The 57,671-nt window shown below is 44.2% G+C and carries 49 protein-coding genes (1 of these 49 running past the window's edge); 40 read left to right on the top strand and 9 right to left on the bottom strand.

The genetic code is table 11. The features are described from left to right. The 14 genes from panB (U2P91_RS09840) to dxs form a co-directional block, all read left to right on the top strand. Nucleotides 1-199, top strand: the final stretch of a protein-coding gene (panB, locus tag U2P91_RS09840) for a 3-methyl-2-oxobutanoate hydroxymethyltransferase (protein WP_322519552.1). It extends 656 nt beyond the left edge of the window; the window shows 199 of its 855 coding nt (coding positions 657-855); its start codon lies beyond the left edge, outside the window; it ends in the stop codon at nucleotides 197-199. 49 nt (nucleotides 200-248) lie between these two features. Beyond that, nucleotides 249-872 carry a corrinoid protein gene (locus tag U2P91_RS09835; protein ID WP_322519551.1) on the top strand — a complete coding sequence of 208 codons (624 nt, stop codon included), beginning with the start codon at nucleotides 249-251 and terminating at the stop codon, nucleotides 870-872. A gap of 12 nt (nucleotides 873-884) precedes the next feature. Then, nucleotides 885-1,682, top strand: a complete 798-nt coding sequence (locus U2P91_RS09830) for a dihydropteroate synthase (RefSeq protein ID WP_322519550.1) — start codon at nucleotides 885-887, stop codon at nucleotides 1,680-1,682. A 139-nt stretch (nucleotides 1,683-1,821) separates the two neighbouring features. Further along, complete coding sequence (locus tag U2P91_RS09825) at nucleotides 1,822-2,667, top strand: methyltetrahydrofolate cobalamin methyltransferase (RefSeq protein ID WP_322519549.1); 846 nt, start codon at nucleotides 1,822-1,824, stop codon at nucleotides 2,665-2,667. Nucleotides 2,668-2,748: 81 nt separating this feature from the next. Further along, nucleotides 2,749-3,276, top strand: a complete 528-nt coding sequence (locus U2P91_RS09820; protein ID WP_322519548.1) for a DUF5067 domain-containing protein — start codon at nucleotides 2,749-2,751, stop codon at nucleotides 3,274-3,276. A gap of 254 nt (nucleotides 3,277-3,530) precedes the next feature. Beyond that, a complete protein-coding gene (locus tag U2P91_RS09815) occupies nucleotides 3,531-4,664 on the top strand; it encodes a tyramine oxidase subunit B (protein WP_111887882.1) in 1,134 nt (377 codons plus the stop codon). Between the two features lie 27 nt (nucleotides 4,665-4,691). After that, on the top strand, nucleotides 4,692-5,000 hold the full coding sequence (locus U2P91_RS09810) for a (2Fe-2S)-binding protein (protein ID WP_111887881.1): 309 nt from the start codon (nucleotides 4,692-4,694) through the stop codon (nucleotides 4,998-5,000). Between the two features lie 42 nt (nucleotides 5,001-5,042). Next, complete coding sequence (locus U2P91_RS09805; RefSeq protein ID WP_322519547.1) at nucleotides 5,043-6,629, top strand: FAD-dependent oxidoreductase; 1,587 nt, start codon at nucleotides 5,043-5,045, stop codon at nucleotides 6,627-6,629. A 3-nt stretch (nucleotides 6,630-6,632) separates the two neighbouring features. After that, nucleotides 6,633-6,950 carry a (2Fe-2S)-binding protein gene (locus U2P91_RS09800; RefSeq protein WP_111887879.1) on the top strand — a complete coding sequence of 106 codons (318 nt, stop codon included), beginning with the start codon at nucleotides 6,633-6,635 and terminating at the stop codon, nucleotides 6,948-6,950. A gap of 26 nt (nucleotides 6,951-6,976) precedes the next feature. Next, complete coding sequence (locus tag U2P91_RS09795; RefSeq protein ID WP_111887878.1) at nucleotides 6,977-8,104, top strand: NAD(P)/FAD-dependent oxidoreductase; 1,128 nt, start codon at nucleotides 6,977-6,979, stop codon at nucleotides 8,102-8,104. Nucleotides 8,105-8,189: 85 nt separating this feature from the next. Continuing rightward, complete coding sequence (locus U2P91_RS09790; RefSeq protein ID WP_111887876.1) at nucleotides 8,190-9,032, top strand: helix-turn-helix domain-containing protein; 843 nt, start codon at nucleotides 8,190-8,192, stop codon at nucleotides 9,030-9,032. A gap of 247 nt (nucleotides 9,033-9,279) precedes the next feature. Then, nucleotides 9,280-10,704: an APC family permease gene (locus tag U2P91_RS09785; protein ID WP_322519546.1), complete on the top strand. Its 1,425-nt coding sequence runs from the start codon at nucleotides 9,280-9,282 to the stop codon at nucleotides 10,702-10,704. Nucleotides 10,705-10,892: 188 nt separating this feature from the next. Further along, nucleotides 10,893-13,622: an EAL domain-containing protein gene (locus U2P91_RS09780; RefSeq protein ID WP_322519545.1), complete on the top strand. Its 2,730-nt coding sequence runs from the start codon at nucleotides 10,893-10,895 to the stop codon at nucleotides 13,620-13,622. Nucleotides 13,623-13,762: 140 nt separating this feature from the next. Beyond that, nucleotides 13,763-15,679 carry a 1-deoxy-D-xylulose-5-phosphate synthase gene (gene dxs, locus U2P91_RS09775; RefSeq protein ID WP_322519544.1) on the top strand — a complete coding sequence of 639 codons (1,917 nt, stop codon included), beginning with the start codon at nucleotides 13,763-13,765 and terminating at the stop codon, nucleotides 15,677-15,679. A 57-nt stretch (nucleotides 15,680-15,736) separates the two neighbouring features. Here the strand turns inward: dxs and U2P91_RS09770 are convergent, their stop codons facing one another. After that, on the bottom strand, nucleotides 15,737-16,258 hold the full coding sequence (locus tag U2P91_RS09770; RefSeq protein ID WP_322519543.1) for a helix-turn-helix domain-containing protein: 522 nt from the start codon (nucleotides 16,256-16,258) through the stop codon (nucleotides 15,737-15,739). A gap of 211 nt (nucleotides 16,259-16,469) precedes the next feature. Here U2P91_RS09770 and modA point away from each other — a divergent pair, with 211 nt between their 5' ends. The 24 genes from modA to U2P91_RS09650 all read left to right on the top strand — a co-directional run bounded on the left by modA (nucleotide 16,470) and on the right by U2P91_RS09650 (nucleotide 48,354). Further along, a complete protein-coding gene (gene modA, locus U2P91_RS09765) occupies nucleotides 16,470-17,264 on the top strand; it encodes a molybdate ABC transporter substrate-binding protein (RefSeq protein WP_322519542.1) in 795 nt (264 codons plus the stop codon). A gap of 116 nt (nucleotides 17,265-17,380) precedes the next feature. Continuing rightward, entirely contained in the window at nucleotides 17,381-18,064 is a 684-nt protein-coding gene (gene modB / locus U2P91_RS09760; protein WP_111889714.1) for a molybdate ABC transporter permease subunit, read from the top strand. Between the two features lie 4 nt (nucleotides 18,065-18,068). Then, nucleotides 18,069-19,142, top strand: a complete 1,074-nt coding sequence (locus U2P91_RS09755; RefSeq protein ID WP_322519541.1) for a sulfate/molybdate ABC transporter ATP-binding protein — start codon at nucleotides 18,069-18,071, stop codon at nucleotides 19,140-19,142. A gap of 162 nt (nucleotides 19,143-19,304) precedes the next feature. Then, nucleotides 19,305-20,264, top strand: a complete 960-nt coding sequence (locus U2P91_RS09750; protein WP_322519540.1) for a CHAD domain-containing protein — start codon at nucleotides 19,305-19,307, stop codon at nucleotides 20,262-20,264. 191 nt (nucleotides 20,265-20,455) lie between these two features. Next, nucleotides 20,456-21,364 carry a quinolinate synthase NadA gene (gene nadA, locus U2P91_RS09745; RefSeq protein ID WP_322519539.1) on the top strand — a complete coding sequence of 303 codons (909 nt, stop codon included), beginning with the start codon at nucleotides 20,456-20,458 and terminating at the stop codon, nucleotides 21,362-21,364. A 13-nt stretch (nucleotides 21,365-21,377) separates the two neighbouring features. Continuing rightward, on the top strand, nucleotides 21,378-22,676 hold the full coding sequence (locus tag U2P91_RS09740; protein ID WP_322519538.1) for an L-aspartate oxidase: 1,299 nt from the start codon (nucleotides 21,378-21,380) through the stop codon (nucleotides 22,674-22,676). Further along, nucleotides 22,654-23,502 carry a carboxylating nicotinate-nucleotide diphosphorylase gene (gene nadC, locus U2P91_RS09735; RefSeq protein WP_322519537.1) on the top strand — a complete coding sequence of 283 codons (849 nt, stop codon included), beginning with the start codon at nucleotides 22,654-22,656 and terminating at the stop codon, nucleotides 23,500-23,502. Before U2P91_RS09740 ends, nadC begins: the two co-directional genes overlap by 23 nt. 27 nt (nucleotides 23,503-23,529) lie before the next feature. Then, entirely contained in the window at nucleotides 23,530-24,042 is a 513-nt protein-coding gene (locus tag U2P91_RS09730; RefSeq protein WP_322519536.1) for a transcription repressor NadR, read from the top strand. 142 nt (nucleotides 24,043-24,184) lie between these two features. After that, nucleotides 24,185-25,015, top strand: coding sequence for an AmmeMemoRadiSam system radical SAM enzyme (amrS, locus tag U2P91_RS09725; protein WP_414151248.1), 831 nt, complete (start codon nucleotides 24,185-24,187; stop codon nucleotides 25,013-25,015). A 9-nt stretch (nucleotides 25,016-25,024) separates the two neighbouring features. After that, entirely contained in the window at nucleotides 25,025-26,539 is a 1,515-nt protein-coding gene (locus U2P91_RS09720) for a metallophosphoesterase (RefSeq protein ID WP_322519535.1), read from the top strand. A 134-nt stretch (nucleotides 26,540-26,673) separates the two neighbouring features. Continuing rightward, on the top strand, nucleotides 26,674-28,059 hold the full coding sequence (locus tag U2P91_RS09715; protein WP_322519534.1) for a sigma-54 interaction domain-containing protein: 1,386 nt from the start codon (nucleotides 26,674-26,676) through the stop codon (nucleotides 28,057-28,059). Between the two features lie 138 nt (nucleotides 28,060-28,197). Beyond that, the gene (locus U2P91_RS09710) at nucleotides 28,198-29,256 is read left to right on the top strand and encodes a 2,3-butanediol dehydrogenase (protein WP_111887861.1); all 1,059 of its coding nucleotides are present in this window, start codon (nucleotides 28,198-28,200) and stop codon (nucleotides 29,254-29,256) included. A 222-nt stretch (nucleotides 29,257-29,478) separates the two neighbouring features. After that, complete coding sequence (locus U2P91_RS09705; protein WP_111887860.1) at nucleotides 29,479-29,766, top strand: thiamine-binding protein; 288 nt, start codon at nucleotides 29,479-29,481, stop codon at nucleotides 29,764-29,766. Beyond that, the gene (locus U2P91_RS09700) at nucleotides 29,741-30,514 is read left to right on the top strand and encodes an ABC transporter permease (protein WP_111887859.1); all 774 of its coding nucleotides are present in this window, start codon (nucleotides 29,741-29,743) and stop codon (nucleotides 30,512-30,514) included. The genes U2P91_RS09705 and U2P91_RS09700 overlap by 26 nt, the downstream gene beginning before the upstream one ends. Beyond that, on the top strand, nucleotides 30,511-31,494 hold the full coding sequence (locus U2P91_RS09695; RefSeq protein ID WP_322519533.1) for an ABC transporter substrate-binding protein: 984 nt from the start codon (nucleotides 30,511-30,513) through the stop codon (nucleotides 31,492-31,494). Before U2P91_RS09700 ends, U2P91_RS09695 begins: the two co-directional genes overlap by 4 nt. Further along, a complete protein-coding gene (locus U2P91_RS09690) occupies nucleotides 31,475-32,227 on the top strand; it encodes an ABC transporter ATP-binding protein (RefSeq protein ID WP_111887857.1) in 753 nt (250 codons plus the stop codon). The genes U2P91_RS09695 and U2P91_RS09690 overlap by 20 nt, the downstream gene beginning before the upstream one ends. Before the next feature lie 324 nt (nucleotides 32,228-32,551). Next, entirely contained in the window at nucleotides 32,552-32,854 is a 303-nt protein-coding gene (locus tag U2P91_RS09685; RefSeq protein WP_111887856.1) for a DUF6506 family protein, read from the top strand. Nucleotides 32,855-32,902: 48 nt separating this feature from the next. Further along, a complete protein-coding gene (locus tag U2P91_RS09680; RefSeq protein WP_322519532.1) occupies nucleotides 32,903-33,271 on the top strand; it encodes a Lin0512 family protein in 369 nt (122 codons plus the stop codon). Nucleotides 33,272-33,358: 87 nt separating this feature from the next. Then, nucleotides 33,359-34,315 (top strand): thiamine pyrophosphate-dependent dehydrogenase E1 component subunit alpha, encoded by a 957-nt coding sequence (locus U2P91_RS09675; protein WP_162624588.1) that lies wholly within the window; start codon nucleotides 33,359-33,361, stop codon nucleotides 34,313-34,315. Further along, nucleotides 34,312-35,283 (top strand): alpha-ketoacid dehydrogenase subunit beta, encoded by a 972-nt coding sequence (locus tag U2P91_RS09670; protein ID WP_322519531.1) that lies wholly within the window; start codon nucleotides 34,312-34,314, stop codon nucleotides 35,281-35,283. The genes U2P91_RS09675 and U2P91_RS09670 overlap by 4 nt, the downstream gene beginning before the upstream one ends. A gap of 109 nt (nucleotides 35,284-35,392) precedes the next feature. Continuing rightward, nucleotides 35,393-36,394, top strand: coding sequence for an ATP-NAD kinase family protein (locus tag U2P91_RS09665; protein WP_322519530.1), 1,002 nt, complete (start codon nucleotides 35,393-35,395; stop codon nucleotides 36,392-36,394). Between the two features lie 16 nt (nucleotides 36,395-36,410). Continuing rightward, entirely contained in the window at nucleotides 36,411-37,730 is a 1,320-nt protein-coding gene (locus tag U2P91_RS09660; protein WP_322519529.1) for a dihydrolipoamide acetyltransferase family protein, read from the top strand. Nucleotides 37,731-37,743: 13 nt separating this feature from the next. Continuing rightward, a complete protein-coding gene (gene lpdA, locus U2P91_RS09655; RefSeq protein ID WP_322519528.1) occupies nucleotides 37,744-39,150 on the top strand; it encodes a dihydrolipoyl dehydrogenase in 1,407 nt (468 codons plus the stop codon). A 411-nt stretch (nucleotides 39,151-39,561) separates the two neighbouring features. Beyond that, entirely contained in the window at nucleotides 39,562-48,354 is an 8,793-nt protein-coding gene (locus U2P91_RS09650) for a GH36-type glycosyl hydrolase domain-containing protein (protein ID WP_322519527.1), read from the top strand. Nucleotides 48,355-48,512: 158 nt separating this feature from the next. On the opposite strand, the gene panD is transcribed toward U2P91_RS09650, so the two are convergent. The 7 genes from panD to uraA all read right to left on the bottom strand — a co-directional run bounded on the left by panD (nucleotide 48,513) and on the right by uraA (nucleotide 55,495). Continuing rightward, nucleotides 48,513-48,896 (bottom strand): aspartate 1-decarboxylase, encoded by a 384-nt coding sequence (gene panD, locus U2P91_RS09645; protein ID WP_111887849.1) that lies wholly within the window; start codon nucleotides 48,894-48,896, stop codon nucleotides 48,513-48,515. A 10-nt stretch (nucleotides 48,897-48,906) separates the two neighbouring features. Beyond that, nucleotides 48,907-49,749, bottom strand: a complete 843-nt coding sequence (gene panC / locus U2P91_RS09640; RefSeq protein ID WP_322519526.1) for a pantoate--beta-alanine ligase — start codon at nucleotides 49,747-49,749, stop codon at nucleotides 48,907-48,909. Nucleotides 49,750-49,752: 3 nt separating this feature from the next. Next, nucleotides 49,753-50,589: a 3-methyl-2-oxobutanoate hydroxymethyltransferase gene (panB, locus tag U2P91_RS09635; protein WP_322519525.1), complete on the bottom strand. Its 837-nt coding sequence runs from the start codon at nucleotides 50,587-50,589 to the stop codon at nucleotides 49,753-49,755. Nucleotides 50,590-50,609: 20 nt separating this feature from the next. Continuing rightward, complete coding sequence (locus U2P91_RS09630; protein WP_322519524.1) at nucleotides 50,610-51,467, bottom strand: Rossmann-like and DUF2520 domain-containing protein; 858 nt, start codon at nucleotides 51,465-51,467, stop codon at nucleotides 50,610-50,612. A gap of 654 nt (nucleotides 51,468-52,121) precedes the next feature. Further along, nucleotides 52,122-53,045, bottom strand: coding sequence for a CorA family divalent cation transporter (locus tag U2P91_RS09625; protein WP_111887844.1), 924 nt, complete (start codon nucleotides 53,043-53,045; stop codon nucleotides 52,122-52,124). A 4-nt stretch (nucleotides 53,046-53,049) separates the two neighbouring features. Beyond that, complete coding sequence (locus tag U2P91_RS09620; protein ID WP_111887843.1) at nucleotides 53,050-53,820, bottom strand: NYN domain-containing protein; 771 nt, start codon at nucleotides 53,818-53,820, stop codon at nucleotides 53,050-53,052. 334 nt (nucleotides 53,821-54,154) lie between these two features. Then, nucleotides 54,155-55,495, bottom strand: a complete 1,341-nt coding sequence (uraA, locus tag U2P91_RS09615) for a uracil permease (protein WP_322519523.1) — start codon at nucleotides 55,493-55,495, stop codon at nucleotides 54,155-54,157. Between the two features lie 182 nt (nucleotides 55,496-55,677). Between uraA and U2P91_RS09610 the strand changes: the two genes are divergently transcribed. After that, nucleotides 55,678-56,538: a shikimate dehydrogenase gene (locus U2P91_RS09610; protein ID WP_162624481.1), complete on the top strand. Its 861-nt coding sequence runs from the start codon at nucleotides 55,678-55,680 to the stop codon at nucleotides 56,536-56,538. A 13-nt stretch (nucleotides 56,539-56,551) separates the two neighbouring features. After that, nucleotides 56,552-57,076 (top strand): shikimate kinase, encoded by a 525-nt coding sequence (locus U2P91_RS09605; protein ID WP_111887840.1) that lies wholly within the window; start codon nucleotides 56,552-56,554, stop codon nucleotides 57,074-57,076. Between the two features lie 61 nt (nucleotides 57,077-57,137). On the opposite strand, the gene U2P91_RS09600 is transcribed toward U2P91_RS09605, so the two are convergent. Beyond that, a complete protein-coding gene (locus U2P91_RS09600; RefSeq protein ID WP_204355492.1) occupies nucleotides 57,138-57,452 on the bottom strand; it encodes a hypothetical protein in 315 nt (104 codons plus the stop codon). Nucleotides 57,453-57,671: the final 219 nt, after the last annotated feature.

The raw sequence follows: 57,671 nt of genomic DNA, 5'->3' as shown, positions 1-57,671 counted from the left end.
TATGGTCGGCTACTACGATGATTTTACCCCTAAATTTGTGAAAAAATATGCCAATGTGGGTGCTGAGTTACTAAAGGGTTTTACCGCTTTTTGTGATGAAGTGCGCAATGGTGCCTTTCCTGATGATGCGGTACATACCTACGTCATTGCCGATGAAGAAGCCGCTGAACTGGAAAAGCAATTAGCTGAAGTTAAATAAAACAAATTTAAGATCGATTTGAAATTAAACAAAGATTAAGGAGAAAAAAATGAGTGTACAAAAGATATATGATGCCATTTTAGAATTAGATGATGATGAAGTAGTGACAGCTGTGCAGGAAGCCATTGATGATGAGGTTGATACCAGTGTGATTTTAAATGAAGGGCTCATTGGTGCAATGGACGAGGTGGGTCGGTTGTTCTCGGCAGGAACTCTTTTTGTGCCGGAAATGCTGATGGCCGCCAACGTTATGAAAATCGGATTAGATATGATCAAGCCACTATTAAAAGGTGATAACAGCGGCAGAGGGATTGTGATTATTGGTACGGTTGCCGGAGATCGACACGATATCGGCAAAAACCTCGTCTCGATGATGATGGAAGGGGCTGGTTTTGAAGTGATCGATCTGGGTATTGATGTTCCAGCTGAAAAATTTATTGATGCCGCAAAAGAAAAAAGTGCCGATCTGATTTGTCTGTCGGCACTCTTAACAACCACCATGGCAGCCATGGGAGAAACCGTTTCCGCCATTAAAAGTTCTGGTTTACCGGTTAAAACAATGGTCGGCGGCGCTCCGGTAGGTCAGGATTTTGCCAACGATATTGGTGCCGATGGCTATGCCCCGGATGCCGGTGAAGCGGTAATGCTGGGCAGAAACCTGATGGCGTCATAAACGGAGCGCCCAATGATTATCGTCGGAGAACTAATTAATGCCAGCCGCCAGGCGGTTGGCGATGCCATTAAGCGTGAAGATCACGCCTTTATAAAGAAACTGGCGCTCGATCAAGCCGAAGCCGGAGCGACTTATATCGATGTGAATGCCGGTATATTTGTCGGCAAAGAAGGCCACTACATGGAGTGGCTGATCAACAATATAAAAGCCGTCACTACGCTTCCCTGCTCAGTCGACAGTCCCGATCCTAAAGTGATCGAACAGGGACTAAAACTCAGCGGAGATGATGTGATGATTAACTCCATTTCGCTTGAAAAAGATCGGCTCGATGCCATTTTACCGCTTGTTGCCGGAACCTCTTATAAAATTGTGGCGCTCTGTATGGATGACGAAAAAATGCCAGAAACCATGGAACAACGGCTAAAAATTGCAGATGTTCTGATTAATAAACTAGTTCAGAACAATGTTAAGCTGGAAAACATCTTTGTTGACCCCCTGGTACAGCCGATTTCTACCGATAAAACCTTTGGCATGGGTTTTATTGATTCAGTTTCCGAAGTTATGAAAAACTACGAAGGAATTCATACGATCTGTGGGTTATCAAACATTTCCTATGGGTTGCCGGAACGCAAATTCCTCAATCGAAATTTCGCGGTAATGGCGATCGCCAAAGGACTGGACGGACTCCTAATCGACCCCCTGGACAAAAAAATGATGTCGAGCATTTGCGCGGCCGAAACCCTGGTGGGACGAGATGACTTTAATGTAAAATACCTGAAGGCCTATCGGAAGAAAAAACTGGAAGTTTGATCTGACTTAACTTGATAACAAAGATCTCGCTATATTTGTAGTGATAGAGCGTTTGCGATAAAAATGCATGTTTGTTTCAGGCACTCCGTTTAAGAGTGCCTTTTAGAATTTGTGAATGACAAAAAAACAGGAGATAGAGATGATTATCATTGGAGAAAAGATTAATGGTACCATTCCCGCAGTGAAAGAAGCGATCGAAAAAAGAGATGCGGTTTTTATTGCCGATCGGGCAGTGAAACAGACTGAAGCCGGAGCCGATTTTATCGATGTATGTGCCAGCACCGCCCCGGAATACGAAATTGAAACCCTAAAATGGTTGATTGAAGTAGTTCAGGATGTTACCGATACACCCTTATGCATTGATAGCCCCAACCCCCGGGTGATTGAGGCCGCTTTTAAATATGCCAACAAACCGGGGATGCTCAATTCGATCTCGGAAGAAGGCGACAAGTGCGAGGTCTTGCTGCCCCTAATGGAAGGCAATAGCTGGGAGGTAGTCGGACTTACCTGCGATAACAACGGTATCCCCACTGATTTACAGACAAAGCTTGACATTACCACAACGATGGTGAAAAAGGCGGCCAAATATGGCATCGCTCCGGAACGTATGCATATTGATCCCTGTGTGATGGCATTGTCAACGGACAATCAGTCCTTGTTGAATTTTGTAAAAGAAATTAAAGCCATCAAAGCACTATATCCAACCATTCATGTAACCGGTGCGATCAGCAACATTTCTTTTGGCCTGCCGCTTCGGTCGTTGATTAATAAAAATGCTTTAGCCTATGCCATTCAGGCCGGGATGGACTCGGCGGTGATGGACCCGATGAACCGCGATATGATGGGGACAATTTTTGCCACCGAGGCCTTGTTGGGTCGGGATAAACATTGCCGCAAATACAGCAAAGCATACCGGGCCGGAAAAATTGGGCCGCTGACAAAGCAAAAATTACAAACGCAGTATTTAGTCAATCAGGAAAATTAACGATTGAGATCACAAGGATCAGCAATTCTCCTTGCCTTCCTCTTTCAGTGGGGCTATAATTTAAGCATACGGAGGTGGGTTATGAAAAATAAGAGTATCTTTCTGATGCTGGGGGTTTTAATTGTTTTTGGGCTTACCGGCTGTGGATTGGAAAATATTTTTAACCTTCAAACAGATTCAGCCAGTACCCAGGCCAAAAAACTACCGGAAATGGTGATAAATGAGCCCTTTTTAGTAACCACTGTCATTGGCGATTACAGTGTCGCAATTAACGGAGCTAGAAAAACTGCAAAAAGAAGTGCGGATACCGATGTCAATCCTAAACAGGTTATTTTTCTTGATTACACATACAACAATATCAGCTATCAGAAAAAATATGACATGGATTTTTTTCTGGCCCAGGGTGACTTTGTGGTGGTCGATGACAAAGGGAATAACCTTGAGGCCTATAATATTAAAGACCCTAACCGAATGATTCAGGAGACCCCGATTGGCGGAAGCTGTTCGGCAAGCATTGCCTATGCGCTGGAAACAGACAGTAAAACCCTCACCGTCACCTTTGTCAGAGGGAAAAACGAGATTGCCGAGATCACCGTCCCCATCACATAAAAGTATGCGCGAGTAATAATTGTCAAAAATTTAAAAAAAGTTCCGATTTTTACAATAAGATCCATTAAAAATAGCGTAAAGTATAGACAGAAAGACAAAGCGGTCTGATTTCCCAAGGGAAGTAAGCGCATTGTCTTTTTTTATTTTTGAAGAAAATGATTTAGAAGAAAATGATCTGCTTGTGTAGACGATGATTTTTTTAAAAATTATGAGAAACACCTAGTTGTATTTCAAATAAAAGATGAGGAGAAATAATGATGGAAACTAAAATTGATTTTTTATACTTAAATGAACCGGATATGATAAGAGCCGGGGTTTTGGATATGGCCGGCTGTGTGGACACGATGATTGAAATGTTTAAACTGATGAGCGATGGCGATTATATTATGGGCGGAGCAAACCGGAACTCCCACGGCATTATGCTGTCCTTTCCGGAAAGCTCACCCTTTCCCAATATGCCCCTTGATGGACCGGATCGACGCTATATGGCTATGCCAGCCTATTTAGGTGGTGAATTTGATATGGCCGGAATGAAGTGGTATGGGTCGAATACCAGTAATAAGGAAAAAGGTCTGCCGCGGTCGATTCTGACGGTGATGTTAAATGACAAAGAGACGGGGGCTCCGATGGCATTGATGTCGGCGAATATCTTAAGTGCCATTCGCACCGGCGCGATTCCCGGAGTCGGTGCCAAATATCTGGCCCGAAAAAATTCACGGGTGGTGGGGATCATTGGCCCTGGGGTCATGAATAAAACTGCTTTGGCGTCGTTTATGGTGACCTGTCCAACGATCGATACCATAAAAATAAATGGCCGCCGCAGGGCCACTGCCGAAGCCTATGCGGACTATGTTAAAAGAGAATTTCCACAGATTAAAACCATTGAAATTGTGGATACCATGGAAGCAGCGGTCAGAGGATCTGATATTGTCAGTGTGGCAACATCGGGATCGGTGGGTTCTGAGTCCTATCCCTATATTAAAGAAGAATGGATTAAACCCGGCACCTTATTCTGTATGCCGGCAAATGTTCGGTTTGATGACGATTTTATCTTAAATCGGGCTAGAAATGTGGTTGATAATTTCAAACTCTACGAAGCCTGGAGTGAAGAATTACCCGCACCGCGCTATGAAATTGTCGGATTATTAGCTGTTCACTACATGGATCTGATTGAAAAAGGAATCATGAAACCCGAGGATGTCAGCGATCTGGGTAACATTATTGCCGGCAGAACACCGGCCCGGCAATCAGAGGATGAGATCATTCTTTACACCGTCGGCGGCATGCCGGTGGAAGACATTGCCTGGGGTACAAGACTTTATCGCAAGGCCCTTGAAAAAGGGATCGGAACCAAGCTGAACCTCTGGGACGAACCCTATCTGGCATAAATCGTTATCACTGAAAGGAGCATCAAAATGAGAATAACAGAACACCCAATTTTGGGTGAAAGCAATAAAGGCCGCTTGGTCACCTTTTACTTTGATGGAAAACCGATAGAAGGTTACGAAGCCGAACCCATTGCCATGGCGCTACGGGCGGCTGGGGTGATGGCTTTACGCCACACGCACAAAGAAAATACCCCAAGAGGCATCTTTTGTGCCATTGGCCGCTGTACCGATTGTGTTATGGTTGTGGATGGCAAACCAAATGTACGAACCTGTGTTACCCCGCTGGTGGCAGGAATGACTGTTTTAACCCAATACGGGGTGGGTGCAAAAAAGTAAAAACAACCTGGGTTAAGGACAAGAAAAAGGAATAGGTGGGTTATGAAAAGATATGATGTAATAGTCGTCGGTGCCGGTCCGGCCGGGCTATCCGCCGCCATTGAGGCGGCCAAAAGAGGACTGCGGGTCATTGTTTTTGACGAAAATGCCAGACCCGGCGGACAATTATTTAAACAGATCCATAAGTTTTTTGGATCAAAAGAACATAAGGCTAAAATCCGTGGCTTTAAAATTGGCGAGGATTTATTAAAAGAAGCTCAAACTGCTGGGGTCGAGGTGGTCCTGAATGCCGTAGTGGCTGGGCTCTATCTGGATAAGGAAGTGCTGGTTTCCCAAGGTGATGAGGTGATCCATTACAAAGGGGATGCCATTATCGTAGCAACCGGTGCCTCCGAAAATATGATCACCTTTGATGGTTGGACCTTACCTGGCGTTATTGGTGCCGGAGCGGCTCAGACGATGATGAATCTCCACCGCATCCGACCGGGGAAAAAAGTGCTGATGCTGGGAACTGGTAACGTCGGGCTGGTGGTCAGCTATCAATTGCTGCAGGCTGGCTGTGAGGTGGTGGCCCTGGTGGATGCCGCTCCCAGAATTGGCGGCTATGGGGTTCATGCTGCCAAGCTGGCCCGCTGCGGGGTACCCTTTTATTTGTCCCACACCATTATCAAGGCCCATGGTAATGACTATGTTACCGGAGTGAGCATCGCTGAGGTGGATTCAAAATGGCAGGTGATCCCGGGATCACAAAAAGATTTTGAGGTCGATACTATCTGTCTGGCGGTCGGTTTATCGCCGATGTCCCAGTTACTTAAAATGGCTGGTTGTGCGATGGAAGAAAATCCCGCCAAGGGTGGTTATGTGCCAATGGGTAATTCTTATGGCGAAACTTCGATAGCGGGAATCTTTGTGGCGGGTGATGTTTCCGGAATTGAAGAGGCCAGCTCAGCCATGATTGAGGGCCGTATCGCCGGTGTGGCGGCGGCTGCCCGGTTAGGTTTTATTGACAGCGAAGAACTAACCGATAAGGTCCGGGAGTTGGAAGAGGCGTTGCTGGCTCTAAGAGCGGGGATGTTTAGTCCCGAAAACAAGGGCCGGGAAGTCAAACACACCGAGGAAGGCTATGAGGTTTCCCAGAGTTTGTTGACACGAGGCTATCTCACCAACGAAGAAGTTTTAAGCTATCCGGGCGTCACAAAAGCAAAAGGGATTCGTCCCGTTATCGAATGTTCCCAAAATATTCCCTGTAACCCCTGTCAGGATGCCTGTCCGAAAAAGTGTATCAGCATCGGTGAAAAAATCACCTCCCTGCCCGTAGTCAGGGCCGATGCTCAGTGTTCGGGTTGCGGCCTCTGCGTGGCGGCCTGTTCCGGACAGTCGATCTTCTTAGTCAAAGAGGACGAAGAAGCGGGCACAGCAATGGTGACCATCCCCTATGAGTTTTACCCGCTGCCGGAAAAAGGATGCCAGGGAATGGCCCTGGATCGTAGTGGTCAAGAAATCTGTGGGGCGGAAATTACGGAAGTCAAAAGCCTTCCGGCTTTTGACAAAACCAGTTTAGTAACCATGAAGGTGCCGCTTAGCATGGCCATGAAGGCCCGCTTTTTTAAAGCGGCACAGGAGGTGTAGACGATGCAAAATAACAAGGATCGATCACGAAATCTGGGTGACTATCTCCCCGCGGCAGATGACGCCATGATCATCTGCCGCTGTGAAGAAATCACCAAAGGCGAAATCAGAAAAGCGGTTCACGATGGGATGTTCACATTAACAGAAATCAGACGCTATTTAAGAACCGGTATGGGTCTCTGTCAGGGACAAACCTGCGGCCGCTTGATCAAGGGGATTGTAGCCCGGGAACTTGGGGTATCCCCCCTGGATCTGGAACCGGCGGTTTCCCGGGCACCGATGCGGCCGCTTGAAATGAAGGTTTTAGGAAATGAAAAATAGAAGAGAAATTAGATGAGGAAAATAACATGAAAAACAATGCAGACATCATTATTATTGGCAGCGGCGTCATTGGCAATGCAGCCGCCTATTATCTGGCTAAAAAAGGCTGTTCTGTTATTGTCCTGGAAAAAAGCGAGAGCATCGGGAATGGCGGATCGTCCCGAAATGGCGGCGGTGTTCGCCAGTCCGGCCGGGACAAACGGGAATTGCCGCTGGCCATGTATGGCATTAAAAACATCTGGCCAACCCTGTCCGAGGAACTTGATATGGATGTGGAATATTATCAGCAAGGGAATCTGCGTTTGGGTAAAACTGAAGCGCATCTTGATATTTTGAGCGGATTGACCAAAGACGCTGCCGCTGGCGGCTTGGAGGTCCGGATGATTGGCGGTGAAGAAGCCCGAGCGATCTGTCCTTATCTTTCGCAAGAGGTTACCGGTGCCAGTTGGTGTCCCACTGATGGTCATGCCAACCCGATGCTGACAACCCTGGCTTATTATCGGAAAGCCCGACAGTTGGGGGTTCGCTTTATCACCGGCGAAGGAGTCCAGGAGATCCGTAAGATCCGGGGTAAGGCCAGGCAGGTGGTGACCCAAAACGCTGTTTATGAAGGGGCGACGATTATTCTGGCCGCCGGTTACGAAAGCCGGGAACTGGCCTCCCAATTAGGAATTGATATCCCCATGACTCAGGCTTTGCTGGAGGTATTGGTCACCGAAGCCCAGCCGCCGATGTTCTACCAGATGCTGGGAACTGCCGCTGCCGATTTTTACGGGCACCAGAGCACCCACGGTTCCTTTGTTTTTGGGGGATCATCGGGGTTTGAAGGGGTGAACCGGGACAATGGCACACCCACGACTGCCAGTATTACCGCTTCCTGTATTTGTCGGGGAATTATGAAGTACTTTCCGATGTTGGAGGATGTCAAGATTGTTAGAACCTGGGCGGGTTGGATGGATGTCTGTGCCGACATGGTACCGGTCATCAGCCCGGTGGAAGAGGTGCCGGGACTGATTATTGCCGCCGCCTTTTCCGGCCATGGCTTTGGCATCGCGCCCACGGTAGGGTTACTTTTATCCGAACTGGCAACAGCAGAAACAACAACCCTGGATCTGAGTGCGTTTCGATACGACCGCTTTAAAGCGAAAATTTAAGGAGCGAATCATTGTATTTTCGAATATTCGTATGTTATAATGTACATATGCCAAAGTGGTAAAAATAACAGGACGGAGGAGGCCAATGATTGGTGATCAGAATAAAATAATTGTCAGTCCCAAGCAGCCTTATTTTGTGATGGCAACCTCGCGTTATTACAAGGCGGTGGTGATGGATTATGGCATTTCTCATTTTTATAGTTTTAATAATGATGTCATCGGCAATGAAGTTATTGCCGTGCCCGACGGATGCATCGATATGCTCTTTTGCTGCGATGACAAACAGCCTTATGCCAATATTTGCGGAACGGTGTTACAGCCCCGGATCGTGAATAATAAACGCAGCTATTTTTTTGGCATTCGTTTTATGCCCGGTTTGTCCTTTAACTTTAATCATGTGGCGATGTCCGATTTTGTGGAAAATCAAATTCCCTTTCTGGAAGTGATTAAAAATAAGGAATTGTTTGATACGATCACCACCAGCCGAGATTTTAATAATCAGATCCAGGCGTTTTTAAAAATGTATATCCCCCTCTATCAGCAGTCTCAGGCAGAGGATAAAAACAGAAATTTAAAGCAGTTTCTGCTTAAAAAAATAAGCGCTACCGCTGGCCAGATCAAGGTCAGTGAATTGGCCGAAACCGCTGGTTATTCAGTGCGCACCATTAATAAGGTGTTTTCCCGGGAATTTGGCTTGCCGCCGAAGATCTTTTGTAAACTGATCCGGTTTCAACATTTGTTGAGCAATCTCAATAATTTTGATAAAAACATTTTTGATGCCAATCTGGCACAGCTTTCCATCGAGTTGGGGTACTATGACCAATCCCACATGATCCGGGATTTTTATGAACTCACCAATACGACACCGGGAAAGTATGTTCATTCTTTAAAGGAAATAGAATATAACAAGCGATTAATCGTGATTTAAAGATAAATTATGATTTAGAAATTATTGTTATTATAAGTCGAATTAACATTAATGTAGGGGCGATTATTAATCGCCTGCACAATTACATGTATCAATTGGCAAAATCTTTAATCAAACGTATAGAGAATAAAAAATAAAACAAGAGCAAGGGTGCTCGGATATCTGTTAGCAGGTGTCCGGGCATCTTTTTTTATGGCTTCACAAGAAAAAAATTTTATGATGAGAATTTAATTATAAGGAGACGATTATGGAAAACAAGAAAAAACTGGGATTGGGAAGCGCCGTGTCGGTATGCGTAGGACTCATTGTGGCCACCAGCTGTCTGCTGACCCTGGGTCGTGGAATGGGCCTGGCCGGAACCGGATTTATTGTGTCGTTGTTTGTGGTGCTGATTTTAAATATCATGCTATCGATTACCTTTGGTGAGCTTTATGCAATTATGCCGAACGTGGAAGGTGGACTGGGACAATATACCCTGGCTGGTCTGGGGCCGGTGGCGTCGATTATCTCAAATCTGTCAGCCTATGTGATTACCAGCATTCTGGCCGCCTCGGTGGAGATGGCCATGTGTGGGATGGTCATTAATGCGTACTTTTTACCAATGATTCCCGCACCAGTTCTTAGTGTGGCCATCCTGTCCATCTTATTCTTTATTAATTACAAGGGCGTCAACCTTTTTGCCAGGGTTCAAAGCATCGTAGTTGTTTTGCTAATCGGATCGATGACCGTGATGGGCATTATTAGTTTCTTTAAGCTGGGGGTTGGACCGGTAATAACGGCAGCCCAACAGACCGCAGCTCCGGTCGTTGGGCTCAGTGGCTATGTCTCACTGGCAGCCGTGGCATTCTGGTTGTTTATTGGTATCGAATTTGTGATTCCCCTGGCTAAAGATTTAAAGAACCCCAAGCGCGATGTGCCCCTGTCCATGATTCTGGGGATTGTGATGCTATTTGTTGTCCAGGCCATGTTGGGTGTTGGGATGACCAATTATGTCACCCTGGCAGAATTGGGAAGCGAGGCATTGCCGCATATGATCTTTGCAGAGAATTTATTGGGACAATTTGGAGTCTACTGGATGGGGATTGTCACCCTTTTAGCAGGTGTCAGCACGGTTAATACCGTACTTGGCAGTGTCGGTAAAATTCTCTCCGGGATGGCTCAGGATGAGTGTATGCCCAAAATATTTGCCAAAAAGAACAAAAACAAGGTGCCGATTGGCGGTCTGATTCTCATTTTTGGCGGTAATTTTGTTTTGCTGGCAACAGGGTTTACCCAATCATCAGGTCTTTCCAATATCTTATTGGCGGCATCTTGTTTCTGGTTAACCTCCTATATTCTGGTGAATATTTCGGTGTTGGTCCTGCGAAAAAAATATCCGGATATGCCGGGTCGAAATAAGAAGTTGACCTTATTTGGAATTCCACAATTTTTATGTATCGCCGGTAATCTTTTTATGATCTGGAACATTGCTGAGGGGGAAGCCCGAACGCTGATCTATAAGATCTTCTTTATCTTACTGGCACTGCTTGTCACCTATTCGGTGGTGTGGGTAAAGATCATCAAAAAAATGCCCCTGTTTCACACCCCGGATGTGCATGCACTTAATCTAAAAAGTGAGGCACCAGTAGTAGTCATCGAACCGAAAGCGGTTATTGAACCAAGTATCGGCTAATGCTCTCAACAAAAATGCCAAGTATCGTTCAAATAAGGATTTAAAACCCAAGTAAAAAGCACAAAAAAAGCTATGCATCTAAGATGTGTGGCTTTTTGTTGATTTTTACTCGGGCATGGATTTAATTGCATCACTGTGGTCAGTCGAGTATAATGGTCATAAGAAATTTGATCGAAAGGACAATGATGATGGAGACTAAAAATACGCGCATAAAACAGATGCTAAAGAATTTTTTAATGATCTTTGTAGCAGGATTGCTGATTGTGGTGGCTTTGGCAGGTCTTTTTATTAATATCAATATTGAAAATGAAAAGAACATCATAAAAATCAGACAACAAAATAGCGGTGAGATTGTCAGCGTCAACGTCAATTTGATTTTTGAAGATATCAATTCAGATGGTAACATTATTCTGCACTCGGGCGAAATGAAGGACTATATTAATAACTCGGCGGATGTTAATAATCAAGGTGAGTTAAAACGAATGCTTTCCAACATGATGACAAATAAAAAAATCTATGATTCGATCCGGTTTGTCGGCATTGATGGGGCTGAAAAGGTGCGCGTGAATGATACTGAAAATGGCCCCACAGCGGTTGCGGACAGCGCCTTGGAAAATAAGGGTGATCAGACCTATTTTTTGGAGGCAATGAAGCTGAATTCCGGTGAAATTTATATTTCACCGATGGATTTGAGTAAAGAGGGGGGAGAAGTCGAAATGCCGGTAAAACCGGTAATGCGACTGACGATACCGGTTTTTAATGATGAAGGTGAACGACAGGGAATCCTGGTTTTAGACTATCTGGCTAAAAATATGTTGGATCAAATCGAAAATGATTCACAAAGCAATATGGATATGAAGGTTTTGCTATTAAATGATGAAGGTTATTATCTGTTAAGTGAGAACAGCGACAAAGACTTTTCGTTTATGTACAGCAATCACGAGGAAGGCACATTCAGCGAGGAAAATCCGGAAATTTGGCAGGCCATTTTGAACAACGGCAATGGCTATTTCGATGATGGCAAGGATCTCTATTTTTATACGCCCATTTATCCATTAGAAGGCTATCAAAATCTGCGGTGGATCTTAGTTGGTGCGGCTCCTCTAGACACCTTAGGCGTTTTTATAAATGAAAATAACCGGAACATGATGCTTATCGCCGCTTTGCTGATTCTTGTTTTAGGCATTGTCAGCCTGATAGTTGCCCGGTTGCTGATACAGAAAAAGGAAGCCAGCTCCCGGGAGAAAATCACCGACAGTATTTTTAAAAATTCCAAAGAAGGGATTATCATTATGGATGCCGAGATGCGGGTTGTCTATATTAACAAGGCGTTTTCAGCCATTACTGGCTATTCGGAAGACGAGATCATGGGCAGAAAACCGATCGATTTCAAAGCAGAGGAGAATTTACATGCGGTTTACCGCGAGATCTGGAAAACGGTCAAGGAGGAAGGCAACTGGCAGGGAGAAATTGTCGATGAAAAAAAAGATGGCACCAGATATTCCAAATATATGACCATCTCGAGAATGTTAGACAGCAAAAGTGAGACCTTAAGTAATTATCTGGAGGTCATTGAAGATTTAACCGAAATAAAGATTACTCAAGAGGCCATCAATAAAATTAAACATTATGATGAAAATACCGGACTGCCAACTCAGGCGCTTTTTGAGATTAAAACCCGGGAATTTATTAAGCAGGTTGATCATCTGGCGATCATTGTTATCCAGATTACAAATTTTAATCGGCTGCGTGATAATTTAGGAAAAGAAGTCAGGAACATTTTCATGAGAGAGGCATCCCGGCGGATTCAGACATTCTTAAACAGTGGGGATCTCCTGGGACTTCTCCGTAAAGACGAGTTCGTCATTTCTCGGGTTAATTGTGTTGATAGATTGGCAATGGATCATCTGATGAATAAGATGATGATCTATTTAAAAGAACCTATCGACATTGGTGACGAGAAGGTTTACCTAAACGTGTCGATTGGCATCGCTGTTTTTCAGGAGGATAGTGCTGATCTGGAAAAGCTCATTGAATATGGAAACATCGCTAAAAACTACGCCCTTCAAACGGGTGATAACACCTATGTTTTTTATGAAAAAGAGATTAAAGAAAATTATTTTAACAATTTAAAGTTAGAAACCGAGCTGCGGAGTGCGCTTGAAAAGAACGAACTCAGTTTAGTCTATCAGCCCCAGGTGCAAGTCGGAACCAGGGCAATCTTTGCCAGCGAGGCCCTGTTGCGATGGCATAACGGGAATCTCGGGCAAATCAGTCCAGATCAGTTTATTCCGGTGGCAGAAAGCACCGAATTAATTATTCCCATCGGCAATTGGGTTTTGGAAGAAGCGATTAAACAAAACAAAAAGTGGCTGGATCGAACAAACAAAAAAAATGTGGTGGCGGTGAACTTATCGCCGATTCAATTTAAAAAATCAGATCTTCCGCAAATTATTGAGACGCTTCTAAAAAAATATGAAATGCCGGCAGAATTGCTGGAAGTTGAAATTACCGAAGGGATTCTAGTTGAAAATATGGAAGGGGCCAGAAGTCAACTGGAGAAAATCAAAGCCCTGGGTGTTAAAGTGGCCATTGATGATTTCGGGACCGGTTATTCATCCTTAAAATACCTGCGAAATTTCAATTTTGACCGTCTGAAAATTGATCGGGAATTTATTAAGGATTACCCGGCAAATGATAATGGAAAGATTGCCAAAGCCATCTTGAACCTGGCAAAACAAATGGATTTGAAGGTCATTGCTGAAGGGGTTGAGACGATTGAACAATTTGAGTTTATGAAAGAAAATGGTTGTGATGAAGTTCAAGGCTATTATTTTCATAAACCCCTATCAGTCGATGACTTTGAAAAGCTGATAACAGAGAAGGTTTCAGAAAAAAATTCAGGTGAAGAGGATTAAAGAAAAATTATTTTTCCTGTGATATGATTGCGGCTTCAGTCGGGTTCAAATAAGAATCTGTAAAAACAAAAAACGATCAAAATAATGCTGCGATTGATGGCAATTGTTTCGATGATCCCTAGCGGTGTGGGGAAGAAACAGTGAAAGGATTCAAATTGACGATATTAAATGATATTTTATCCCCCCAGGATTTAAAGAGTCTGTCCCGTACAGACCTTGATAATCTGGCCGGAGAACTACGGAGTAGAATTTTAGAAACGGTATCAAAAAATGGTGGACATCTGGCTTCCAATCTGGGTATTGTTGAAACCACCCTGGCTATCCACCTTGTTTTTGACGACCCCGATGATCAAATTGTTTTTGATGTAGGTCACCAATGCTACGCTCATAAATTGTTAACCGGACGGCAGCAGCAGTTTAATACCCTACGTCAGTGGCAGGGTATCTCTGGTTTTACCAATCGGAACGAGTGTGATGCTTTTGGGGCCGGGCATAGTGGTACTTCCGTATCGGCGGCCCTGGGTCTGGCCATGGCCAATCAGTTAGATGGCAAGCAGCATTATGTTGTTGCTGTAGTGGGGGATGGATCATTCACAAACGGGATGATTTATGAAGCCCTAAATAATTGCAATAAAAAAAATCTGAGATTAATCATTATCCTCAATGACAATGAAATGTCCATCTCGGAAAATGTCGGTGGCCTATCTAATTATTTATCAAAAATCAGAAACAGTCAGAATTATTTTAATTTAAAACATCATACCCAGTCTGTTTTGCATAGGATTCCCTTAGTCGGGGAGGGCCTGATTAAAGGTACCCGAAAATTTAAAAAGCAGATAAAAAAACGGGTGGTAGCCGAGAACTTTTTTGAACATTTGGGTCTGGATTACCTGGGACCGGTTGATGGTGGTGATCTGAAAAAGTTGGAATCGGTGCTTAGTGAAGCAAAAAGCAAACAAAATTGCTGCCTGGTTCATGTCCACACGGTAAAAGGGAAGGGTTATCAGCATGCCGAGGAGCATCCGGAAAGGTATCATTCTTCAGGCCCCTTTGATCTGTCCAAAGGAATTGAAGCGAAACCCTCGGGAGATACTTTTTCGGCCGTTTTCGGAAAGATCATGGTAGCTGCAGCGAACACCGACGCTTCCATCTGTGCGATTACCGCCGCGATGACCGGCGGCACCGGCCTGGATAAATTTTCTCAGGCTCATCCCCAGCGCTTTTATGATGTGGGGATTGCCGAAGAACATGCCGTCACCTTTGCAGCCGGTCTTTCGGCCAACGGAAAAACCCCGGTTTGTGCCATTTATTCAACCTTCGTCCAACGGGTTTATGATCAACTGATTCATGATGCGGCCATTCAAAAACTGCCCTTGATTATGGCTCTGGATCGGTGTGGACTGGTGCCCGGAGACGGGATTACCCATCAGGGCATCTACGACTGTTCTTACCTCTGCTCCATCCCGGGAATAAAGATTTATAGCCCGGAAACCTATGATGAAATGAAAATGAGCTTTGCAACCTGTTTTGAAAATAAAAGCCTGGCAGTGATTCGTTATCCCAAAGGTGCCGAGAAAAAATATGACCGCAGTGGGTTTATAAAGCTTAAGGGTTTGAGTTATCAGGATTTTTTCAATCAGGATGTCAATAGAGCTGCCCATCAAACCGTTAAACCAGAAATTGTGATGGTAACCTATGGCAGGATAACAGAAAATGCCTATGATGCCATTGCCCTGTTAAGGGCAACGTATTCCATCCGTCTGATCAAGCTGGTCAAGGTTTATCCCCTTGATTTAAGCGAAATGCTGCCACTGCTACAACAGCCAGAGCTTGTCTATATTCTGGAAGAAGGCGTCAAAAGTGGTGGCATCGGAGAAAAGCTGGCCGCTGCGATTGCCCAGGATGAGCAAATAAATCCTGGCAAATTGCGGATTCGTGCGATTGAAAACCCTTTAATGGAACAGGGCGATCTGACTTCGTTGTATGACTGTTGCGGGTTTTTACCTGGGCAGATTGCAACTGAGATCGCTAAAATAGTAGAAAAAAAAACGGCGTAAGCCGCTTTAAATTTAGATGATTTGTTAACTAAAAAAATGCATAAACGACCCAAATCGTTATTTATAGACACTAACGGACATGGTTTTAAAAATCGCATATAGGTCACAGCCCTTGGTAATATGCATATTATTCATGGATTTTCTGGTGATAAGTGACATCAAAGGAATGCCAATGTCCAGAACAACCTTAACGCCATCATTGTTTTCGATCAAATCAACAACAACCCCTTTAAAAATATTTCGGGCACTGCTGGTAAATGGTTCCAGACTGAGAATAATATCCTCCGGTCGGATAGAAAGTTTCACCTCTCCAGTTAATTCGGTATGAACATGGATCGTGATATCATCCACTTTGACAAATTGTTCATCTGCTTCCATAAACACCGTTCCCTGATACTGATTGGATGAACCCTTCGATTTTAATAAATAATTTTCGAACTGGGACTGGGAAATGCGCAGATGCTTACCTAAACGATGGGCATCAAGATCGCCCCGTTTGATCATTTCGTAAACCGTGTTTTTAGTTATTTTAAGTTTTTTGCTGATTTCTTCTGGGGTGTATAAAAGTTCATCATTCACTATGATCGCCTCCTCTTTGATTATCTTTCTATTATATACAAGAATCGATGAATATAAAAGAAATAAAACAAGGTTCTTGATATCGGATAGTGTTGATAACGTGTTTTAAATAAAAACATGGAATGAATTGACTTTGAACCTGGTGTTTTGTATAATAAAAAACATCGAAACATAACAAAACATAATAAAAACACGAAAAAGGAGAAGCGAGATGAAAGCGTCGAAAAGAGGAATTGTACTGATCGCATTGGTATCAATGGTTTTTGCACTGGCAGGTTGTCAGTCAGCAGCCAAGGAGGAAGGTAATTCGGAACCGGTATCAATGACTATCTCAGCCGCTGCCAGTTTAAAAGATGCCATGACAGAAATTCAGGATTTATATGCCAAGGAGGAACCCGATGTAACGCTGGCAATTACATTTGGAAGTTCTGGTTCACTTGCCGAACAAATTCAACAAGGCGCTGATGTCGATGTCTTCTTGTCTGCATCCACGAAGTATATGAACAATTTAAAAGATGCTGAATTGTTAAGTAATGATACCATCAAAGAGCTGCTTGGCAATGATGTTGTTTTGATCGTACCTAAAGATTCTACCGCCACCATTACGGATTTTGCGCAAGTAGTTGATCCTTCGATTAAAAAAGTCGCTATTGGAGAACCTTCAACTGTGCCAGCTGGTCAATATGCAGTTGATGTTTTTAATCACTATAATGTAATGGATCAAATAACCGATAAATTAGTATATGGTAAAGATGTTAAAGAAGTATTAACCTGGGTTGAAACGGGAAATGTTGATGCCGGCGTTGTTTATTCAACCGATGCAAAGGTGTCTGATTCAGTTAAGACAATTGCGGTCGCTTCGGATGAATCACATAAAGCAATTATTTACCCAACAGCGGTGATTAAAACCAGTAAAAATTCAGAACCAGCACAAGCATTCATCGATTTTTTAAGTACGGACGCAGCTAAAGATGTTTTTGTTAAATATGGATTTAAAACACTCTAAATTTCAGCGTTAAAACAGAGGATTTAAGCCAGATTGCTTTTATAAACAGCAGCTAAAAGTAATGACATCGGTATAAAATTCAGGTTAATTAAGAAGTGTAGAAGGGAGTGAGGTGTATCAATTTCGATTTTTCACCAGCTTGGATTTCAATCAAAGTTACGCTAACAGCGACAACCATTAATTTTTTTCTGGGGATTAGTGTTGCATGGCTGATGACCAATTATAAAGGAAAATGGAGAGGTTTGATTGATGGTATTTTAACGCTTCCACTGGTCTTACCGCCAACAGTTGCAGGATTTGCCATCCTTCTTTTGATCGGGAAAAACGGTCCAATTGGTAATTTCTTATCAATATTTGGGGTAAATATTATCTTTTCCTGGTATGCGGCTGTGATAGCTGCCATTGTTGTGGCTTTTCCACTGATGTATAAAACGACGATGGGTGCATTTGAACAAATCGATCCCAATATCCTTAGTGCCGCCAGAACCCTTGGGGCATCGGAAAGAAAGGTCTTTTGGCGGGTAGCCGTTCCGGTTGCCAGGCCCGGGATTGCTGCCGCCACGGCATTGACATTTGCGCGATGTCTCGGCGAATTTGGAGCAACCCTGATGGTGGCCGGCAGTATTCCAGGAAAAACAGAAACCATTCCGGTCGCTATTTATTTTGCCACTCAGAGTGGCGAAATGAAGATTGCTCTGATCTGGGTGATGATTATCTTCGCCATTTCACTGACCGTTCTCGTGATTAATAATTACTGGGAAAGCTACAAAAAGAATCAGCAGCGGGGCTTGGGAGGGTGATTAAATGGAATTTTTAGTTGATATAAAAAAGAAACTCTACGGCTTCCAGCTTGATGTTAAACTACAGTCAAAAGAAGAGGTTATTGGTATTTTAGGGGCTTCCGGTTCGGGAAAAAGTATGCTGTTGCGCTGCATTGCCGGATTGGTTAAACCGGATCAGGGACAGATTATTATCAATGGCAAAACTTTCTTTGATTCAGAAAAAAGAATCAATCTTGCCATGGGAGAAAGAAAGGTAGGCTTCCTGTTTCAGAACTACGCGCTTTTTCCTAATATGTCCATTGAGGAAAATATTGCCTTCGGTCTTGATAAGCTGTCTAAGATCGAAATAAAGAATCGGGTCAGTGCTTTAATGGAAAAATATCATTTAGGTGATATTGGAAAACGCTACCCTTCCCAAATATCCGGGGGACAGCAACAACGGGTAGCCCTGGCCAGGGCGGTGGCGGTTGAACCGGATATTCTGTTATTAGATGAGCCATTTTCGGCATTGGATGTGCATCTCAGAAATCATATGATGCGTGAAATGGCGGAGTTGTTAAAAGATTTTCAGGGAATGACTCTCTTTGTCACCCATAATCGCGAGGAGGCTTACCGCCTGTCTGACTATATCGCGGTTTTTAACACCGGAAAGGTCGAAATCTATGGACAAAAAGATGATATCTTTAAATGGCCAGCATCGTTGGAGACGGCAAAAATCACCGGTTGTAAAAACATCGTGGCCGCAACCCGGCTTTCCGAAAATCGACTATATGTACCGCAGTGGGATATTTCACTTGCTACGGAAAAAAAAATAACAGCGGCGTCCGGTTATTTAGGAATCCGGGCTAATCAGGTTAAACTGGTGGACAAGCAGGAGGGCCAGCAGCAAAACAGTTTTCTGGTTTGGATTGCCGATGAAAGTGATGGGCCCTTTCGGACATCACTTTATTTAAAAATAGGTTGCTGCCCCAATAGTCGGGATGATTTTCATATTCAGTGTGAAATCAGCCGGGAAGAACGCAATCGCTTAGATAATCTTTGCGAACCCTTTGTCATTTATATCAACCCGGAATATGTGTTCTTTGTGGTTCACTGAATTTAACGGCCCGCTCATAATTTAAAACAGGAAGTCAGCCTTTGTTGATTTCCTGTTTTTATTTTCGATAAAAACAATCAATTAGATTATGGGTTTTAGGCACCGATGGGTATATAAATAAAAGCGCTAAAAATCATTAATATGAAAGGAAGGAAAATAGCGATGATGATGGAAAAGATGTCAGCCCTATTATTAGAAAACCAGGGACGATATGAAAAGGGGTTGTTACTTCCCCAGATACCGCCAATAAAATCAGTAAAAATTGTTAATCAATCAAGCCTGAATATAAAAGCAAAAAAAAAGGTGGGCGCATCGGTGGAGATTATCATGAAGAATGGCTTTAATGAAATCATAAATGCCTATGATGATTTTTTTGCAGATTATAGTGATCCGGAAGGGGTTCATCAGGTTCGGGTTAGAATTAGGAAGTTCAGGGCGATGCTGGCTTTTTTTAAGCCATTATTCAAAGGTGAAAGTTATCAGCGACAACAGGATACCTTGAGGAAAATGGGGCAGCAGTTTGGCGAAGTACGACAACTGGATGTTTTGCTGGAAGATCTTTTAAAAGTAAGAAAAAACACTAACCAGGAAATTAGCGACTTCGGAAAGCTGGAAGCCCATCTACTGAACAAGCGGGCCATCGCCTTTGAACACTTATTAGCCGATCTAAAAACCGATGCCTTTGCCCTGGATCTACTAGACCTTTGGGTATGGGAGCTCAATGATCCCTGGGATGAAGAGACGCCACTGCTTTTAGCGTCCCTTAAAGATTATACAAAAAAACAAATTGGCAATTGGCGCAAAAAAATCAAAAAGAGCATGAAAAGTCTCGATGTAAAAAATCAGCAAGCCGTTCACCGGGTTCGCATTAAAAGTAAAAAACTCCGCTATGCCATCGAAGCGCTGTCTTCCATTCTTGATCGGAAAACCCGCAAATCAATGGACGCGTTTGAAAAAATTCAGGACGATCTGGGCTATTTCCACGACGTTTTCGCCAACCAGCACTTACTCGAACAGCTCACTTCAGAAAGCAACGACGTTACGCTCCACTATCAGGCTGGCATCATTATCGGCGGGCAAATGATGGAAGGGAACCGAAAGATTAAAAAATTGATAAATTAAATAAAAACGTTAGACAAAAAGAGAAAGCAGTACCGACAATTGTCGCAACAGATTAACGATCAGTCGGTACAGTATTTCAACGATAACCATTAAATATCTGAAATAAACTTTACAGTCAGCTTGTCAGGTGTAAAGATAAGTGCTATACTTTTAATCATAAAAAACCGATTAAAAGGTGGAGGCATAAAAAATTGAAAGAGATCTTGTTAAAAATAGAAAAATTAAAAAAAGAAAAAGATGCGGTTATTTTAGCCCATTACTATGTCAGTGATGAAATTCAGGAAATTGCTGACTATGTCGGTGATTCCTATTATCTCAGTAAAATTGCTGTCGAGCTACCTCAAAAAGTGATTGTCTTTTGCGGGGTTACCTTTATGGGCGAAAGTGCTAAAATTCTCAGTCCTCAAAAAACGGTGATCATGCCGGAAGCCCTTGCTGATTGTCCGATGGCCCATATGGCTGCAATTGAGAAAATTAAGGAAGTTCGGGAAAACTATGAGGATCTGGCAGTGGTTTGCTATATCAATTCAACCGCCGAAATAAAAAAATTCGTGGATGTCTGTGTGACCTCATCTAATGCGCTAAAAATAGTCAGGGCATTACCCCAGCAAAACATCTATTTTGTGCCGGATGAAAACCTCGGCCGATACATTGCCAGCCAGCTTCCGGAAAAGAATTTTATCTTCAATGATGGCTATTGCCACGTCCATGATGAAATCATGATCGATGAGCTAGAAGAAGCCAAGGCTGCTCATCCCAACGCAGAGGTGCTCGTCCATCCCGAATGTACGCTGACAGTGATTGGTGCCGCCGATTATGTCGGAAGTACCTCAGGGATCATTGATTACGCCACTGCCAGTGACGCCGAAGAATTTATCATCGGGACAGAAATTGGTATTTTTTATCAACTGGAGAAAAATAATCCCGACAAAAAATTCTATCCGATCAATCAGAATCAGATCTGCCCCAACATGAAAAAAATCAGCTTGCATAAGGTGGCTCATGCCCTGGAAAACGGCATCAACCAGATAAATGTTGATGAACAAACCCGAACAAAGGCAGTTATGGCCCTGGAAAAAATGCTGGAACTGGCCCAATGAGCGAGCATATGCTATGAACGGGAAAACTGATATCATTGTCGTTGGAACCGGTGCTTCAGGTTTATTTTATGCTCTGAATACTCCGCCAAACAAACGGATCCTGATGATCACTAAAAGGGCGGTGGATGAAAGTGATTCTTATCTGGCCCAAGGTGGGATCTGTGTCTTAAGGGATACGGATGACTACGACAGTTTTTTCGAGGATACGCTAAAAGCCGGACACTATGAAAATGATCGCGCTTCGGTGGCTGTGATGATTCGCAGCTCCCCGGAAATCATTAAAAATCTGATTGATCTGGGTGTGACATTTGAAAAGGAAAACGGGGAACTGCTCTATACCAGAGAAGGGGCCCATTCCCGAGCCCGGATTCTCTACCATGAAGACCTCACCGGAAGAGAAATCACCAGTAAGTTATTGGCCCAGGTCAAAAAACGACCTAATATTACCATTATTGAAAACATGGCGATGGTGGATCTGATGTGTCAGGACAACTGCTGTAACGGGGTTGTGGCCAGTGATGGGACGGGTGCAATTCACATGTACCAATCCGACTATGTGGTTTTGGCCACCGGGGGACTGGGTGGCCTGTTTGATCGTTCCACCAATTTAGCACACCTTACCGGAGATGCCATCGCCATTGCCTTAAAACACCAGATTGAAGTGGAAAATATCAGCTATATTCAAATCCATCCCACCACCTTGTATTCCCGGAAGCCGGGGCGACGTTTTCTGATTTCTGAATCGGTCCGGGGCGAAGGTGCGGTACTCTATAACCGAAAAATGCAGCGTTTTGTCGATGAGCTCCTACCCCGAGACCTGCTGACCAAAGCCATTCATGAGCAAATGGAACAGGACGAAAGTGATTTTGTCTGGTTGTCAATGCAGGATATGGGCCCGGAAGTGATTAAAAATCGCTTTCCCAATATCTTTAAACATTGTTTGGACGAAGGTTACGATATTACCAGAGAGTGTATCCCGGTGACCCCGGCGCAGCATTATTTTATGGGTGGCATAAAAGTGGATCTGGAGAGCAGAACATCAATGGCTCATCTTTATGCTATCGGTGAAGTCAGTTGCAATCGCGTTCACGGTGCCAATCGGTTGGCCAGCAATTCGCTTCTGGAGAGTCTGGTCTTTGCCAAAAGAGCGGCTATTGACACCCATAATCATTACAACACCAGTGCGGTGCTAAAAAAAGCGCTACAGCTGGATGACTACAAAGATCTGGAACAGTTAAAAAGCGACTATAAAAAAATCATCCTGGACGAAATCGAAAGGAGTAAGGTCATTGAACGAATTGATAAAGCTTAACATTGATCCGCTTATTTTAGCGGCACTTAAGGAGGATATTACCAGTGAGGACATCACCACCAACGCCGTTATTAAAGCGGGGGTCAGAGCTCAAGTGGAGTTAATTGCCAAAGAAACCGGTATCATCGCCGGTTTGGCTGCTTATCAGCGGGTATTTGAGCTTCTGGATGGAAGCGCAACAATAGAAACTTTTTTTAGTGACGGCGATACCGTTAGACCCGGGGATCTTGTGGGGGTGGTGAAAGCTGATGCCCGAACCTTGCTCTCCGGTGAGCGCACCGCCCTTAATTATCTGCAACGGATGAGCGGCATCGCCACCCATACCCGGAAGCTGGCAGACTATTTAAGTGGGTCCAAAACCCGATTGCTGGACACCAGGAAAACCACGCCGAATATGCGGATTTTTGAAAAATATGCTGTCACGGTTGGGGGCGGATATAACCACCGCTATAACCTGTCTGATGGCATTCTCATTAAAGATAATCATATCAATGCCGCTGGTGGTGTAAAAGAAGCCATTGCCGCCACTAAAAAACAGGCCCCCTTTGTCCGCAAGATTGAGGTGGAAGTGGAAAATTTAACGATGTTGGAGGAAGCCCTGGAAGCAGGAGCCGACATCATCATGCTGGACAACATGGCGATCGATACCATGAAAGCAGCCATAAAAATCATGGCTGGTAGAGCACTAAGTGAATGTTCCGGGAATGTCACCGAAACGCGGTTAAAGGAGCTTAGCGATATTGGGGTAGACTTTATTTCCTGCGGTGCCCTGACCCATTCCTCACCGATTCTTGATTTATCGATGAAAAATCTGCAGCTTTTATAAGCTTTAAAAAAAAAAGGAGTGTCAGCTATGAAAAAAAAACAAAGACAGAACGATATCATCAAAACACTCCGCTCGTCCCAGGAACCCGTTTCAGGAACCGCCTTGTCCGAAATTTTCAAGGTTAGTCGACAAAGCATAGTTTCGGATATTGCGCTCCTGAAAGCTGCTCACTATAATATTATTTCCACGAATAAAGGTTACGTCATCGTCGATCCACCGCCAAAAGAAAAAGTGTTTAAAGTGTATCACAGCCACGAAGAAATTGGTGATGAGCTTTACACAATAATTGATGCCGGTGGTTTTGTGAAGGATGTTTTTATTATTCATGATCTCTATGGAAAAATTCAGGTTAATTTACTGCTGGCCACCCGGGCGGATGTGGACAAATTTGTAACCGGTCTCGAAGAAAAAAAGACCAGCCCGCTGATGAAGCTCACCGGCAAGGTTCACTTTCATACCGTGGAAGCAGCCTCAGAGGGGATTCTCTTAGCAGTTGAGAAAAGTTTGCAAGAAAAAGGATATTTAATCGCCGGACAGTGATTCTTAAAGCCGGGATTTGGGTATGAAACAAATAGCGTCAAAAAGAAGGAAGACATCAGGCGTTTTCCTTTTTTATTGGGTTAGAAACGATTATTTAAGGCGAGGATTAGTATCGTGCAATTAAACGAAGGGTGGAAAAACTGTGAGTAAAATAGCATGTCGGCTTTGTCCCCATCAATGCAAACTGGATGAGGGTGAGATTGGGTTCTGCCGGGCCCGAATTAACCGGTCTAAGGTCATTGAAGATCTGAATTACGGTGTGGTTACGGCCATCGCCTTGGATCCCATTGAAAAAAAACCATTACGCCATTTTTATCCGGGATCGAAAATTTTGTCGGTGGGGAGTTTTGGCTGTAATTTAAGGTGTTCATTTTGTCAAAACTACGAAATTTCGATGGCCGGATTGGGAGAAGCCCATGGCCGTAAAATGAGTCCACAAGGCCTAGTAGCTAATGCTCTCAGATTGGTGGGCGAAGGGAATATCGGGCTGGCTTATACCTATAATGAACCCCTGGTGGGTTATGAATTTGTACGAGATTGCACCCAGGAGACAAGAAAGAACGGGTTAAAAAATGTGGTGGTAACAAATGGCTACTTTTGCGAAGAAATTCTCCGGGAAATCCTTCCGGATATCGATGCTGTGAACATTGATCTAAAAGCATTCAATGAAACGTTTTATAAAAAGATCAGCGGCGATCTGGAAACGGTCAAAAAAACCATCAAATTAGCCAGTCAAACCACGCATGTCGAGGTGACCACGCTAATTGTCCCCGGAGAAAACGACAGTGACGACGAAATCCGGGCATTATCCCAGTGGCTGGCTTCGGTGGGGCGAGGTATTCCCTTGCATTTGTCCCGTTTTTTTCCACAATATGAAATGTTGGATCGGAATGCCACCGATATTTCCAGGATTTATCATCTGGCTGATATTGCCAGAGAATCGTTGGAATTTGTTTACACTGGAAATTGTTGAGGCAAGCCAATGGGAAATAAACGATCAAAAAAATCAAATCGCTTAGAAAAGCAATTAAAAGAAATACAACAGCTAATCAGTCCGGTTGCGGTACCAGTATCTGAGTGTCAAATGAATTTCTTCTCCGAAAAGGAAACCTACACCTTTTTCCTGGACCCGGTGCTTGCCACCAAGCCCCAGGTGGAAGACGCTAAAATCCTCAGGCACGCAAAAGATGGCTATGGGGGATGGATTGCAGAGTCGAATCAGGAACCGGAGATGCGGCTGGATCTGATGTCGGCTGACAATCAGTACCCGGCTCAAAACCAAGCGAAACAATTGCTCCATTTCTTTGCCATAACCGATATTCACATCACCGATGCTGAGCTTCCGGCCCACGGCATCTATTCAAAACATGGCGGCGGAATCGTGTCGGTATATTCAGAAATGCTGCACTATACCACCCACGTCCTGGATGGGGCCATTCATTCAGTTAATGCCATCCACCATCAAAATCCCTTTAATTTTGGTTTATCGATGGGTGATAATACCAACAATGCCATTTTTAACGAACTGCGGTGGTCGATAGACATTTTTGACGGTAAAGAAATAAATCTGGACTTTGGGATTAATCCCAATCCCCGGATTGGTCCGCGGAGGGATTTCTACGACGATTTTATGGCTGTCGGTCTGAATCGGCAGATTCCCTGGTATCAGATTATTGGTAATCATGATCATATCTGGCCGGATAAGCCAAAAGAAGCCCTGACTGATGATCCCAGTCGACGGTTTCTATCCCGAACCGAATGGATGCAGGAATTTTTTAACACTGAAACGACACCGATTGGTCATGGGTTTAAAGCCGAGAATCTAAAAACCGGTTTTGCCTGCTATAGTTTTGAGCCCCAAGAAGGGGTTCCCATCAAGGTTATTGTGCTGGATAACACCCAACGGGATGACGATCCCAATGTTAAAGGCTATGCCCATGGCTCCCTGGATCAGGAGCGTTTTGATTGGTTGATGGGCGAACTTGAGACGGGTCAGCGTGAGGGAAAGCTGATGATAATCGCCGCCCATATACCTATTGCGGTGGAATACCAGGAACCCTTAACGAAGCCGTTTATGTCCTGGAGCACGATTTCACCGGTGTCAGAACAGGAACTGATAAAAATGCTCCACGCCTATCCCAATTTGATCCTCTGGGTCTCTGGGCATCGTCATCGCAATACCATTACTCCGGTAATATCCCCAGATCCTAATCAGCCGGAACGCGGTTTTTGGGTGGTCGAAACGGCTTCCCTGCGGGATTTTCCACAGAATTTTCGAACCTTCGAAATCCTCAAAAACAGAGATGAAACGATTTCGATTGTCACCAAAAACATCAATCCAACCATCAAAGAAGGATCCTTTGCCAGTATTTCCCGCTCTTATGCGGTGGCTGCTCAGCAAATATTTAATGGCCGCACCGAACTCTTACCCAGCGGTTCCTATAATGGCGAATTACGGGTTAAGCTAACAAAAAACATGGCCGAAGCGATCGGGTAGCATCAGAGTGCCACATTCCATCAAAAAAGTGTTTGGGCCATGTAAAAAACAACAGGTGTCAGTCCGAAAAACGTTTGTTTCAGTTATAATGTGGCGTTTTTAGTTGAACTGGTGATTCATGTGGAGGTAAATTCATGGATATAAAGATGTTGATGGAAAAATTAAAAAACGGCGATACACTCACGCGAGAAATGCGATATGAGATTTTGGAGTCTTATAAATTAATTGATGTGGCATGGGATTCGATCCTTAACGGTTTGATAATCATTGATACTGATTTGAGAGTAAAAAAGTTCAATCACAAAATTTTAGAACTGTTTCAAATGCGTGAAGATGAAATCTTTAAGCTGGACATGAGCCATGTATTAAAAGATATAGATGTGGTAGACAATATTTTTATCAATAAACGAAAATTCGCGTATTCCGATATAACGCTTATTATCGGATTAAGAAAGATCGATTGTTTTATGGATATTACCCCGGTCGCTTTTAACGAAAAAGTAATCGGTGCTGTGCTTGTGATCAGGGAGTCAAAACAGGTGCGCAAAGAAATTAATAAATTGGTGGGTTTTCGGGCCAATTATACCTTTGATAAGATAATTACCAAAAATAAAACGATGCTGGAGCTGATCAATACCGCCAAAAGAATTTCGAAAACAGACTGTTCGGTGCTCATCGAAGGGGAAAGCGGCACTGGAAAAGAATTGTTTGCTCAATCCATCCATAACGAAAGCCAACGACGAAATGGCCCTTTTATTGCGATTAATTGTGCGGCCATTCCGAAGGAGCTGGTTGAGAGCGAGTTTTTTGGCTATGAAACGGGTTCATTTACCGGTGCCATTAAAGGCGGAATGCCAGGAAAATTTGAGCTGGCCAATGGCGGAACGCTGTTTCTCGATGAAATTGGTGAAATACCGATGGAAATACAGCCAAAATTATTACGCGTTTTGGATGAAAAGAAAGTGATGCGAATTGGCGGAAATTATCAAAGGAAGCTTGATGTTCGTATTATTGCGGCAACCAATCGGAATTTACTCAATGAGATGTCCAAGGATGCCTTTAGGCAGGATTTGTATTTCAGGCTTAATGTTATCAACCTGAGATTGTTGCCACTAAAAAGAAGGCGCGAAGATATTCTGGTGCTTGGTCAATATTTTCTGGAACAGTTAAATCAGGAAAACAGTGAGGTTAATAAATATTTCACTGAGAAATTTGTAAAAAAACTTCAGGCGTACAAGTGGGAAGGAAATGTCAGAGAACTAAAAAATATTGTCCAGCGGGGTTACTATATGTCGATGAGTGATCAGATTGACGATATTGAGGCGCTGGCAAAAGAAAAAGAGGATCATTATCATAAGAGTGAAGGCGAAACGCTAAAAGATTTGGAAAGAAACAGCATTGAACACGCGCTGCTTCTTAATAAAGGAAATGCCGTAAAGGCGGCCGAAGAGCTCCGCATCAGTAAGGCCACCATCTATCGAAAAATAAAAGCCTATGATATTCATGTCCATAGTGTCTAAGCTTTTTTAAATCCTAAGATCTGGCATGATAATTGCTATAAACATAGATTCAATATCAAATGAATTCGATTGGAGGTTAAGGTTATTCAGGTTTTGATATTGGATTTATGTGAAAGATCAGATTGAAAGGAGAAAATAATGAAAGCCGCAGTATGGTATGGGAAAAAAGATGTCAGAGTGATGGATGTTCCTGAGCCCAAGTTACCGGGAGAAAATTTTGTAAAAATTAAAGTCGAATGGTGTGGAATATGTGGTTCTGATTTACATGAGTATCTTGCAGGACCAATCTTTATACCAACGACGACGCCTCATCCACTAACTGGTGGAACGGCCCCAATTACGTTAGGCCATGAATTTTCAGGCACGATTGTTGAGGTTGGTTCTGATGTGAAAAAATTCAAAGTTGGTGACAAGGTTGCTCCAGATGCCTGTCAGGTTTGTCATGAATGCAACCCCTGTAAATTAGGGAAGTATAATGTTTGTGAAAAACTGGCGTTTACTGGTTTGATGACGGATGGCGCTTTTGCAGAGTATGTTGTTGTTCCGGACTATACCTTATATAAGATGCCGGATGAAATGTCTTTTGAAGCAGGTGCATTAATCGAACCACTTTCTGTTGGCATTCATGCCGTACGTTCCGGTCCACTAATTGAAGGGGAAAGTGTCGTAATTTTTGGCGCCGGAACAATTGGACTCTGTACACTTCTTGCTGCTAGAGCCGCCGGTGCTGGAAAAATCTATGTCGTGGAAGTGGCCAAAGCGAGAAAAGAATTTGCTGCAAAAATGGGCGCTCACGAAGTTCTGGATCCGACCGAAATTGATATCAAGGCCCGGATTTTGGAATTGACAGACGGAATCGGCCCAGATGTTGTTTTTGAATGTATCGGAAGCGATAAGGTAACTCCGACAGCCATTGAAGTGGCAAGAACGGGTGGGAAAATTATTCTTAGTGGGATCTATGAAAGAGAAACCAGCCTTCAGATTAATACGATTGTATTCACGGATAAGACTGTAATTGGTTCATTAGCTTATGCCGGAGATTTCAAAACAGCCATTGATTTAGTATCTGACGGGCGGATTGATATTTCGCCGCTGGTGACAGGAAGAATCGGTATTGATGATATTATTGAAAAAGGATTTGAAGAGCTCGTTAACAGAAAAGATGAGAATGTCAAAATCATTGTAAAACCATATTGATGACTGTTTACATGTTTTAACACAATTTTTTTCTCGAAATGAGATTTATGTCTCATTTCGAGAAATTTTATGAGACAAATAAGAAGTGACAGCAAGAATAAAACCAGTAAAGAAAAAAATGTGGTAAAATAATAATTGTTGGCACGAAAAGTGCTTATTTAAAATACAACGAATCAGATCTTTGATTCGTTGTATTTTAAATATGTCATGGAGGTGAGAATTTTGGCAAAAGTGAATCTAAGCTTACAGGTTTTACCGGTGGTACCGGATTGTGAAATTTATTATGTCGTGGACCAGGTGATTGAAATGATCAGTCAGACCGGGCTTAACTATGTCGTTGGTCCCTTTGAGACATCCATTGAAGGTGAGCTCGATGATCTTCTGGATATTGTTAAGCGGGCCCAGTCGATCTGCATCAAGCACGGTGCCGAGCGGGTGGTTTCAATCGTGAAAATTGATTACAAGGAAGAAGGCGTCACAATTGATGAGAAAGTATCAAAATATCAGTGACAAGCTTATCCCCATTATTTTTATTCTGGCCATTCTGATCTTGTGGGAGTTGGTAGTTAACCTGGGTGTCGTGGAACGTTACACCCTGCCATCACCCTCGGATATCGTCAATGCCCTGATCGTCAATGGGTCAGATATTATGATGCACACCGGGGTAACCTTTTTTGAAGGGATGACCGGTCTTCTGGCGGCTGTTTTTTTAGCACTGATTATGGCTGTTGCGATGGATCAGTTTCCGATGGTTAAAAAAGCAATCTACCCGGTTCTGGTGATCTCGCAAACGGTGCCAATAATCGTTATTGCACCGCTGCTGGCGATGTGGTTTGGCTTTGGAATTGCCCCAAAAATATTTGTGGTGGTGCTGGTTTGCTTTTTTCCTATTACCGTCAACCTGATTGAAGGTCTTCAAAGTGTCGATGGAGAACTCATTAATCTGGTTCGATCCATGGGTGCCACAAAAGGGCAGATCTTTGCAAAAATAAAATTCCCCAGTGCTCTGCCCTATTTTTTCTCAGGTCTTAAAATTGCGGCTACCTACAGTATTATGGGAGCGGTCATCGGGGAATGGCTGGGCGGGAAAGCCGGGCTGGGGGTTTATATGTTAAGAGCAAGGCATGCCTTTGCACTGGACCTGGTTTTTGCGTCAATCGTGGTAATTGTAATCTTGTCGATCATATTATTTTACGGCATTGCGGGGATTCAAAGGGCCCTGATGCCCTGGGAAAAATTAAAGGAGGAAGAGGAATGAAAAGAAAATTATTACTGCTGTTATTACTGCCAATAGGAATTATTCTGATTGCTTTAACAGGGTGTACACCCAAAAGTGAAGAAAAGATTACCGTGGTTCTGGATTGGGTCCCCAATACCAATCATACCGGTTTATATGCGGCAAAGGAGTTGGGCTATTTTGAAGAAGAAGGTCTGGAAGTTGAGATTATTCAACCAAGCGAAGGTGGCAGCGCCGATTTGATTGCCGCCGGACAAGGAGAGTTTGGGGTCAGCTATCAGGAACAGGTGACCTATGCCAGAACCGCTGCTAATCCGCTGCCGATTAAAGCCATTGCGGCTATTATCCAGCATAACACTTCCGGTTTTGCTTCGCCGGTGGATCGCAACATTCTTAGTCCTAAAGATTTCGAAGGAAAAAAATACGGCGGCTGGGGTTCCCCCATGGAAGTCGCCACCTTAAAGGGGTTGATGGAAGGGGATAACGCCGATTTTAGCAAGCTTGAAATCGTTGATATCGGCGCGATGGATTATTTCGCTGCTGTTAAAGATCATGTCGATTTTACCTGGATTTTTTATGGCTGGGCCGGGGTTTCTGCCGAGCTTAAGAATGAGCCGATTAATTTTATTAAACTTCAGGATGTCGATAAAAACCTGGATTATTATACCCCGGTGATTATTGCCAGTGAAGACTATCTAAAAAGTAATCCGGAAACAGCTAAAAAATTCTTGCGGGCAGTGACGAAAGGCTACCAGTATGCGATTGATAATCCTGAAGCGGCAGCAGATCTATTACTGATCGACAACCCTGAAATTGATCGGGCGTTGGCGGTGTCGTCGCAGCAATATCTGGCTGGTGAGTATCAGAGTGATGCCGAAAAATGGGGTGTCATGAGTCTTGACATTTGGGAAAACTATGGGAAATGGATGAATGATCAAGGCTTGCTGGAGAACCAGTTAAAAGCCGATGAGGCCTTTACGAATGAATACCTACCAGAATAATTGTGTTCTTAAAGTTGCGGGAGTAACCAAGGAGTATAACCATAAAAATATCATCGAAGATATTCATATCGATCTCAATCAGGGTGAATTTGTCTCGGTGTTGGGTCCCAGTGGCTGTGGCAAAAGCACGCTCTTTAACGTTATTGCCGGGCTACTAAAACCAGAAGCAGGGAGGATTATTATAAACGGCAAAGAGGTTACGGGGGAAACCGGTGTGGTCAGCTATATGTACCAGAAGGATCTGCTGCTGCCCTGGCGTAACGTCATTGACAATGGCATCTTACCCCTGGAAATTCGTGGAATACCCAAAAAAGAAGCCCGCGAAAAGGTGAAAGAGATGCTGGCGGTTTTTCAACTGGAGGAAGATGGAAAAAAATATCCGATCCAATTGTCCGGCGGGATGAAACAACGGGTGTCACTGCTGCGGACCACGATGTTTTCAAAGGAAATCATGCTATTGGATGAACCCTTCGGGGGGCTGGATGCCATTACCCGGCTGAAAATGCAGGAGTATCTGCTGGAAATACTAGCAAAAATCAAGGGTTCTGTTTTATTTATTACCCATGATATCGACGAAGCCATCTTCCTGTCCGATCGGATCTATATCATTAACGGATCACCCGCCCATATCGTTGAAGAAATAGCGGTGCCGGTTAAACATGCCAGTCCCGAGGTGATGATGACCTCCCCAGAATTGCGCAAACTGCGCAGCGACATTTTAAAACGATTATAAAAATCTGCGGGCGAGCAATGCTCGCCCCAACGAACCGGGGATGTCAGATTAAACAATCCAAACAGCATCCTTTTGTAGGGGCGGTTATTAACCGCCCCTAAGAAAAGCAGTCTCAATTTTGAGACTGCTTTTCTCATTATGAGATTCAAATTCTCATAATGAGAAAAGAAACACCGAACAATTTGCGAAAAAAAATCACCTGTTCTTTCAAAAAACCGAAATTAACACCATCTTAAGTAAACGTTTAAATAAAGGAGCGGGTCAGTATTTTTGGCACGAAAATTGCTCTATATCTAAGCAACTTGAAAACAAGGAGGTTTGCATATGGCGTTAAAGGCAGCATTTATTTTTATTGCTCCCAATGCCGATCCGGCCATTCATCGGTCGACGGTTGAAACAGAAGCAGTAACACTGATTTCGGTGGGTGTCTCATCTTACGAAGGTGCAGTTGAGACAGCAAAAAAGCTGGTGGATGAAGGGGTTGGCGCCTTTGAACTATGTGGCGGGTTTGGACATCGGGGAACGGCAATGATTAGCGAAGCCGTCAAAGGAAAAGCTGCGGTTGGTGTGGTTCGATTTGATAGCCATCCTGGTTTGGAGAATAAAAGCGGGGATGATATTTTTTAGTGAAAGATTAAGCATCTGTTAAGATGCGAAGGTGAGAAAAGGTGGGAGGTGATTCGGATTAAAAAGTTCATCATTGAATTTGGAATGGGGATGGATTTTCATGGACAGGATGTCAACAAGGCGGCAGCAAAAGCCATTAAAGACGCCATTTCCCGAAGCTGCCTGATCGGGCTCCATGAGATCCATGGATTAACGGAAGAGAATCTCAATGAAAAGATGATGATTGAGGCAATTATTGGCGTATCGCGGCCCCAGGATTTGGATCAGGAAGCGCTCAAAAAACTCTTCCCGGTGGGAACGGTAACCATTATAGCAGAGAAAGGAGGACTAACAACTGCCGGACTTTTTTTCCCCGGCTTTGGTGATGCCAATAACACGATCGAAGCAGCCATTGTGTGTGTGACAGTGAGCGTGTAGATTACCCTTGTGATTGTAAAGATTCCCAAGTAAAGCAGATAAAAAGGAGGAATTATTTTGAAAATTTCAAACGAAACGATCATTGAAATGTATGAAAAAATGGTGAAAATCAGGAAGTTCGAAAATAGAGCCATGAATCTTTTTGCTGAAGGTCAGGTTGGTGGATTCGTTCACCTTTATATTGGTGAAGAAGCAGTCGCAACAGGTGTATGTGAAAGCTTGCGGGATGATGATTATATTACCAGCACCCATCGTGGTCACGGACATATTTTAGCCAAGGGCGGTGACATGAAATATATGATGGCGGAACTCTTTGGCAAAGAGTCCGGTTATTGCAAAGGCAAAGGTGGTTCCATGCATATTGCTGATGCAACTAAGGGCATTCTTGGAGCAAATGGGATCGTTGGTGCTGGTCATAACATTGCAACGGGTGCTGGACTCGGTATTCAGTACCGGGGAACCGATCAGGTTTGTGCTTGTTTCTTTGGTGATGCCTCGACGAACCAAAGTACCTTCCATGAAGGCTTAAATTTAGCCAGTACCTGGAAACTACCGGTTATCTTTATTTGCGAAAACAATGGCTATGGGATTTCTGTAAGCCAGGCCAGACATCAGAATATCACCGATATCTCCCAGCGGGCTGTTTCTTATAATATCCCCGGAATTACGGTAGATGGGAATGATGTCTTTGCGGTGTTTGAAGCAGTTGCTGAAGCGGTCGCCAGAGCCCGCAAAGGGCAGGGGCCAACCCTAATTGAATGTAAAACTTACCGCTGGCGTGGTCATTTCGAAGGTGATCCGACGGTTTATCGACCAGAAGGAGAACTGGAACAATGGAAGAAGAAAGACCCAATTCCCAGAGTGGAAAAATATATCCTTGAAAATAAGGTCATGACGCAGGAAGAAATGGATAAACTCAATGAAAAAATTGACGCTTTAGTTGAAGAAGCTGTTGATTTTGCTCTGGCCAGTAAATTCCCAGATGTATCATCTGCTGTCGAAGATGTTTACACCGATATAGTAGAGGAGGGACGATCAAGATGAGAGAACTTACTTACGGTCAAGGAATCAAAGAAGGTATGCAGATAAAAATGCTGGAGAATCCGGATGTATTTATTTTCGGAGAAGATGTTGGTCTTTTTGGGGGATGTTTTGGGGTAACAGCAGGTTTGTTTGAAGAGTTTGGTGAAAAAAGAGTCCGGGACACACCCATCTCTGAAGGCGCTATTATTGGTGCTGCTGTCGGTGCTGCCGCAGTGGGGTTGCGACCAATTCCAGAGTTAATGTTTGTTGACTTTGCCACCGTTGGGATGGATCAGTTAGTAAACCAGGCCGCTAAAATGCGTTATATGTTTGGTGGAAAATTAAAACTTCCGATGGTCGTGCGTTTGCCTTCCGGCGCCGGCGTGGCAGCCGCAGCCCAGCATTCCCAATCTCTGGAAGCCTGGTTTACTCATGTGCCTGGTCTTAAGGTGGTCTATCCCTCTAATGCCCAGGACGCGATTGGCTTAATGCTCACTGCCATTGATGATGATAACCCGGTAATCTATTTGGAAAATAAAACCTTGTATGCCGTTACCGGCCAGGTAGAAGATGAAGTTAAACCGATTCCTTTGGGAAAAGCGAATATCAAACGGGAAGGAAATGACGTCACCATTATTACCTATGGTAAACAGGTGTACGATGCCTTAAAAGCCGCCGAAATGCTGGAAAAAGATGGCATTGATGTGGAAGTCATCGATTTACGCTCCCTTTATCCGCTGGATACGGAAGCAATCTTTGAATCGGTCAAGAAAACCCATAAGGTTGTGATTGTTTCCGAAGAGGCAAAACGTGGCAGTTATGCGGGAGAATTGGCAGCCATTATCGCTGACGAATGCTTCTATGAATGTGATGCACCGATTAAGCGGGTCTGCGCCCTCAATACCCCAGTACCCTTTAGTGGAATTCTGGAAGCCTACATGTTGCCAAATGCCGACGATGTCGTTCAGGCAGTTAAATCGTTGTTTTAACCAGTAACATATTAACATGGCATAAGCGCCATGGTTCTGGGAATAATGGAGTGAACAGCGATGATATTATTTCCAGAATTTTTTAAAGACAGAAAAAGGTGGTGGACTTATGAATTCAATCGGTATAATTGCTAATCCTGCCTCAGGGAAGGACATCAGACGACTGGTTGCTCATGCAACGGTTATTGATAACAATGAAAAAATAAATATTGTCGAGCGCATCATTCTCGGGGCCCAGCAAAATGGGGTGGAAAAGGTATATATGATGCCAGATCCTTACAATATGGGTTATCGGGTGGAGGATAAGCTTAAAACCTCCGGCGAGCTGAAATGTGAAATTGAAGTGTTCGATTTCTTTAAAGAGGATACCGTCGAAGACACGTACAAAGCGGTCAGGTTGATGAACGAAAAAAACGCGGGATGCATTGTTACCCTGGGGGGCGATGGCACCAATCGGGCGGTGACCAAAGACATTGGGGATATTCCGATGATTTCGATCTCCACTGGTACGAACAATGTCTATCCGGACATGATTGAAGGAACCATTGCCGGTATTGCCGCAGCAGTGGTGGCTTCCCATAAATTTGAAAAAGAAGTCTATTCAAATAGAGACAAGATTATAGAAATTTACGCAGCGGGGCAACTTAAGGACATTGCGCTCATCGATGCGGTTATTTCCCGGGATGTCTTTGTCGGTTCCCGGGCCATTTGGAAGGTTGAAGATATTGAGAAAATATTTGTCGCCCGAAGTCATCCGGCATCGATCGGTTTTTCGTCGGTGGTCGGGGGGAAAATCATTATCACCGAAGAAGACGATTTTGGTGCCTATATCAGCATTGATAAAGATGCCCCTAAAATTAAGATTCCCATGTCAGCAGGGATTGTTTTAGCGATTGGCACCAGTACACCCGTGATTTTAAAGTTTAACGAAGACTATACTTTTACCACCTATTGCCGGGGAACCATTGCCCTGGATGGGGAACGGGAAATCGAATTTCATAAGGATCAGGCCTTTACCTTTAAAATCAGTCGGAACGGGCCATGGCATGTGGATGTTAAAAAAGCCATTGAAGTGGGCCAAAAAAACGGTTTTTTTATGGTTTTGGAATAAAAAGGAGGATTGGATTATGGCTAAGTTTTTAGTGATGCCCAAGCTCGGATTGACGATGACCGAAGGGAACATTGCCAACTGGCGTAAAGTTGAAGGTGACAGCGTGACGATGGGCGAAATTATCTTTGATGTGGAAACAGATAAAATAACCAAGGAGTTTGAATCCCCGGGAGAAGGGATAATCAGAAAGATACTGGTGTCCGAGGGAACCGTGGAAGTGTTAAAACCCATTGCCATCATCGGAAAAGCCGACGAAGATATATCGGCCTTGTTGGCTGAAGCAGAAAAGGCGGTAGCCAGTCCGGTAGCCAGCGCGACAAAACCAGATGCTCCCGAACCGCCAAAGGCTGAGCAAGCCCCAGTTAAACCGGCTACCGGTGGCCGGGTTAAAGCGTCTGCCCGAACCAAGAAAATAGCGGCTGAATTAAAGATTGACATCACCCAGGTAACCGGTACCGGCCCTCAAGGCGCCATTACTGAAAAAGATGTCAATGAATTTGCCGAAAAAGCTAAAACAACTCAACCAAAAATTTCCCCGACGGCCGGCGTGATTGCAGCCGGTTTAGGCGTCGATCCGGGACAGATTAATAAAGATGGTCGGATTATGAAGGCCGATGTGCTGGCCTTTAAACAAAACGCCGATTTCCTTAAATATGCAGATCCTCAGGAATTTACCAAGCCGATGTCAGCGATGCGAAAAATTATTGCCAGTCGGATGTCGGCCAGTCAGGAAACAGCGGCGACGGTTAACTATAACCAGCGGGTGGATACCACTGCGATGAAACAGCTTCGAGAAGAATTAAAAAGTACCGCAAAAATAACCTATACCGATATTTTGGTGAAGATATTATCCCGAGTGCTGTTGGAGTTCCCACTTCTCAACAGTGCCATTGTTGGTACTGATATTGTCACCCGAAATTATGTAAATATTGGCGTGGCCGTGGCGCTACCGGATGGCTTGATTGTTCCAGTAGTAAAGTTTGCCAATAAATTAGATCTGGGTGCCATTTCGACCGAAATCAAGGCGCTGGCTGAAAAAGCCCGAAACAATGAACTGGAAACCGATGAAATAACCGGAGGAACCTTTACCCTTACCAATATCGGTATGTTTGGCATGGAATCCTTCACACCGATTATCAATCAGCCTGAGGTAGCGATACTGGGAATCAATACCATTATTGATACGCCGATGGTCGTTGAGGGTCAGGTGGTCATTAAACCGATGATGAATCTGAGTTTGACGGCTGATCACCGGGTGGTGGATGGTTCAGTGGCAGCCCAATTTGTTGCCCGACTTAAAGAGCTGATTGAAAAACCCGGATTGCTGCTGTTATGATGGAGGTAGAATCATGAAGATTGTCATTATTGGCGGTGGCCCGGGCGGTTATGTGGCAGCCATCCGGGCAGCTCATTTAGGCGCGGAGGTAACTCTGATTGAAAACAAGTTCTTAGGTGGAACCTGTCTCAATGTTGGCTGTATCCCGACAAAAGTGCTTTTGCATACCACCGAACTCCTGGATGTTCTGAAAAACGATGCCAAAGAACTGGGAATCACAGTTTCTGGTTATGAAGCCGACTGGAAAACACTCCAGAAAAGAAAGACGAAAATTATAAAAAAATTGGTGGGTGGCGTGAAGGCCCTGTTAAAGAACAACACCATTACCCAAATAATGGGAACCGGCGTTTTTCTAAATGATCATCAAATTAAAGTTTCTTATAATAACAATCAAGACGAAATAAGCAAAGATGAAGAAGTCATCGATTTTGACTTTGCCATTATCGCAACGGGTTCAAAACCCGTAATTCCACCGATCCCGGGAAGTGTTCATCCCGATGTGATCACCAGTGATGCGGCCTTATCACTTGAAGCGGTTCCCGAGAGTTTGTGTATCATCGGTGGCGGCGTCATTGGTTGTGAATTTGCTACCATCTACAATGCTTTTGGTTGTAAGGTTACGATCATCGAAATGTTGCCGGACATTGTTGCCACTATGGATCGGGATATTGTTAAACCGCTAAAAGATAAATTAATCAAAGATGGCGTGGAAATTTTTACCAGAACAAAGGTCGAATCAATTAAGGAAGGTCCTGACGGCTTAGCGGTTACGACCAGTTCCCAAGCGGAAGAAAAAATTGTGACGGCTCAAAAAGTGTTGCTCTCGGTGGGCCGAAAACCAGAACTTAGTACCCTGGAACTGGAAAAGGCCGGCATAAAAACGGAGCGAGGCGCAATCAAGGTCAATCAGAAAATGCAGACGAATAAGCCGCATATTTATGCGGTGGGCGATTGCAATGGCGGGGTCATGCTTGCTCATGTGGCATCGGCCCAAGGGATATTTGCAGTAGAAACCATTGTCGGAATCCGGTCACAGATTGATTTTAAAACGATCCCCTATTGTGTTTATACCAAACCGGAACTGGCTGGCGTGGGGCTCACTGAGGCCGAGGCCAGAGAAGCGGGTTATGACATAAAGGTCGGTAATTTTCCCATGGCCGTCAATGGCAAAGCGATGATCATTGGCGAAACGACCGGGCTGGTCAAATACGTTACGGATGCTGCTACCGGCGAAATCCTGGGACTGCACATGGCCGGTCCCCGGGCCACTGATCTGATTGTCGAAGGAGCTCTGGCGATTCGCCTGGAAGCAACGGTAGCAGAACTTAAGTCCACCATCCATGCTCACCCCACCGTTGGCGAATCGCTGATGGAAGCGGCTCATGCGGTAAAGAGTGAATCCATCCATATGATGAGATAAGTACTAACAAAACAAGAAGCTGATCCCGCTCGAAAACGAGTGCGATCAGCTTCTTTTTTTAAAAAAATAAAGGTCAGATATGGAAAAGTTTCACATTAATTTACTTTTATTTAACTTCTTTTTATTGTTTATTTGTAATTTTAAGGTTAATAAGCGATATAAGAGGTATATACTTAAGTGTAAAGATTTTTTCCTATTATAAAAATTAGCTATGAGAGACTATTTGATAAACAGATAACGTAGTACCGATAATTGTTACATCATGTTGTTTGCATCGGGGCGAACAGGCAATCGCCTGTCCGATCCCGCAGCAAACAACAGATTAACAATTGGTCGGTACGGTAGGTTTATGACAGTGTTTGACTTTATGCTTCGTAATGGGTTTTAAATCACGAAAGGATTTGTGAATCAATGGACGTTTATTTAAGATTATTAATTGAGGGCACGGTATTGATTGGCTGTATCCTGTTTTTATTATGGATTTTTTTGATGAAATCGGGGAAATCACCCCGACTCAACATGCGCGATGCATCGCTCTCAAGTGAAGAATTAGAAGGACACGCCAAAAAAATTGCCATCGAACATGCGGTGTCGGTAAAGAAAAGAGCGATTAAATCGCCAAGTGTCAGGATGAACGATAACTATAAATTCATTTTGAATGTGTATCAGGATCTGAGTGCCGATCTCCAGAAAAAGATGGCCGTACCACCGGCTTCAGAGTGGCTGCTTGATAACTTTTATATCATTGAAAAGCAGGTTAAAGGAATGCGTCGGGACTTGAAAAAATCCGATTATAACCGCTTGCCGATTCTTAAGTCGGGTCCACTCAAGGGACAAATTCGGATTTTCGCGGTGGCGGTAGAGCTTGTTGCTCATACCGACGGTCAGATCGATGAAAAAATACTGACCGATTATTTAAAGGCCTACCAGTCCCACGCCGTTCTTTTTGACCGGGAAATTGTTGCGCTGCCAATGATGCTTACCCTGGCCCTGATTGAAAACATTCGGGAACTTTGTGAAGAAATAAAAAAAACCCAGAGTCAGTGGCATAAGGCTGATAAGATTTTTACTAAATGGCTGGAAAACGATGGTAATGAACCTAAAAAAACGATCAAACTCTTCGAAGACAGCCTAAAAAGCCAGGATGAAGCCAACCCCGCTTTTGTAGAGCATTTATTCTATCGGCTGAGGCGTTCCGGTCGTAGTTGTGCCGAAGTTCTACGGATCATGGATGAAAACTTAAATAAACTCGGTGCCACCACCGAAGAAATCACCCAGAAAGAACATGGGGCCCAATCCGTTAATACGATATCGATGGGCAATACCATCACCAGTCTTCATTTTTTCTCTTCCCTGGATTGGTCCGAGCTCTTTGAAACGGTTAGTATGGTCGAACAAATTTTAAAAAAGGACCCCGATGGAACCTATCCTCTGATGGATATTGCCACCCGGAGTCATTACCGGACAAAAGTAGAAGAATTGGCCCTGGGATTTGGGGTCTCAGAAATTTATCTGGCCAAAGAGGCGATCTTGTTTGCCGAAGAAGCCTTTGCGGACCGGGACCAATCTCAATTGGAAAATCCCGCCATCCAGAAAACCTGGCATGTCGGGTATTATCTGATTGGCAAGGGCCTTAAAAGCCTGGAAAACAAAGAAAAAAAGATTAACAGCTTTAGACCAAAAGCAGAAAGCATGGGTATAAAAAATCCGGGCATCCTCTATTTGGGTTCCATGGGTCTGATTACGCTGCTTTTTTTATTGGCGGCCGTCCGTTACGCGACGATTACGGCATCTTCACATCTGGTCCTGTTTTCGGTGCTGGTCATTATTGCGGTGCTGATTCCGGCATCGGAAATTGCCGTGGATGCGGTCAATTGGATTGTTTCCCATGCCTTAAAACCGGCCTTTTTCCCAAGACTTCAATTAAGAGAAGGGATTCCCAAAAGCATGAGCACGATTGTTGCAGTGCCAACTCTGCTTTCCGATCAGAAACGGGTCAAGGAATTATTGGCGGGTCTGGAAAGCCATTATCTTTCCAACCGGGAAGACAATCTCTACTTTGCCCTAGTCGGAGCATTTAGCGATGCCGACAAATCGGCGATGAAAGATGATCCCGAGATTATAAAAACCGCTCTGGCGGGTATCAATGCGCTTAATTTAAAATATGCCCCGGTGGACAGTGATAAGTTTTATTTTTTCCACCGCGACAGTCAATATAATGAAAAAAATGATAAGTGGTTTGGATGGGAACGAAAAAGAGGGGCTTTGATGGAATTCAACGACCTGATTATGGGTGCCACCGATACCAGTTTTGTCTATGCTTCGGCAAAAAAACCGCCCTTTGACCATGTCAAATATGTAATCACCCTGGACAGCGACACCATTTTGCCAATGGGAATGGCTAAAAAAATGATTGCTACGATGGCACACCCCCTAAATCAACCGGTTATCGACAAGCAGCGCGGGGTCGTGGTCGAGGGCTATGGTTTGATGCAGCCACGAATCGAAGTGGAAAACGAAAGCTCAAATAAATCCCTTTTCTCCCGCATTTTCACTGGTCAGGAAGGAATTGATCCCTATGCCACCGCTATTTCCGATGTTTATCAGGATCTTTTTGGGGAAGGGATTTTTGTTGGCAAGGGCATTTATGATTTAGCGGTGTTCCAGACCATCATGAAGGATGCCATCCCCGACAATACCATTCTTAGTCATGATTTACTGGAGGGTTCATATGTGCGAACGGGCCTGGTTACCGATCTTAAGCTGGTCGATTCCTACCCGTCAAAATACAATTCTTTTTCGGCCCGGCTGCACCGTTGGGTTCGCGGGGACTGGCAATTGGTACCAATTCTATTTCGTAAAATTTTTGACCGCCGTCACGATAAAATATTCAACCCCCTATCGCGACTGTCGAAGTGGAAAATGTTTGATAATTTAAGAAGAAGTCTGGTACCACCAGCATTGATGCTACTTGTCTTTTTGAGCTTTTCAATTCTCCCGGGAAGTATTTTTTTCTGGCTTGGCTTTTTCCTGCTACCGCAGATCTTTCCGCTGATGATGGGGATCATTGGTTATCTTGTATCGGCCCGATTTGGCAACGACCGGATCAAGCGGTATATGCCGGTGATGTTCGGTCTCAAAGCGGTATTGATGCAGTTCTTACTGGTATTAATCTTTTTGCCCTATCAGGCCTGGCTTATGAGCCATGCCATTATGGTAACCCTGACACGGGTTTTTATTACCCGAAAAAACCTGCTGGAATGGGTAACGGCTGATGATACCGAAAAATTTCAGAAAAATTCACTGATCAGTTATGTTTTTACCATGAAGGCGGCGCTGCTACAGGCACCGATACCTGTCATTCTGGCTCTCTTTTTTAAACCGGAAGCACTGCTGCTTAGTCTGTTTTTCTTTGCCATTTGGGTTGTCAGTCCTGTTATAGCCTGGTTTATCAGTAGGGATCACCCGCAAAAGGTGCTCATATTGTCGGAGCATGAATCCCTTGAACTGGGCCGGATCACCCGCAAAACCTGGCGCTATTTTGAGGATTTCTCGAATGCTAAAAGTCATTATCTGATTCCTGACAATTATCAGGCTGACCCACCTAGAGGTATTGCCCAGCGAACATCACCGACCAACATTGGCCTGGGCCTGCTGGCACCACTGACGGCCAGAGACTTTGGCTATATCGGAACCGGGCAAATGATGGCGCTGATTGATAAAACCGTTGATACCATTGAAGGGCTGGAAAAATGGCAGGGCCATTTACTTAACTGGTATGATACCCTAACCCTAAAACCCCTGCGTCCGGCCTATATTTCAACGGTCGATAGCGGAAATTTTCTTTGTTACCTGGTTACCCTGAAACAGGGGCTTTTGGACTACCTTAAAAGTCCTCTGATTGATTCCCGGTTTTTAAGTGGAATCCGGGATACTCTTCATTGCGTTGGAAAAACCGATTATGTTGTCTATGCGAAAATCCCTATGAGCGACAACGTAGAGACAGCGATGGATTTAAAAAAATGGCATCACACGCTGGAGATGCTGATCAAGGCCGACGCCATGACAGAACTGGATGAAGGTGTCTGGAAAACAAAAATCGTTGCGATGATCACCCTGTTCAACACTGAAATGTCAACCTTCCTGCCGGGCATCGGGTTGCTTAATAAAATGCCGGAGCGTTTGATGGATATGGCTGCGGCCAAAAAAGAAGCAGCAAGTGATGCGGTGTTTGAGGACCTTAAAAATCTCAAAATCCGCTTAACCGATAATGCCGACCTGATTGACTTACCAAAGCATCATCAGCAAACCGCTGCCATGGTCAACCGCTTGCTAGAAGCTGTTAAAAAATGGGACCAGGACGATTACCGTGAGGAACTAGCCTGGCTGGAAGAAACAAAGATCGCCCTCAGTGCTGCTGCGACAGCAAGTCAGGACTTTGTGGATCAGTATACCGACTTACTCAGACGTATCGATGCTCTTGTCGATGCGATGGAATTTCTACCACTGTATGACAAGAAAAAGGAACTGTTCAGTATCGGGTTTAATCTGGAAGACAATAAGCTGACCAATTCATTTTATGACCTGTTGGCCTCAGAGGCCCGTCAAACCAGCTATATCTGTATTGCCAAAGGCAAGATTCCGGCCTCACACTGGTTTAAACTGGGACGGGCACTAACGAATGTGGACCATTACAAAGGCTTGATTTCCTGGACAGGCACCATGTTTGAATATTTAATGCCCCTTTTGATTATGAAAAGCTATCAGAACACCTTGCTGGACGAAACCTATTCTTTTGTAATAAAAAGTCAGATGAAATACGGCGATCAGCGGGAAATGCCTTGGGGCACATCCGAATCCGGCTACCATGCGATGGATAAACACCACGATTATAAATACAAGGCTATCGGAGTTCCCTGGTTGGGGCTTAAACGGGGCTTAATTGATGATGCTGTGACTGCGCCCTATGCCACTTTCCTGGCATTGATGGTTAACCCGGAAGCAGCAATTAAGAATATTAGAAGGCTAAAGGCCGATGGTCTGGAAGGACCCTATGGTTTTTATGAAGCTGCTGATTATACTCCGGAACGACTGGGTTTTGAAACAAAGCGGGCATTAGTAAAAAGTTTTATGGCTCACCATCAGGGAATGAGTTTAATGGCACTCAACAATTGCGTCAATCACAATATCATGCAAACCCGTTTTCATAATGACCCGGAAATCCATGCCGCCAGATTGCTGCTTCAGGAAAAAGTCTCTTCTGATCTGATCTTTACCAAGGGAACAAAGGAAAAGCTGGTGCCCTACAAGGGCAAGATCGCCAAAGAGATAAGTGCCGTGCGACGCTTTACAAAACCAAATACCATTCTACCCAAAGCCCATATTCTTTCTAACGGCAATTATTCGGTGATGATTACCGAGCGGGGAACTGGTTATAGTAAAAGCAAAATGGCAGCGGTAACAAGATGGCGCGAAGACAGCACCCTGGATCAATATGGCATGTTTTTCTATTTAAAAAATGTCGAGAGTAAAGCCGTCTGGTCGGCGGCCTATGGCCCGCTTAATCAAAAGCCTGATCAATATGAGGTCGTTTTTACTGCCGATAAAGCCACCTTCAAGCGTACTGATGGTGATATTGAGACGAAAACTGAGGTGGTTGTAGCCTCTGGTGATAACGTCGAAATCAGACGAATCACCCTGAAAAATAACGGCAAAAAAGCCTGTACCCTGGAATTGACCAGCTATTTTGAACTGGTTATGGCAACCCAGGCCGGAGACATTGCCCACCCGGTTTTTGGTAATCTCTTTATTAAAACAGAAATAGAGCATCATAGAAAATGCCTCATTGCCACCCGACGGCCCCGATCAGACAGTGATAAAAGCGTGTGGCTGGCCAATGCCATTGTGACCAACAGTAATCTAGAGGGCGAGATCCAGTACGAGACTGATCGGATGCAGTTTATCGGCCGGGGCAACAACTCCCAAAATCCGGTGGTCATCAATCAGGATAGACCTCTGTCGAGCACCAGTGGACCGGTGCTCGATCCGGTCATGAGTACCCGGATCAAGGTGACCATTGAGGCCGGAAAAACCGCCTCATTTTCGTTTGTCACGGCCTTTTGTGAAAGCAAAGAATCGATTCTTAACCTGATTGATAAATATCATACTCCCAGTGCGATCGAAGGTGCTTTCAAATTGGCCTTAACAAGGAGTCAGGTGGAAACCCGATATCTCAATTTAGATACTGACGAGTCCGAGCTTTATCAGGATATGATCTCCCATCTTGTTTTTTTAAGCCCGACAAAGATGATGAATCAGGAAATAATCCTTAAAAATACCCAGGGTCAGTCGGCCTTGTGGAAATATGGCATTTCCGGAGACAATCCCATTGTAGTGATCGATTTATCTAACATCGACCAGGTCAAGTTATTGGTTGAGGTTTTAAAAGCACATGAATACTGGCGCCTGATGGGCTTAAATGTGGATCTGGTGATCTTAAGTGAAGAAGAATACTCTTACTCACTGCCCTTACATGCCCTGATTTCTGACATGGTCTTATCCAAACAAACCCACGAAATGCTAAAAATTAGTGAGGATCTCTTTATTCTGGAAAAAAATAAAATAGCAGCGACCGACATACCTCTGCTCTATGCTGTTGCCCGGGTTATTTTAAAAGGCGGTATGGGAACGCTCCGGGAACAAATTGAATGTGTTTATCAAACCGTCGCGGCTAAACTGATTCCTGAAAAAATCGTGGCAAGCAGCAAGCCGATTAATTACTCGGTGTCACAAACCGATGAACCGGAACGTTTATATAATAATGGCATTGGCGGCTTTAAAAAGGACGGCAGTGAGTATATCATCCATCTGAAAAATGGTGAAAATACCCCGGCACCGTGGGTGAATGTGATCGCTAACCAAAGCTTTGGCTTTATGGTTTCTGAATCTGGCTCCGGTTATGCCTGGTATCAAAACAGCCGTGAAAACAAACTCACCCCCTGGTCAAATGATGTTGTCTCCGATCCCCCGGGAGAAGTGGTTTATCTGGGCGATGGCGACACTGGAGAAATTTGGACCATCACCCCACTACCGATTCGGGAAGCGGAAGATTATACCATTAAGCATGGCTTTGGCTACACTAATGTTGAACACGCCAGTCATGGTATCAAACAACGGATGATTCAGTTTGTTCCAACAACAGATGCGGTAAAAATAAGTCTGATTAATTTAAAAAATGAATCGAATCAGGAACGACATATAACCCTGACTTACTATATCAGGCCCGTACTGGGAGTCAGTGATCAGGCGACAGCCCTGCACATCAATACCGAGCAGGATAATTCCGGCGCCCTATTAATAAGAAATCCCTATAATGAAAGCTTTCCGGGCGAAGTACTGTTGCTTGATGCATCAATCGCTAAACGGTCGGTGACCAGTGATCGTAAAGCCTTTTTGGGTAATGGGAATATGTCCCGACCAGAAGGTCTGGCCAATATAAGTCTTGACGGGGTTTTAGGTGCCGGCTTTGATCCCTGCGGGGCCATTCAGGTGAAAATTACCCTGGGACCCAATGAGCGGAAGGATGTTGCCTTCCTGATGGGAATCGGAAACAATCAAAGTGAGGTAGAGGTACTGAGCCAGAAGTATCGTGAGTTGCGAAATGTTCAGGAGGCGCTAAACGAAGTCATCGGTTTCTGGAAAAGCAAGTTAGGAATAATAAAGGTGGAAACACCAATAGCTTCGATCAATCTGATGTTGGATGGATGGCTTCAGTATCAGGTTATTTCCTGCCGATTGTGGGGAAGATCAGGGTTTTATCAGGCTGGTGGCGCATTCGGGTTTAGAGATCAACTCCAGGATGCCTTATCCATTGCTAATTTATGGCCGGAAATTACCCGGGCTCAAATCCTGCTCCATGCCAGTCATCAGTACGTTCAGGGCGATGTTCAGCATTGGTGGCATGAGCCCCTGGGTTTGGGAACCCGGACCCATTTTTCGGATGATCGATTATGGTTGCCTTATGTCACCGCCGAGTACATCCGCATCACCGGCGATCACCAAATTTTAGAAGAAGATGTGAATTTTATCGAAGAGCCGGAACTAGGTGAATTTGAAGATGAAAAATGCGGTGTTCCCTGGAAAATTAAAACCACAGCTTCTTTGTATGAACATTGTCTGCAGGCCCTTGAAATTTCCCTGAAATTTGGAGAACATGGACTGCCGCTGATGGGCTCCGGGGACTGGAATGACGGAATGAACACCGTTGGTAATAAGGGCCAAGGTGAAAGTGTCTGGTTAGGCTGGTTCCTGATTGCCAATCTGGACCTGTTTATGCCTATTTGTAAAGAAAAGGGCGACCTGGAACTGGCCCAAAAATATGAAAGTGTTAAAGTGAAAATGATGGCGGCCATTGAAAAAACAGCCTGGGATGGGAGCTGGTATCGCCGGGCTTATTTCGACAATGGCGATGTATTGGGGTCGGCTGGGAACAGTGAGTGTAAAATCGACTCCATTGCTCAAAGCTGGTCGGTTATTTCCGGAGCCGGAGAAGCCGGACGGTCCCTTACTGCGATGAAGTCACTGGATGATTATCTGGTTAGCCGTGAAGACGGCCTGATTAAGCTGCTGACACCGCCTTTTGATCAGTCTGAACTAGAACCCGGATACATCAAGGGCTATATTCCGGGAGTTCGTGAAAATGGCGGACAATACACTCATGCAGCGGCCTGGGCCATCATTGCCTTTGCCAAACTGGGCGATGGCGATAAAGCCTGGGAGCTGTTTGAACTGATTAACCCGATTAATCACACCACCAACATGCGGGACTATACCCGTTATAAGGTAGAGCCCTACGTGGTGGCAGCCGATGTCTATTCCACCTATCCACATACCGGTCGAGGCGGTTGGACCTGGTATACCGGTGCGGCCGGTTGGATGTATCGGGCGGGTCTTGAATACATTCTGGGTTTCCAGAAAAATGGTGAGACCATTGTTATGGACCCCTGTATTCCCAGAACATTGAAAGAATATCAAATTTGCTATCGCTACCAGGAAACAAACTATCACATAAACGTAAAAAATCCAGATGCGGTCAATAAAGGCGTTAAAATCATCTCAGTAGATGGAATCGTCTCTACCAGAAATGTTATCAACCTGGTCAATGATAAAATAAATCATGAGGTTGAAGTATTAATGGGATTATAAATACCGGCGTTACGGAATAAACTTAAAGCGAGGTATGAAAAATTATAGCTCGCTCAGACTGTCAAAAAAAGATAACCCAGTACCGACAACAAAGCCAGGTATGATTATTCATACCTGGCTTTGTTGTCGAAACTTTATTAAGAATGAATGTTTGAGAACTAATGACTCTGGCCATGAACCTCATGATCCTTAAGTGCGGTCACATGATTGTCATCATCCAGAATTAGAACCCGAGGTTTAAAGTTGAGCGCTTCTTTCCGGTCCATCATCGCATAGGCGATGATGATCACCTTATCGCCCTTATGAACCAGTCGCGCCGCAGCACCATTGACACAAATAATACCGCTGCTCCGTTTACCCACAATTGTATAGGTTTCAAAGCGTTCACCGTTATTGACATTGACCACCTGAACCTTTTCGCCGGGAAGAATATCGGCTTGTTCCAGCAGCTTTGCATCGATGGTGATGCTACCGACATAATTGAGGTCAGCCTCAGTGACTGTTGCCCGATGGAGTTTTGACTTAAATAGGGTGATATACATAAATTACCTCTTAATCTAAAATGATATTATCAAGCAGCCGGGTTTTCTCAAAGCGAACCGCCACGGCTGCCAGGGTTGGTGATGTGATGGTCTCAATGTTTGCCAGGGTTTCAAAGTCCAGGATTTCAACATAATCAATATGAGTAAGGGGCATCGAATTGATGTGGTTGACAATGACTGCGGTTAAAATTTTGACTGAGCGTTCGCCAGCTTGATAAAGGGCCTTAGCCGCAGCCAGCGATTGACTGAGAACCAGAGCCTGTTTTCGTTCCTTCGGATGCAGCAGCACATTTCGGGAACTCATCGCCAAACCATCCGCTTCCCGGACAATCGGACAGACCGCAATCTGGACAGGCAGATGTAAATCCCGGACCATTTTTTTAATCACTGCCACCTGTTGGGCATCCTTCTGGCCAAAGTAAGCGATGTTGGGGTTGATGAGGTTAAAAAGGATCGTCACCACGGTCGTCACACCTTTAAAATGAGTCGGTCGGGACTGACCGCAGAGTTTTTTGGTGATCTCACCCTCGACTTCCACAAAGGTGGAAGCACCCGCCGGGTAGATCTCGGCCGGATCAGGAAAAAACAATAGATCGGTTCCGGCAGCTTCGGCAAGACGGGAATCTCTTAAAAAATCGCGGGGGTAGGCATCCAGATCCTCACCCGGGGCAAACTGGGTGGGGTTGACAAAGATACTCAAGACAGTTACGTCATTATGTGCATGCGCGGCTTTGATTAGCGAAAGATGACCGTCGTGAAGATAGCCCATGGTCGGGACAAAACCGATCGTTTTATCGCCACCAATAGCTTCAAGATAAGTCTTTAGTTCCGTTATTGTTTTGGCAATCTTCATGGTTTATTGCTGCAATTCATTGATGATGTCATCATCAATAGTGAAGGTATGCTTTGCTTCCGGGAACTGAGCCGTCTTTACCTCGGTGACATAGTTCTTGACAGCCTCTTGAATGGTCGCATTCAGTGCCGCATAGCGCTTGGAAAACTTCGGCGATTGACCAGAGTACATCCCCAGTAGATCATGAATTACCAGCACCTGACCGTCGCAGTAGCGACCGGCACCGATGCCGATCGTGGGAACGGATATTTGTTTAGTAATCAGGGTCGCCAATTTTTCCGGAATCCCTTCCAGGACAATCGCAAAAACGCCCGCTGCTTCCAGTGCCAGAGCATCATCAATGACTTTCTGAGCCTTTGTAATATCCTTGCCCTGAACCTTAAATCCGCCGAACATGTTAACCGACTGGGGCGTCAGACCGATATGTCCCATGACCGGAATCTGAGCCTTGACAATGGCCTTGACATTGTCAACCTGATCGATACCGCCTTCAAGTTTGACGGCGTGAGCCTTACCTTCCTGAATCAACCGGCCGGCATTGCGAACGGCGTCTTCAACCGAAATGTGATAGGATAAAAAGGGCATATCGCCGACAATCAGGGCGTTTTCGGCACCCCGGGCAACGGCTTTGCAATGGTACACCATGTCGTTCATGGTTACTTCCAGGGTCGATTCATAGCCCTGAACCACCATCCCCAGAGAATCGCCCACCAGAATCGCATCAATGCCGGCATCGTTGACAATTTTGGCCATTGAATAATCATAGGCCGTTAGCATCGTGATTTTTTCCCGATTTGCTTTGGCTAGTAAAAAAGAGCTGACAGTAAATTTGCTTTTCATTAGTTACTTCCTTTATTTTTTTATTTTAGTCGATTTTTCAAATGATCATAGGTGTCACCATCAATCCGTTTGTCTTTGATCATCTCAATGGTCGCTAAACCCATGGTCTGGTAGAGCGCCAGAAATTCCGGGGTTTGCGTCTTAATCGCTTCGGTGTGTTTGGCGATGGTGTTTTCATCGCCCCGAACCAGAGGGCCGGTGAGAGCATTGACCGTTCCAGATTTTTCGATATTTCCCAGCGTAGCGGTCATCAGCGGCATAAAGGCTCGGGTGATTTCGTCGTCGGCAATTCCGGTGTTCTTAAGCAGTAAAAAACCCGAGTCAATCAGAGTCACCAGATAGTTGGAGAGGATACAGGCAGCGGCATGGTAGAGCACCTTATCGCCCTTGTCAATCACGGAATAGGGATTGCCGGTGAGCTTAAGGATTTTTTGTACAGCGGCCAGACCCTTGTCATTGCCTTCGAGGGTAAAAACCGTTTGCTTTAAGTTTTTTGCGGCAGTAAGGGGATCAGAAAAACTCATGATCGGATGAAGCGAACACAAACCGCACCCTGAAGCTGAAAGTGGATCAAAAAGATCGGTGGACAGAGCGCCGCTGGTATGGACAAGAGTATGACGCTCGGTTAAGCAGGCAGCTTGGACGAGTTGATTGATAACCGCAGGAATCTGATCATCGCCAGTGGTGATAAAAATCACTTCACTTGCGGTGATAAGGCTGGGAAGGTCGAAAAAAATAGCGGAGTCAGTCGCTTTGGCCGCGCATTGAGAGGAGGTCTCGCTGCGGCTTAGGTAACCCGATAGGGTCAGACTATTTTGTGTAAAAAAAATACCCATGGCGGTGCCGACTTTACCGGCACCAATAAATCCGATTTTCATGCGTTTCACCTGTTAGTAGTATTTGGCTATGACCGCAAAGAGCAGAGAAACACATGACACGCAAACCTGTGGCTGTTGAAAATTCGGGTTGTCGGTACTCGGGTTGACACAACCGGAAGGCAGCAGTTTAAATTTGCGCAAAGAAAAAAGGTCCTCTGCGCTGAAAATAAACAACTGCAAAAAGACCTATCATTACATTATAAAATGCAAAAAAAAGTATCGCTTTATTCAGTCTCTATCACCAGGGATTAGAGCAGGTTTTTTAATTTTTAATCTAGTTTTTATGCGTTATTCATGTGCAGCTCTTAATGATGCCACCATGTGGGTATGATACAACATGCCGAATAATAATGCAAGCGTTTTTTGACATAGCTACCGGGCTAGAACCCTGGATATCAGTTTAGCAGATTCCGATTTTCCTAACGGCTGTCTTTCAAGATCCTGAATTATTTGTGGGAAGAGTAAATTGGCTAAAAAAACAAGTGGTCCTAAAACCACTTGTCATGATTGTAAAAAAAGATAACCCAGTACCGATAATTGTTACATCATGTTGTACGCATCGGAGCGGACACGGCGATAGCCTGTCCGATTCCGCAGCGAACAACAGATTAACAATTAGTCGGTACGGTAGTTTAGTGACAACCTCAAGTGGTCCTAAAACCACTTGTTTTTTTTGAAATACAACAGTGTACCCATCACCACGACAACACATAAAACAATCACGAAAGGATAACCGTATTCCCAATGAAACTCCGGCATCATGATGTTCATGCCGTACCAGCCGACAATTAGCGTCAAGGGCAGAAAAATGGAAGTAACCACAGTGAAAATTTTCATGACTTTATTTAAGTTAATGTCCAACTGGGCCTGGTAGGCTTCCCGGACTTGGGTACCATAATCCCGGAGGTTCAACACATTAGTAAAGAGCCGATTGACCCGATTAGTGAGAATTTTAAAATAGCGCAGTTCTTTCTTATCAATCAGGTTATTTTCATTTTCTTCGATGGCTTCGGATATTTCAACGAGCTGTTCATAATACTGCTTAAGGTTGAGAAGTCGCTTCCGGAAGGTAACAAGGTAATCAACCAGATCATCTTTAATAGAGACAATAAATTCCTCCTCTAGACTGGTAATCTCCTCTTCAATGGATACCAGTACCTCCCGATCATCAATCGTGATTTTATCAAAAAACAAATGAAAAAATTTACCCAGGCTCTGAATCTTAATCCCCTCGGTTTGGCTGGTGACGACAATGTCATTAATAAAATCAATTCGATCGGATACAAAAACCAGTAAATCCAATCGGAAGTAAATACCAATACGTTTTGGCTTATAATCTTGAGCGATGGTCATAGGAAGGTTCAGCGTAATAAAATCGTAGCCGTCGTAGCTATCAAGCTTTGATGATCGATTATTCAGGCATTCATCAACAAGTCGGTCGCTGATTCCCAGGCGGCCGCTGACTGCCGGAAGAGACTGGAAGTCAAGCAGACAGAGATGGATCAGGTGATTCTTTTTGTCGATCTGCTCAAGGGATGCCGATGTAAAGGTAGCGTTTTCAAGAAGATAGACCAGCATCAGATTACCTTTGCTTCGCTTTGTTTCGAACGACGTAATGGGAATTCTGGTTTTTGCTGGTTCGGCGGGCTTCGATTTCGAATTGATGCAAGGATAAAATTAGCGGGCGCAGTTTTGAGTGACCATAATTCCGGGTGTCAAAATCCGGATAGCGGTTATTAAGTCGGGACCCAACCTCCCCCAGATTTGCCCAACCATCTTCATCGGAACTTTCGGTGATGATGGTTTTAAGTGACTGAATGAGTTCCTTTTTATTGGCCATGCCTTCTTTATGAGTACTTAGTTTACCGTTGGGAATGCTTTCAGATTGTTCCGCCTCGGCAGCGGTGGTGTCGGGATCACTGGCCAGAACTTCCAGATATTTAAATTTTTCACAGGCTGAGATAAAGGGGGTGGGCGTTTTCTTCTCGCCCATTCCTACCACGTACATACCCGCTTCCCGGAGTCGGGTCGCCAGCCGGGTAAAGTCACTGTCGCTGGAGACAATGCAGAATCCATCGACGTTATTGGAATAAAGAATATCCATGGCGTCAATGATTAAAGCTGCATCGGTAGCGTTTTTTCCGGTGGTGTAACTATATTGTTGAATGGGGGTAATGGAGTAGTTTAGTAATACTGTTTTCCAGGACCCCAGTTGAGGTTTGGTCCAGTCACCGTAGATGCGCTTAAAGGTGGGCATGCCAAGGTTGGAGATTTCATCAAAAATATACTTGATATATTTATCCGATACATTATCTGCGTCAATTAAGACCGCAATTTTCATATCATTTTTCATGGGTCACCCTTCTGTTTCTATCATCGATTCGTTTTTTGAGTTACTTATTACTACCAGTATAATAGAAATCGCGCTTTTTTACAACCAGCAGCGGCCATAAAAAAACTGATCATCCTGATCAGTTGAAGTTGTCAATAAACTACCGTACCGATCAATTGTTAATTTGTTGTTCGCCGCGGAATCGGACAGGCGATGCCATGTCCGCTCCGATGCGTACAACATGATGTAACAACTGTCGGTACTGGGTTATCTTTTGAGACAGTCTGAACTGATCATCATGATCAGTTCGTAGGGGCGGGTAGTACCCGCCCGCAAACCGTAATTTATCAGTGACCTAGGGTTGGTCATATAGATGTTCTTCATCGCGGTCATTGGTCAGCTTTAGTTTGTCCAGGATAAAGAAGATAAGGCTTAGAATCATCCCGATAACGGCGGCCAGAACCATGCCTTTGAGTTGGATTGTGCCAAAGTTAACGGCGATGCCGGATAATCCCACCACGAAGACCACTGAAGTCAGGGCCAGATTACGGGATTTGCCATAATCAACCTGAGCATCAACTAGAATACGGATCCCGGCAGCACCGATCATCCCATATAAAAGGAAGGAAATTCCGCCGATGACCGGGCCGGGAATGGTGGAGATCAGCATCGATAATTTACCGACAAACGAGCAAATGATTGAAATAATCGCAGCACCGGCAATAACCTGAACCGAGTAGACCTTGGTGACGGCCATCACGCCGATATTTTCGCCATAAGTAGTGGTTGGTACGGAACCAATAAAACCAGATAACATCGTCGAAAAATTATCCGCAAATAAAGAACGGTGTAAACCCGGATCTTTCAAGAGATCTCGTCCGACGACCTTGCTCGTGACAATCTGGTGACCAATGTGCTCAGAAGCAATAACCAAAAGAACGGGCAAAATGATAATAATCGCTTCTAAATTAAATTGTGGGAGCTGGAAGTTTGGTAATGAAAACCAGGGTGCCTCAGCCACCGCAGCAAAGGTAGCAGGGCCAACCACACCAGTAATCAGAGCAGCTAGGTAACCGGCAACAATGGCGATCAGGATGGGAATAACTGCCAGAAATTTCTTAAACATAACCGATCCAAAAACCGCAAAGGCCAGGGTAACCAGAAAAACAATGACATTTTCAGGAACGATGGCAGTAACCACTTGTTCATAAAGGCCGGAAGCTTCATCAAGGACATAACTGGTGCTGCTGACAATACCAGCGGTGCTGGCAGCCGTGCCGGCTAATTCCAGACCAATTAGTGCCACCACCGGACCCATGGCCGCAGGGGGGAGCACCACGTTGATCCACTCAATCCCGAACTTATAAATAATTCCAGCCAGGATACAGCCGCATAAACCAACGACCACGAAACCGCCGAGTGCATAAGAATAACCCCAGGTGGCAATAACAATGCCGGCTGGTGCTAAAAAGGCAAAACTGGAACCCAGATAAGCCGGGGCCTTCCCCTTGGTGATAAACATAAATAATAGCGTACCTACACCATTCATAAAAAGGACAATGGCCGGGTTGATGCCAAAGAGGAAGGGCACTAAAACGGATGCACCAAACATGGCAAACATATGCTGCAAGCTTAACGGCACCAGCATTTTAAAGGGCACCTTTTCCTCCACTTGTATAATTCTTCGACTCTCCAAAATATTTCCTCCGATCTTTTTTTTCCTTAGAGATTATAACACAGGAATGATGAGGCGCAAAGACTTTATCCAATAAAGGCATAATAATAAAAAAATAAGAAGAAGGATGTCTGTGATTATTTACCAGATATCCAAGCTGTGTTACAATGCAAATAAATCGAAAAGAATTAAGGAGTGCGCGAATGAAGATTTCAGTTGATACGAAAATATATGCCGTCATCGGCGACCCGATCGCCCAAAGTTTATCCCCCCAATTACACAACGGATTATTTAAAGAAACCGGTGTGGATGCGCTATACCTCCCAATTGCGGTCAAGTCTGAGGATTTAAAAAAACTGGTGGACGGACTTAGACTGATGAACTTTGGGGGATTAAATGTGACTAAACCGCATAAGATCGACATCATAGAAGCGCTGGACTATTTGGACCCCCTGGCCGAAAAAATTGGTGCGGTCAATACGGTGGTTTATTGTGATAAAAAAATGGTGGGTTATAATACCGATGGGTTTGGTTTTATCAAATCGATTGAAAAAAGAGTTAGTAAAATCCCCAAAGAGACACTAACCATTCTGATTTTAGGGTGTGGGGGAGCCGTTAAATCAGTGGCCATGGCCTTGGCCGATTGGGGAATCAAAAAAGTCATCATCGCCAATCGCACGGAAGAAAAAGCAAAAGAATTGGCAAATTTGATTAATGAGAGCTGGCCGGGGAAAGCACAGGCCATTTCCATGGCACCAGAGGCGCTAAAAAAAGCTGTCGATGAAGCGATGGTGGTGGTCAATGGAACCAGTGTGGGGATGGCAGAGTCGGCACAACAATCGCCGCTGCCTAAAGAACTGCTTAGAAAAGAGTTATTAGTTTATGATATGATCTACAGTCCACCGGTGACGCAACTGCTAAAAGAGGCGAAAGAAATCGGCGCCGAAACTCAAAATGGTTTGGACATGCTTTTGTACCAGGGGTTGCTGGCTTTTGAACTATGGACGGGGATTTTTCCAGATCCAGTCTTTGGAAAAAAACTATTATTGAAAAAAAACGATTAGAGGAAGGAATAAGATGAACAGCAAAAAAAAATCCATTGCCCTGATTGGGTTTATGGCAACCGGAAAATCCACCCTCGGCCCGATGCTGGCCCGGGAACTGGAATATGATTTTATCGATACCGATGCCATGGTGGTCGCAAATATGGGTATCGAAATAGCTGAAATTTTTAGCCAATTCGGGGAAGACACCTTTCGTGATGCCGAGCATGAAGCGTTAAAGAAGGCTTTATCCATGGAGCATCGGGTGATCTCTACTGGTGGTGGAATTATTTTATTCAAAAGAAACCGCAAATTATTGTCTGAACAGGCTTTTGTGGTAAGTCTGTCAGCCCAGCCGGAAACGATCTATGGTCGAGTTAAAGACGATAATACCAGACCGTTACTAAGATGTGAAGATCCGCTGCTACGAATTAGACAATTGTTGGCCGAGCGGCAGGCTTATTACGATGTCTGTGATTTTAAAATTTCAACAGAAACCTGGTCGACCGAAGAATGTTGTCAGAGAATAGAAAAAGCCTACTACTTAAAGAACGATTAAATAAGAACGACGAAAAAGTAGGAAAAAAATACACCGATCGGATAATCGGTGTTACAATTTATTATTTCATGGCTTTCAGATCACAAATATAGCAATCAGTCAATCGTTGAACGGCGGCGGGGTTTTTAACCGGCCAGGTGGTTTCCAGTGCCTCGCAATGCCCCGTGGAGGTTTCTTCATCAAATATAAAATCAATACAGCCGTTGCATTTTTTATCGCTTGTTTTCTTGATTAATTCAAGAACCGACTCATTTACAAACTCTCTGAATTCCTTATAAGCGATTGTTTTATGGTTTTCAAACATACTCATCACTTCACCTTGCTTTCTGGAAATAGGATTACGGGAAAGGGCATTAAGTTCTTTGTTAATAACCAATCCGCTATTTACCTATAGTACCCCATAAATTGAAAAAAACAAGATAATATTTTGTCGTGTTTTCATTTTTACAAAATAATTTAAAATTAAAAATAATGTTTGATTTTTTTTTTAAGCTGTGCTATTATGTATGACAGTGTCCTGTGAATCGCTTAGTTGAAGAGTTTAGTATTCAGAAGCAAGTTAAAAAACAGGATAATCTTTATTTTTACGCCGAAG

It is taken from the genome of Acetobacterium sp. K1/6 (assembly GCF_034438075.1).
Classification (GTDB): Bacteria; Bacillota; Clostridia; order Eubacteriales; family Eubacteriaceae; genus Acetobacterium; species Acetobacterium carbinolicum.
The sequence above is the reverse complement of the archived record's forward strand: the minus strand, read 5'-3'. Positions and strand labels throughout refer to the sequence as shown.

Coding starts and splice junctions, on each gene's coding strand:
- U2P91_RS09835 (WP_322519551.1), top strand. CDS start 249: ATGAGTGTACAAAAGATATATGATGCCATTTTAGAATTAGATGATGAT.
- U2P91_RS09830 (WP_322519550.1), top strand. CDS start 885: ATGATTATCGTCGGAGAACTAATTAATGCCAGCCGCCAGGCGGTTGGC.
- U2P91_RS09825 (WP_322519549.1), top strand. CDS start 1,822: ATGATTATCATTGGAGAAAAGATTAATGGTACCATTCCCGCAGTGAAA.
- U2P91_RS09820 (WP_322519548.1), top strand. CDS start 2,749: ATGAAAAATAAGAGTATCTTTCTGATGCTGGGGGTTTTAATTGTTTTT.
- U2P91_RS09815 (WP_111887882.1), top strand. CDS start 3,531: ATGATGGAAACTAAAATTGATTTTTTATACTTAAATGAACCGGATATG.
- U2P91_RS09810 (WP_111887881.1), top strand. CDS start 4,692: ATGAGAATAACAGAACACCCAATTTTGGGTGAAAGCAATAAAGGCCGC.
- U2P91_RS09805 (WP_322519547.1), top strand. CDS start 5,043: ATGAAAAGATATGATGTAATAGTCGTCGGTGCCGGTCCGGCCGGGCTA.
- U2P91_RS09800 (WP_111887879.1), top strand. CDS start 6,633: ATGCAAAATAACAAGGATCGATCACGAAATCTGGGTGACTATCTCCCC.
- U2P91_RS09795 (WP_111887878.1), top strand. CDS start 6,977: ATGAAAAACAATGCAGACATCATTATTATTGGCAGCGGCGTCATTGGC.
- U2P91_RS09790 (WP_111887876.1), top strand. CDS start 8,190: ATGATTGGTGATCAGAATAAAATAATTGTCAGTCCCAAGCAGCCTTAT.
- U2P91_RS09785 (WP_322519546.1), top strand. CDS start 9,280: ATGGAAAACAAGAAAAAACTGGGATTGGGAAGCGCCGTGTCGGTATGC.
- U2P91_RS09780 (WP_322519545.1), top strand. CDS start 10,893: ATGGAGACTAAAAATACGCGCATAAAACAGATGCTAAAGAATTTTTTA.
- modA (WP_322519542.1), top strand. CDS start 16,470: ATGAAAGCGTCGAAAAGAGGAATTGTACTGATCGCATTGGTATCAATG.
- U2P91_RS09755 (WP_322519541.1), top strand. CDS start 18,069: ATGGAATTTTTAGTTGATATAAAAAAGAAACTCTACGGCTTCCAGCTT.
- U2P91_RS09750 (WP_322519540.1), top strand. CDS start 19,305: ATGATGATGGAAAAGATGTCAGCCCTATTATTAGAAAACCAGGGACGA.
- U2P91_RS09740 (WP_322519538.1), top strand. CDS start 21,378: ATGAACGGGAAAACTGATATCATTGTCGTTGGAACCGGTGCTTCAGGT.
- U2P91_RS09730 (WP_322519536.1), top strand. CDS start 23,530: ATGAAAAAAAAACAAAGACAGAACGATATCATCAAAACACTCCGCTCG.
- U2P91_RS09720 (WP_322519535.1), top strand. CDS start 25,025: ATGGGAAATAAACGATCAAAAAAATCAAATCGCTTAGAAAAGCAATTA.
- U2P91_RS09715 (WP_322519534.1), top strand. CDS start 26,674: ATGGATATAAAGATGTTGATGGAAAAATTAAAAAACGGCGATACACTC.
- U2P91_RS09710 (WP_111887861.1), top strand. CDS start 28,198: ATGAAAGCCGCAGTATGGTATGGGAAAAAAGATGTCAGAGTGATGGAT.
- U2P91_RS09700 (WP_111887859.1), top strand. CDS start 29,741: ATGAGAAAGTATCAAAATATCAGTGACAAGCTTATCCCCATTATTTTT.
- U2P91_RS09695 (WP_322519533.1), top strand. CDS start 30,511: ATGAAAAGAAAATTATTACTGCTGTTATTACTGCCAATAGGAATTATT.
- U2P91_RS09690 (WP_111887857.1), top strand. CDS start 31,475: ATGAATACCTACCAGAATAATTGTGTTCTTAAAGTTGCGGGAGTAACC.
- U2P91_RS09685 (WP_111887856.1), top strand. CDS start 32,552: ATGGCGTTAAAGGCAGCATTTATTTTTATTGCTCCCAATGCCGATCCG.
- U2P91_RS09675 (WP_162624588.1), top strand. CDS start 33,359: ATGTATGAAAAAATGGTGAAAATCAGGAAGTTCGAAAATAGAGCCATG.
- U2P91_RS09670 (WP_322519531.1), top strand. CDS start 34,312: ATGAGAGAACTTACTTACGGTCAAGGAATCAAAGAAGGTATGCAGATA.
- U2P91_RS09665 (WP_322519530.1), top strand. CDS start 35,393: ATGAATTCAATCGGTATAATTGCTAATCCTGCCTCAGGGAAGGACATC.
- U2P91_RS09660 (WP_322519529.1), top strand. CDS start 36,411: ATGGCTAAGTTTTTAGTGATGCCCAAGCTCGGATTGACGATGACCGAA.
- lpdA (WP_322519528.1), top strand. CDS start 37,744: ATGAAGATTGTCATTATTGGCGGTGGCCCGGGCGGTTATGTGGCAGCC.
- U2P91_RS09650 (WP_322519527.1), top strand. CDS start 39,562: ATGGACGTTTATTTAAGATTATTAATTGAGGGCACGGTATTGATTGGC.
- panD (WP_111887849.1), bottom strand. CDS start 48,896: ATGTATATCACCCTATTTAAGTCAAAACTCCATCGGGCAACAGTCACT.
- panC (WP_322519526.1), bottom strand. CDS start 49,749: ATGAAGATTGCCAAAACAATAACGGAACTAAAGACTTATCTTGAAGCT.
- panB (WP_322519525.1), bottom strand. CDS start 50,589: ATGAAAAGCAAATTTACTGTCAGCTCTTTTTTACTAGCCAAAGCAAAT.
- U2P91_RS09630 (WP_322519524.1), bottom strand. CDS start 51,467: ATGAAAATCGGATTTATTGGTGCCGGTAAAGTCGGCACCGCCATGGGT.
- U2P91_RS09625 (WP_111887844.1), bottom strand. CDS start 53,045: ATGCTGGTCTATCTTCTTGAAAACGCTACCTTTACATCGGCATCCCTT.
- U2P91_RS09620 (WP_111887843.1), bottom strand. CDS start 53,820: ATGAAAAATGATATGAAAATTGCGGTCTTAATTGACGCAGATAATGTA.
- U2P91_RS09610 (WP_162624481.1), top strand. CDS start 55,678: ATGAAGATTTCAGTTGATACGAAAATATATGCCGTCATCGGCGACCCG.
- U2P91_RS09605 (WP_111887840.1), top strand. CDS start 56,552: ATGAACAGCAAAAAAAAATCCATTGCCCTGATTGGGTTTATGGCAACC.